The 51,353-nt window shown below is 72.8% G+C and carries 57 protein-coding genes and 2 pseudogenes; 20 read left to right on the top strand and 39 right to left on the bottom strand.

What is annotated here, in order from left to right; genetic code table 11:
* Nucleotides 1-257 precede the first annotated feature (257 nt).
* Nucleotides 258-1,475, bottom strand: a complete 1,218-nt coding sequence (locus ABZ215_RS25535; protein WP_354952190.1) for a crosslink repair DNA glycosylase YcaQ family protein — start codon at nt 1,473-1,475, stop codon at nt 258-260.
* A gap of 39 nt (nt 1,476-1,514) precedes the next feature.
* Here ABZ215_RS25535 and ABZ215_RS25530 point away from each other — a divergent pair, with 39 nt between their 5' ends.
* Nucleotides 1,515-2,075, top strand: coding sequence for a GNAT family N-acetyltransferase (locus ABZ215_RS25530; protein WP_354952188.1), 561 nt, complete (start codon nt 1,515-1,517; stop codon nt 2,073-2,075).
* A gap of 1 nt (nt 2,076) precedes the next feature.
* Here ABZ215_RS25530 and ABZ215_RS25525 read toward each other — a convergent pair whose 3' ends face one another.
* Nucleotides 2,077-2,397, bottom strand: a complete 321-nt coding sequence (locus ABZ215_RS25525; protein ID WP_354952186.1) for a DoxX family protein — start codon at nt 2,395-2,397, stop codon at nt 2,077-2,079.
* 27 nt (nt 2,398-2,424) lie between these two features.
* Here ABZ215_RS25525 and ABZ215_RS25520 point away from each other — a divergent pair, with 27 nt between their 5' ends.
* Complete coding sequence (locus ABZ215_RS25520; protein ID WP_354952184.1) at nt 2,425-2,802, top strand: helix-turn-helix domain-containing protein; 378 nt, start codon at nt 2,425-2,427, stop codon at nt 2,800-2,802.
* A gap of 27 nt (nt 2,803-2,829) precedes the next feature.
* Here ABZ215_RS25520 and ABZ215_RS25515 read toward each other — a convergent pair whose 3' ends face one another.
* Nucleotides 2,830-4,098, bottom strand: a complete 1,269-nt coding sequence (locus ABZ215_RS25515) for a glycosyltransferase 87 family protein (protein WP_354952182.1) — start codon at nt 4,096-4,098, stop codon at nt 2,830-2,832.
* Nucleotides 4,099-4,221: 123 nt separating this feature from the next.
* Nucleotides 4,222-4,704, bottom strand: a complete 483-nt coding sequence (locus ABZ215_RS25510) for a GtrA family protein (RefSeq protein ID WP_354952180.1) — start codon at nt 4,702-4,704, stop codon at nt 4,222-4,224.
* A 186-nt stretch (nt 4,705-4,890) separates the two neighbouring features.
* Between ABZ215_RS25510 and ABZ215_RS25505 the strand changes: the two genes are divergently transcribed.
* Together ABZ215_RS25505 and ABZ215_RS25500 are read left to right on the top strand one after the other, a co-directional pair.
* Complete coding sequence (locus ABZ215_RS25505; RefSeq protein ID WP_020422076.1) at nt 4,891-5,412, top strand: membrane protein; 522 nt, start codon at nt 4,891-4,893, stop codon at nt 5,410-5,412.
* 302 nt (nt 5,413-5,714) lie between these two features.
* Nucleotides 5,715-6,677, top strand: coding sequence for an aldo/keto reductase (locus ABZ215_RS25500; RefSeq protein WP_354952178.1), 963 nt, complete (start codon nt 5,715-5,717; stop codon nt 6,675-6,677).
* On the opposite strand, the gene ABZ215_RS25495 is transcribed toward ABZ215_RS25500, so the two are convergent.
* Together ABZ215_RS25495 and ABZ215_RS25490 are read right to left on the bottom strand one after the other, a co-directional pair.
* Nucleotides 6,662-7,216 carry a hypothetical protein gene (locus tag ABZ215_RS25495; RefSeq protein WP_354952176.1) on the bottom strand — a complete coding sequence of 185 codons (555 nt, stop codon included), beginning with the start codon at nt 7,214-7,216 and terminating at the stop codon, nt 6,662-6,664. The genes ABZ215_RS25500 and ABZ215_RS25495 overlap by 16 nt on opposite strands.
* A gap of 39 nt (nt 7,217-7,255) precedes the next feature.
* The gene (locus tag ABZ215_RS25490) at nt 7,256-8,056 is read right to left on the bottom strand and encodes a CPBP family intramembrane glutamic endopeptidase (protein WP_354952174.1); all 801 of its coding nucleotides are present in this window, start codon (nt 8,054-8,056) and stop codon (nt 7,256-7,258) included.
* A gap of 99 nt (nt 8,057-8,155) precedes the next feature.
* Between ABZ215_RS25490 and ABZ215_RS25485 the strand changes: the two genes are divergently transcribed.
* Entirely contained in the window at nt 8,156-8,809 is a 654-nt protein-coding gene (locus ABZ215_RS25485; protein ID WP_354952172.1) for a TetR/AcrR family transcriptional regulator, read from the top strand.
* A 99-nt stretch (nt 8,810-8,908) separates the two neighbouring features.
* On the opposite strand, the gene ABZ215_RS25480 is transcribed toward ABZ215_RS25485, so the two are convergent.
* From ABZ215_RS25480 to ABZ215_RS25410, 15 genes are all read right to left on the bottom strand, one after another.
* The gene (locus ABZ215_RS25480; protein ID WP_017981774.1) at nt 8,909-9,361 is read right to left on the bottom strand and encodes a membrane protein; all 453 of its coding nucleotides are present in this window, start codon (nt 9,359-9,361) and stop codon (nt 8,909-8,911) included.
* The gene (dapB, locus tag ABZ215_RS25475) at nt 9,358-10,125 is read right to left on the bottom strand and encodes a 4-hydroxy-tetrahydrodipicolinate reductase (protein WP_354952170.1); all 768 of its coding nucleotides are present in this window, start codon (nt 10,123-10,125) and stop codon (nt 9,358-9,360) included. Before dapB ends, ABZ215_RS25480 begins: the two co-directional genes overlap by 4 nt.
* A complete protein-coding gene (locus ABZ215_RS25470; protein WP_354952168.1) occupies nt 10,122-11,486 on the bottom strand; it encodes a pitrilysin family protein in 1,365 nt (454 codons plus the stop codon). Before ABZ215_RS25470 ends, dapB begins: the two co-directional genes overlap by 4 nt.
* A gap of 81 nt (nt 11,487-11,567) precedes the next feature.
* Nucleotides 11,568-13,820 (bottom strand): polyribonucleotide nucleotidyltransferase, encoded by a 2,253-nt coding sequence (locus ABZ215_RS25465; protein ID WP_354952166.1) that lies wholly within the window; start codon nt 13,818-13,820, stop codon nt 11,568-11,570.
* Nucleotides 13,821-14,036: 216 nt separating this feature from the next.
* Nucleotides 14,037-14,306 (bottom strand): 30S ribosomal protein S15, encoded by a 270-nt coding sequence (gene rpsO, locus ABZ215_RS25460; RefSeq protein WP_017981770.1) that lies wholly within the window; start codon nt 14,304-14,306, stop codon nt 14,037-14,039.
* A 114-nt stretch (nt 14,307-14,420) separates the two neighbouring features.
* Nucleotides 14,421-14,924 carry an RNA 2',3'-cyclic phosphodiesterase gene (gene thpR / locus ABZ215_RS25455; RefSeq protein WP_354952164.1) on the bottom strand — a complete coding sequence of 168 codons (504 nt, stop codon included), beginning with the start codon at nt 14,922-14,924 and terminating at the stop codon, nt 14,421-14,423.
* Between the two features lie 3 nt (nt 14,925-14,927).
* Nucleotides 14,928-15,407 carry a helix-turn-helix transcriptional regulator gene (locus ABZ215_RS25450; protein WP_020422067.1) on the bottom strand — a complete coding sequence of 160 codons (480 nt, stop codon included), beginning with the start codon at nt 15,405-15,407 and terminating at the stop codon, nt 14,928-14,930.
* 116 nt (nt 15,408-15,523) lie between these two features.
* A complete protein-coding gene (locus tag ABZ215_RS25445; protein WP_354952162.1) occupies nt 15,524-16,495 on the bottom strand; it encodes a bifunctional riboflavin kinase/FAD synthetase in 972 nt (323 codons plus the stop codon).
* 53 nt (nt 16,496-16,548) lie between these two features.
* Nucleotides 16,549-16,779, bottom strand: coding sequence for a hypothetical protein (locus tag ABZ215_RS25440; RefSeq protein ID WP_354952160.1), 231 nt, complete (start codon nt 16,777-16,779; stop codon nt 16,549-16,551).
* Nucleotides 16,776-17,330 carry an FAD-dependent monooxygenase gene (locus ABZ215_RS25435; RefSeq protein WP_354952158.1) on the bottom strand — a complete coding sequence of 185 codons (555 nt, stop codon included), beginning with the start codon at nt 17,328-17,330 and terminating at the stop codon, nt 16,776-16,778. Before ABZ215_RS25435 ends, ABZ215_RS25440 begins: the two co-directional genes overlap by 4 nt.
* On the bottom strand, nt 17,327-17,656 hold the full coding sequence (locus ABZ215_RS25430) for a helix-turn-helix domain-containing protein (protein ID WP_354952156.1): 330 nt from the start codon (nt 17,654-17,656) through the stop codon (nt 17,327-17,329). The genes ABZ215_RS25435 and ABZ215_RS25430 overlap by 4 nt, the downstream gene beginning before the upstream one ends.
* Before the next feature lie 36 nt (nt 17,657-17,692).
* Nucleotides 17,693-18,604 (bottom strand): tRNA pseudouridine(55) synthase TruB, encoded by a 912-nt coding sequence (truB, locus tag ABZ215_RS25425; protein WP_354952154.1) that lies wholly within the window; start codon nt 18,602-18,604, stop codon nt 17,693-17,695.
* A 25-nt stretch (nt 18,605-18,629) separates the two neighbouring features.
* Entirely contained in the window at nt 18,630-19,940 is a 1,311-nt protein-coding gene (locus ABZ215_RS25420; RefSeq protein WP_354952198.1) for an MFS transporter, read from the bottom strand.
* 582 nt (nt 19,941-20,522) lie between these two features.
* Entirely contained in the window at nt 20,523-21,845 is a 1,323-nt protein-coding gene (locus tag ABZ215_RS25415) for an MATE family efflux transporter (RefSeq protein WP_354952152.1), read from the bottom strand.
* Between the two features lie 326 nt (nt 21,846-22,171).
* Nucleotides 22,172-23,173 carry a bifunctional oligoribonuclease/PAP phosphatase NrnA gene (locus ABZ215_RS25410; protein WP_354952150.1) on the bottom strand — a complete coding sequence of 334 codons (1,002 nt, stop codon included), beginning with the start codon at nt 23,171-23,173 and terminating at the stop codon, nt 22,172-22,174.
* Nucleotides 23,174-23,197: 24 nt separating this feature from the next.
* Here ABZ215_RS25410 and ABZ215_RS25405 point away from each other — a divergent pair, with 24 nt between their 5' ends.
* Nucleotides 23,198-24,232 carry an SAM-dependent methyltransferase gene (locus ABZ215_RS25405; protein ID WP_354952148.1) on the top strand — a complete coding sequence of 345 codons (1,035 nt, stop codon included), beginning with the start codon at nt 23,198-23,200 and terminating at the stop codon, nt 24,230-24,232.
* A gap of 85 nt (nt 24,233-24,317) precedes the next feature.
* Entirely contained in the window at nt 24,318-25,481 is a 1,164-nt protein-coding gene (locus tag ABZ215_RS25400; RefSeq protein WP_354952146.1) for an MFS transporter, read from the top strand.
* On the opposite strand, the pseudogene ABZ215_RS25395 reads toward ABZ215_RS25400, so the two are convergent.
* Nucleotides 25,478-25,663: pseudogene (locus ABZ215_RS25395) on the bottom strand (hypothetical protein); the annotation flags it as partial. The gene ABZ215_RS25400 and the pseudogene ABZ215_RS25395 overlap by 4 nt on opposite strands.
* Nucleotides 25,664-25,759: 96 nt before the next feature.
* A complete protein-coding gene (locus tag ABZ215_RS25390; RefSeq protein WP_354952144.1) occupies nt 25,760-26,455 on the bottom strand; it encodes an SDR family NAD(P)-dependent oxidoreductase in 696 nt (231 codons plus the stop codon).
* 84 nt (nt 26,456-26,539) lie between these two features.
* Here ABZ215_RS25390 and ABZ215_RS25385 point away from each other — a divergent pair, with 84 nt between their 5' ends.
* On the top strand, nt 26,540-27,088 hold the full coding sequence (locus ABZ215_RS25385) for a TetR/AcrR family transcriptional regulator (RefSeq protein WP_354952142.1): 549 nt from the start codon (nt 26,540-26,542) through the stop codon (nt 27,086-27,088).
* Here the strand turns inward: ABZ215_RS25385 and ABZ215_RS25380 are convergent.
* The 7 genes from ABZ215_RS25380 to rimP all read right to left on the bottom strand — a co-directional run bounded on the left by ABZ215_RS25380 (nt 27,076) and on the right by rimP (nt 33,471).
* Nucleotides 27,076-27,459, bottom strand: coding sequence for a hypothetical protein (locus tag ABZ215_RS25380; protein WP_354952196.1), 384 nt, complete (start codon nt 27,457-27,459; stop codon nt 27,076-27,078). The genes ABZ215_RS25385 and ABZ215_RS25380 overlap by 13 nt on opposite strands.
* Before the next feature lie 220 nt (nt 27,460-27,679).
* Nucleotides 27,680-28,141, bottom strand: a complete 462-nt coding sequence (gene rbfA / locus ABZ215_RS25375) for a 30S ribosome-binding factor RbfA (protein ID WP_354952140.1) — start codon at nt 28,139-28,141, stop codon at nt 27,680-27,682.
* 12 nt (nt 28,142-28,153) lie between these two features.
* Nucleotides 28,154-28,447: a DUF503 domain-containing protein gene (locus ABZ215_RS25370; protein ID WP_020422054.1), complete on the bottom strand. Its 294-nt coding sequence runs from the start codon at nt 28,445-28,447 to the stop codon at nt 28,154-28,156.
* Between the two features lie 67 nt (nt 28,448-28,514).
* Nucleotides 28,515-31,442, bottom strand: a complete 2,928-nt coding sequence (infB, locus tag ABZ215_RS25365) for a translation initiation factor IF-2 (protein ID WP_354952138.1) — start codon at nt 31,440-31,442, stop codon at nt 28,515-28,517.
* A 78-nt stretch (nt 31,443-31,520) separates the two neighbouring features.
* Nucleotides 31,521-31,784 (bottom strand): YlxR family protein, encoded by a 264-nt coding sequence (locus ABZ215_RS25360; RefSeq protein WP_354708361.1) that lies wholly within the window; start codon nt 31,782-31,784, stop codon nt 31,521-31,523.
* A gap of 134 nt (nt 31,785-31,918) precedes the next feature.
* Entirely contained in the window at nt 31,919-32,941 is a 1,023-nt protein-coding gene (gene nusA, locus ABZ215_RS25355; protein ID WP_354952136.1) for a transcription termination factor NusA, read from the bottom strand.
* Complete coding sequence (rimP, locus tag ABZ215_RS25350) at nt 32,938-33,471, bottom strand: ribosome maturation factor RimP (protein WP_354952194.1); 534 nt, start codon at nt 33,469-33,471, stop codon at nt 32,938-32,940. Before rimP ends, nusA begins: the two co-directional genes overlap by 4 nt.
* A gap of 107 nt (nt 33,472-33,578) precedes the next feature.
* Between rimP and ABZ215_RS25345 the strand changes: the two genes are divergently transcribed.
* The gene (locus tag ABZ215_RS25345; protein ID WP_354952134.1) at nt 33,579-34,511 is read left to right on the top strand and encodes a ferritin-like domain-containing protein; all 933 of its coding nucleotides are present in this window, start codon (nt 33,579-33,581) and stop codon (nt 34,509-34,511) included.
* Between the two features lie 68 nt (nt 34,512-34,579).
* On the top strand, nt 34,580-35,152 hold the full coding sequence (locus ABZ215_RS25340; RefSeq protein WP_354952132.1) for a hypothetical protein: 573 nt from the start codon (nt 34,580-34,582) through the stop codon (nt 35,150-35,152).
* Here ABZ215_RS25340 and ABZ215_RS25335 read toward each other — a convergent pair.
* Together ABZ215_RS25335 and ABZ215_RS25330 are read right to left on the bottom strand one after the other, a co-directional pair.
* Nucleotides 35,149-35,784 (bottom strand): hypothetical protein, encoded by a 636-nt coding sequence (locus ABZ215_RS25335; protein ID WP_354952130.1) that lies wholly within the window; start codon nt 35,782-35,784, stop codon nt 35,149-35,151. The genes ABZ215_RS25340 and ABZ215_RS25335 overlap by 4 nt on opposite strands.
* Before the next feature lie 33 nt (nt 35,785-35,817).
* Nucleotides 35,818-36,831, bottom strand: coding sequence for an aminotransferase class V-fold PLP-dependent enzyme (locus ABZ215_RS25330; protein ID WP_354708358.1), 1,014 nt, complete (start codon nt 36,829-36,831; stop codon nt 35,818-35,820).
* Nucleotides 36,832-36,892: 61 nt separating this feature from the next.
* On the opposite strand from ABZ215_RS25330, the gene ABZ215_RS25325 reads away from it, so the two are divergent.
* From ABZ215_RS25325 to ABZ215_RS25315, 3 genes are read left to right on the top strand one after another with little or no spacing between them, the layout of a single operon-like run.
* Nucleotides 36,893-37,192, top strand: a complete 300-nt coding sequence (locus ABZ215_RS25325) for a hypothetical protein (protein ID WP_354952128.1) — start codon at nt 36,893-36,895, stop codon at nt 37,190-37,192.
* A gap of 52 nt (nt 37,193-37,244) precedes the next feature.
* On the top strand, nt 37,245-37,931 hold the full coding sequence (locus ABZ215_RS25320) for a rhomboid-like protein (protein WP_237336980.1): 687 nt from the start codon (nt 37,245-37,247) through the stop codon (nt 37,929-37,931).
* Nucleotides 37,932-37,943: 12 nt separating this feature from the next.
* Nucleotides 37,944-38,732 carry a tyrosine-protein phosphatase gene (locus tag ABZ215_RS25315; protein ID WP_237336981.1) on the top strand — a complete coding sequence of 263 codons (789 nt, stop codon included), beginning with the start codon at nt 37,944-37,946 and terminating at the stop codon, nt 38,730-38,732.
* A 3-nt stretch (nt 38,733-38,735) separates the two neighbouring features.
* Here the strand turns inward: ABZ215_RS25315 and ABZ215_RS25310 are convergent, their stop codons facing one another.
* From ABZ215_RS25310 to cysD, 3 genes are read right to left on the bottom strand one after another with little or no spacing between them, the layout of a single operon-like run.
* On the bottom strand, nt 38,736-39,197 hold the full coding sequence (locus tag ABZ215_RS25310) for a PPOX class F420-dependent oxidoreductase (protein ID WP_235716144.1): 462 nt from the start codon (nt 39,195-39,197) through the stop codon (nt 38,736-38,738).
* Nucleotides 39,198-39,217: 20 nt separating this feature from the next.
* Entirely contained in the window at nt 39,218-41,050 is a 1,833-nt protein-coding gene (cysC, locus tag ABZ215_RS25305; RefSeq protein ID WP_354952125.1) for an adenylyl-sulfate kinase, read from the bottom strand.
* Nucleotides 41,050-41,961, bottom strand: coding sequence for a sulfate adenylyltransferase subunit CysD (gene cysD, locus ABZ215_RS25300; protein WP_020418703.1), 912 nt, complete (start codon nt 41,959-41,961; stop codon nt 41,050-41,052). Before cysD ends, cysC begins: the two co-directional genes overlap by 1 nt.
* 57 nt (nt 41,962-42,018) lie before the next feature.
* Between cysD and ABZ215_RS25295 the strand changes: the two genes are divergently transcribed.
* The 4 genes from ABZ215_RS25295 to ABZ215_RS25280 are packed head-to-tail and all read left to right on the top strand — an operon-like array spanning nt 42,019 to nt 45,612.
* Nucleotides 42,019-42,498, top strand: coding sequence for a nuclear transport factor 2 family protein (locus ABZ215_RS25295; protein ID WP_354952123.1), 480 nt, complete (start codon nt 42,019-42,021; stop codon nt 42,496-42,498).
* A gap of 21 nt (nt 42,499-42,519) precedes the next feature.
* The gene (locus tag ABZ215_RS25290; RefSeq protein WP_354952121.1) at nt 42,520-43,686 is read left to right on the top strand and encodes a hypothetical protein; all 1,167 of its coding nucleotides are present in this window, start codon (nt 42,520-42,522) and stop codon (nt 43,684-43,686) included.
* Entirely contained in the window at nt 43,686-44,462 is a 777-nt protein-coding gene (locus ABZ215_RS25285) for an SDR family oxidoreductase (protein WP_237336985.1), read from the top strand. The genes ABZ215_RS25290 and ABZ215_RS25285 overlap by 1 nt, the downstream gene beginning before the upstream one ends.
* A gap of 13 nt (nt 44,463-44,475) precedes the next feature.
* The gene (locus ABZ215_RS25280) at nt 44,476-45,612 is read left to right on the top strand and encodes a sulfotransferase (protein WP_354952119.1); all 1,137 of its coding nucleotides are present in this window, start codon (nt 44,476-44,478) and stop codon (nt 45,610-45,612) included.
* Between the two features lie 14 nt (nt 45,613-45,626).
* On the opposite strand, the gene ABZ215_RS25275 is transcribed toward ABZ215_RS25280, so the two are convergent.
* Nucleotides 45,627-45,857, bottom strand: a complete 231-nt coding sequence (locus ABZ215_RS25275; RefSeq protein ID WP_354952192.1) for a TetR family transcriptional regulator C-terminal domain-containing protein — start codon at nt 45,855-45,857, stop codon at nt 45,627-45,629.
* On the opposite strand from ABZ215_RS25275, the gene ABZ215_RS25270 reads away from it, so the two are divergent.
* Entirely contained in the window at nt 45,831-46,517 is a 687-nt protein-coding gene (locus ABZ215_RS25270) for an alpha/beta hydrolase (RefSeq protein ID WP_354952117.1), read from the top strand. The two genes, ABZ215_RS25275 and ABZ215_RS25270, sit on opposite strands and share 27 nt — an antisense overlap.
* A 1-nt stretch (nt 46,518) precedes the next feature.
* On the opposite strand, the gene ABZ215_RS25265 is transcribed toward ABZ215_RS25270, so the two are convergent.
* Complete coding sequence (locus tag ABZ215_RS25265; protein ID WP_354952115.1) at nt 46,519-47,364, bottom strand: helix-turn-helix transcriptional regulator; 846 nt, start codon at nt 47,362-47,364, stop codon at nt 46,519-46,521.
* 100 nt (nt 47,365-47,464) lie between these two features.
* On the opposite strand from ABZ215_RS25265, the gene ABZ215_RS25260 reads away from it, so the two are divergent.
* On the top strand, nt 47,465-48,226 hold the full coding sequence (locus ABZ215_RS25260; protein WP_354952113.1) for an SDR family NAD(P)-dependent oxidoreductase: 762 nt from the start codon (nt 47,465-47,467) through the stop codon (nt 48,224-48,226).
* On the opposite strand, the gene ABZ215_RS25255 is transcribed toward ABZ215_RS25260, so the two are convergent.
* Entirely contained in the window at nt 48,223-49,098 is an 876-nt protein-coding gene (locus ABZ215_RS25255; protein WP_354952111.1) for a phosphatase PAP2 family protein, read from the bottom strand. The two genes, ABZ215_RS25260 and ABZ215_RS25255, sit on opposite strands and share 4 nt — an antisense overlap.
* A 54-nt stretch (nt 49,099-49,152) precedes the next feature.
* Here ABZ215_RS25255 and ABZ215_RS25250 point away from each other — a divergent pair, with 54 nt between their 5' ends.
* Complete coding sequence (locus tag ABZ215_RS25250; protein ID WP_354952109.1) at nt 49,153-50,367, top strand: amidohydrolase family protein; 1,215 nt, start codon at nt 49,153-49,155, stop codon at nt 50,365-50,367.
* On the opposite strand, the pseudogene ABZ215_RS25245 reads toward ABZ215_RS25250, so the two are convergent.
* Nucleotides 50,346-51,251, bottom strand: a pseudogene (locus ABZ215_RS25245) (serine hydrolase domain-containing protein); the annotation flags it as partial. The gene ABZ215_RS25250 and the pseudogene ABZ215_RS25245 sit on opposite strands and share 22 nt — an antisense overlap.
* Nucleotides 51,252-51,353 lie beyond the last annotated feature (102 nt).

The raw sequence follows: 51,353 nt of genomic DNA, 5'->3' as shown, positions 1-51,353 counted from the left end.
GGCCCAGCAGCAGCCACCCGCAGGGCTCCCGCCCGCGCCCACCACCACCCGGCCCAGCAGCAGCCACCCGCAGGGCTCCCGCCCGCGCCCACCACCACCCGGCCCAGCAGCAGCCACCCGCAGGGCTCCCGCCCGCGCCCACCACTACCTGGCCCAGCGGCAGCCACTCGCCGATTCCCGCCCGGGGCCGCCAGCCGCAGCGTCGCTGGGCCTCCCGTGACCCACTGGACCCGCGACAGCGCCCCCGCTCCCCGTTCTCACGCCCGGCTCAGCGCCGGCGCCAGATCACCCCGCTCCCCCACCACGAAACCGTCCAGCCCCAGCCACTCGGCCATCGACCGCAGCTCCCCGGCCAGCTCGGCGGCCACCCGCGGCACCTCGGCGCCCGGCTCGGCGAACGCGCCCTGCACCCGCAGCACCCCGGCCTCCCGGTCGGCCTTCAGGTCGACTCGCGCCACCAGTTCGCCGTCGAGCAGAAACGGGAACACGTAGTAGCCGTACACGCGCTTGGGCTCGGGCACGTAGATCTCGATGCGGTACCGGAACCCGAACAGCCGCTCGGTGCGGGCCCGCTCCCAGATCAGCGGGTCGAACGGGCACAGCAGCGCCCGCCCCGCGACCTTCCGCGGCATCCGCGCGCCCACCAAGCGGTACGCCGGGCCGCGCCAGCCGCGCACCTCGACCTCCTCCAGCACCCCGTCCTCGACCAGCTCGGCCACCGCCCGGCGGCTCGTCTCCGGGCCCAGCCGGTAGTAGTCCCGCAGGTCCGGCTCCGTCGCCACGCCCAGCGCCGTCGCCGCGCGGGAGATCAGCTCCCGCGCCCCCTGCTCCGCCGACACGCGCCGCGCCAGGATCTCCGCCGGCACGACCCGCTCGGTCAGGTCGTACAGCCGCTCGAACCCGCGCCGCGTGCCGGTGGTCAGCTGGCCCAGCCCGAACAGCAGCTCGCAGATCTTCTTGACCTCGGACCGCTCCCACCAGGACCCCGGACGGCGCTTCGACTCGCCCTCCAGCTCGCGCTCGATGCCGCCCGCCCCGATCGGGCCGAGCTCCTTCACCACCGCCAGCACGTCGTCGACCAGCGACGGCGAACGGTCGGCGAGGGGCTGGTAGTTGCGCCACCACCCGGGCCGCTTCGCGCCGGACTGCAGCAGCGGCCAGTCCTCGACCGGGATCAGGCTCGCCTCGTGCGCCCACGTCTCCACCAGCATCCGCGGCTTGCGGCTGCTGTGCGCCCACGCGGCCTCGTCGATCAGCGCCGGGTCGTAGCCGCCCAGCCGCGCGAACAGCGGCGCGTAGTGCGCCCGCACCACGACGTTCACCGAGTCCAGCTGGATCAGCTGCAGCCGCGCCAGCGCGCGCTTGAGGTGCCGCCGGGTGGGTTCGGTGCCGGGCCGCGGGTCGGCGAAACCCTGGGCCGCCAGCGCCGCCCGCCGGGCGGCCGCCACACTCATCGTCTCCATGGTGGTGCTCATGGTGCCAGCACCCACCGACAAAACCGGTAGGTTCCCGGCATGAGCACCGTGTCCGTCCGCGAAGCCGTCGACGCCGACGCCGCGGAGATCGCCCGGATCCAGCGCGTCACCTGGCGAACGGCCTACCAGGGCGTCCTCAGCGACCGCGCGCTCGCCGAACTGGACTCCGCGGTCACCGAGGCCAGGTGGGCGGAGGCGATCGGCCACCCCGGCTCCCGGATCCACCTCGCCGTGGAGGGCGGCTACACGGTCGGGTTCTGCGTCGCCGGTCCAGCGCCGCGCGACGACGTGGCCGACGCGGCGGGCAACGTGCCCGGCGACGCCGACCGCACCGGCCTGATCGGGACGCTGCTGGTGGAGCCGCGCTGGTCCCGGCGCGGCCACGGCTCCCGGCTGCTGGCCGCGGCCGTCGCCGGGCTGCGCGAGCTGGGCGCCGGCCGCGCCGTCACCTGGGCGGTGGAGTCCGACGCCGCGACCCTCGGCTTCTACCGCCGCGCCGGCTGGCACCCCGACGGCACCGTCCGCACCCTGGACACCGGCGACCGCCGCCTGCGCGAACTCCGCCTCACCGGCGCGCTGGACATCCAGCTCGTCGAGTAGGTCACCAGGCGGTCGCCAGCCACGCGGCGACGCCGGCCAGCGCGATCAGGGGCACGTTCAGCCCGGTCTCCTTCACCTCGCCCCGCGACAGGTGCAGGCCGGCCGCCAGCACCTGCAGGACCGCGAACCCGAGCGCCGCCACCAGCGCCAGCGCGGGCGCGACCCCGGTCAGCGGCGGCAGGACCAGCCCGAGCACGCCGAGGATCTCCACCGCGCCGATGCCACGCACCGCCCACATCGGCACGGTGTCGACCCAGCCCATCATCGGCGCCAGCTGCTCCCGGCTCTGCGCGATCTTCTTCCCGCCCGCGAAAAGGCACACGGGTGTGCGTAGCGGACAGGAGCGTGCGTGTCGCGGTACGAACGGACCTGCCTGATCCGGGGCGACGGCGGGCGCGCGATCCGGCGCATCCTGGACCGGATCGGCAACAAGTGGACACTGCTGGTGGTCGCCACGCTGGACGACCAGCGAATGCGCTTCACCGAGCTGCAGCAGCGCATCCCGGGCGTGTCCCAGCGGATGCTGTCGCTGACGCTGCGGCACCTCGAACGCGACGGTCTGGTGTCGCGCACCGCCTACGCGGAGGTGCCGCCCCGCGTCGAGTACGCGCTCACCGACGTCGGCCGCACCCTGATCGAGCCCGCCGTGCGCCTGGCGGAATGGGCGGTCGAGCACGACCCCGACATCGAACGCAGCCAGCGCGCGTTCGACGAGCGGAACAAGTAGAGCCCGGGAGAACCCGGGCTCTGACGGTCAGGCCTCGTCGCCGGCTCGGACCGGCGTGAAGGCCGGCTTCGTCAGCTCCTGGCTCAGCTCGAAGTCCAGGTCGTCGGCCGGTGCGGGCTTGCCCCGCCCGCGGAACCACAGCACGGACATCACGACCAGGAAGGCCACGGCCACGATCTGGTAGCTGCTGCCCGCGACCTGTTGCGCGAAGCTCCAGTTCTCCCACTCCAGCGGCACCCAGTAGTGCGGCGCGAGCCACAGGATCACCACCGCGGCCCAGCCGGACACGATGAGCCACTTGTTGTTCTTCCGCACGCCCATCACGAGCACCAGCGCGGCCGTCGGCAGCGCCAGGATCCAGTGATGCGACCAGGAGATCGGCGAGATCAGGAGGACACCGGCGGCGTTGACGCCCAGCGCGAGCGCGAGGTTGTCGTCCCGCAGGGCCCGTGCGGTGCCGAGGAACGTCATGGCGACGACCGCGAGCACGCCGAGACCGCCGACGACCGTCAGCGTGGTGCCGGTCAGGTGCAGCTTCTCGAACGTCGCGGTGATCGACTCGTTGGCGTGGATCGGCCCGATGTTCATGCCGGTGGCGTGGAAGACGCGGTCGGTCCAGTAGGTCCACGAGTCGCCGGGCATCAGCACGAACGCGATCGCCGTCATCACCAGGAAGCTGACGAACGCGGTGACCACCGCGCGGAAGTCCTTGCGCAGCAGGAAGATCAGGCAGAACCCGGCCGGGGTGAGCTTGACCGCCGCCGCGATGCCGATCAGCGCGCCCCGCGGCCAGCGCGGGTTCGGCCACAGGATGTCCACCGCGACGAGCATCATCAGCAGGACGTTGATCTGGCCCCAGAAGATCGTGTTCGCCACCGGGTGGGCGACCACCATCACGATCGCGGCCGCCATGACCATCCAGGTCTTGTTCAGCAGCCCGCGCAGCTCCGGCGAGGAGTTGCGGTAGGCCAGGATGATCGGGATCAGCGCCAGGCAGGTCGCGCCGGTCAGCAGCGGGTAGCCGATCGGCGGCGGGATGATGGCCAGCGGCGTGAACAGCACGGCGGAGAACGGCGGGTAGGTGTAGGGCAGCGCGCCGCCGATGGTCGAGACGGGCAGCTCCGAGTAGATCGAGTGGCCCTTGAGGAACGTGTCCGCGCCCAGCCGGTAGATGTCGACGTCGGTCGGCCACTTGCGGATGCCGTGCGCGTAGTACGCGAGCGCGGCGAACAGGCCGACGGCCAGCAGGAGTTCCAAGCCCAGGCGTACCCGCTCGGCGGTACTGCCGTACCTCATCGTCTCGATGACAGCTTTCACTCGTTCTCCCAGTCCCGGCCAGGCGTGATCTCACGGAACAGACGCCGCAACGCCTATCTTCGTTGCCCGCGTGATCGATGTTACGAGCGGGTCCCCCTTGCGCTACGCGCGGCTGCGGTCGGTGAACACGATCCAGCGAAGCACGCTGTAGAGGAACACCGCCTCGCACGCGCCGGCGATGATGCGCGCCAGGTGGTACTGCACGCCCAGCGCGGCCAGGCCGGCCCCGGCGCCGAGGATGAACGCGAAGTAGTTGACGGCCACCGCTATCGCGTAGAGCACGGCCTGGCGCCCGACCGGAGCGTGCGAGCGGAAGTTGAAGACGCGGTTGAGCACGAAGCTCAGCGCGAAGGCGCACACGTAGGCCGCGGTGATGGCGGCCGGCAGCGGCAGCCCGGCCACGCCGTGGCCCAGGGTCAGCAGCAGCAGGTCGACGCCGAAGGTGAACCCGTTGATCAGCGCGAAGCCCACGAAACTGGGCGGGACCAGCGTGTTCAGCCCGAGGGGCAGGTACCGGACGACCGTCGCGCAGAACGACGCGAACCTCTCCACGAGCGACCGCGTCACCCGGATGTCCTGTTGCACGGCGCCACGGTGGCAGAACCGGGTGACGGGAAGGTGAGCAGCCGGTAGTCAACAGGCGGCGGAAAGTGTCACCGACCCCACGGAGATCACACTTCGGGCTGATATCTTCTTGTGACCCCGTCCGTGTGATCCTCCGTCCCCCGCGGAGGCGCGCGCCGCCCCGAAGCCCCCCGTCAGGAGGCGCGGATGTTCGCCTGGTTCTGGGTGACGCTCGGCGTCGCCTTCGGGTCGGCGATCGTGCCCGTGATCAGCGTCGAGGTGTTCGTGCTGGGGCTCGTGGCCAGCGAGCCGGGGCTGCACTGGCTGCTGATCGGCGCGGCCGTCTCGATCGGCCAGATCGCCGGCAAACTGCTGTACTACCTGGCCGCGCGCGGTTCGATCAGGCTGCCGCGGTTCCTGCACGACCGCCTGCACCGGGAGCGCCCGCCCAGCCGCCGCCGCGACCGGTGGCACCAGCGCACCAAGTGGCTGCGCGGCAAGGTGGAGGCCCTGCGCGAGCGCTGCCACCGGCACCCGCACTGGATGACGGGCACCTACGGGGTCAGCTCGCTGATCGGGCTCCCCCCGTTCATGGCGACGACCGTGCTGGCGGGCCTGGCCGACATGCGGATGTCGACGTTCCTCACGGCCGGCCTGACCGGGCGGTTCATCAGGTACAGCGCGCTGGCCGCGTGCCCGGCGGTGTTCGCGGGCTGGTTCCACCACTGAGCTCGGGCTACCGGAGGATCGCAGAACAGCCCGAGCGAGCGCGGGCGCGCCGACGAGCACGGTGGCGGCCACCCCGCCCGCCACGCCCTGCCAGGCCAGCGCGTCGGCCAGGTCGAGCACGACGATCAGCGCGGGCCCGGCGAGCATCGCGATGGCGGCGCCGGAGTAGCCGAACGCGCGGGCCACCGGGCCCTGCGGCACGACCTCGTCGAAGTTCCCGTCGGAGGCGAGGATCGGCCGGTCGCGAGTCATTGTGTGAGATCAGCGCCCGGATCCGGCCGGGTTCCGACAAAGTGGACCGCATGAGATACCGGCTTTTCGGGCGCACCGGGCTGCGCGTGGCGGAGATGTTCCTCGGGGCGATGGCGCTGCAGGAACCGGACGAGGCCCGGCGGGTGGTCAAGGCCTACGCCGATGCCGGGGGCAACGTGATCGACACGGCCTCGGCGTACGCGGAGAGCGAGAGCGTGCTGGGCGAGGTGCTGACCGACCGCGACCGGTTCGTGCTGGCCACCAAGTACACGCTGACGCGCGACCCGCACGACCCGAACGCCGGGGGCAGCCACCGCAAGAACCTGGTCGCGTCCCTGGAGCGCAGCCTGCGGCGGCTGCGCACCGACTACGTCGACATCCTGTGGGTGCACACGTGGGATCCGCACACGCCGGTCGCCGAGACGCTGCGTGCGCTGGACGACCTGGTCCGGGCGGGCAAGGTCAGGTACCTCGGGGTGTCCGACACGCCCGCGTGGGTGGTGAGCCGGGCGGACGTGCTGGCGGAGTGGCGCGGGTGGACGCCGTTCGCCGGTGTGCAGGTGCCCTACAGCCTGCTGAACCGCGACATCGAGCGTGACGTGCTGCCGATGGCCGAGCAGCTGGGGCTGACCGTCGCGGCGTGGGGCGTCCTGGAGCACGGCGCGCTGACCGGGTCCAGCCGGGTCGGTTCGCCGTCGCCGGACCAGCAACGGGTGGCGGCTGCGGTGCGCTCGGTGGCGGACGAGCTGGGTGTCACGGCGGCGCAGGTCGCGATCGCGTGGTCGCGGGCCCGGTCGGCGGTCGTGCACCCGCTGATCGGGTTCCGCACCGCGGACCGGGTCGCGGAGAGCGTCGCCGCCCTGGACGTGAGGCTGCCCCCGGAGGCGGTGGCGAAGCTGGAGGCGGCGGCGCCGTTCGAGCCGGGCCCGTTCGCCGACTTCGTGAACCAGTCGGCGGCCAGCGCGGGGGTGTTCGGCCACGGCGAGGTGGCGGGGCGTCAGCTGCGGGAGTGAGGCAGCTCGGCGACGGCGGCCACCGTCCAGTGCGCGGGTTTCGGCGCCTCCTCGGGCGGCAGGCCGAGTATCCACGCCAGGAGGTCCGTGGCCTGGGCGTGGGTGTCGATCAGCCCCCACTGGTTGAGGTGGACACCGGCGTCGGCCTCGTAGCCGTGGCACAGCCACGAGTGCACGTCCATCAGGCCGAAGTCCGCGCCGATGATCTCGAAGCCACGCAGGACGGCGTGCTCCGGCATCGGCGCTTGCCGCAGGAGGAGGGCCAGCGGTTCCGCGTCGGCCGGGTCCAGCTCGCCGCGGAGCGCCTCGACGAGCGCGGCGGCGTCGCGGCGGGTGAAGCCGATCGCCAGCAGGTGCCCGTCGAACCGCGCCGCCGCGGCCGGGTCGGCGTGCCAGGCCCAGAACTCCGGACCGTGGTCGACACCGGTGAGGCACCTGCTCAGGCTGATGAAGGGCTCCGGCAGCCACCGCGAAGGCCACCCCTCCCGCGCGGCGCGCGGGACGGACAGGTAACCCGCGAGCAGGTGTTCGTCGTGCACTCGTGCAGTGTCGCAACGGCCGCACGGGTTCGCGACGCATTACCACAGGGGCAGCAGGATCGGCGCGGCGTTCATCGCGCCGTGGACCGTGATCAGCGGCCACGTCAGGCGGTACCGGCTCCACAGGTAGCCGAGGAAGAGCCCGGCCACCCCCTGGTTCACGAAGGTCGCGGCCAGGTCCGACGGCAGGTCGCCGGTGCCCTGGATGCCGACGTGCCAGGCGGCCCAGAGGAGGGACGTGAGCACGATCGCGGGCCAGGGCCCGAGGAGCGCCTCCCACCTGGTCTGCAGCCACCGCCGGTAGAAGACCTCTTCGAGCAGGCTGTTGACGAGGAAGCCGACCACGAGCGTGGCCACCAGGGTGAGCACATCGACGGTGAAGGCGTAGTCGCTCGTCGGCACGGCCCAGGGACCCGCGTAGCTGAGGGCGAACCAGGCCGCCACCGCGGGCACCGGAGTCCACCACGGCACGGTCGCTGCGGCACCGGCCTCCCCCGCGTCGCGGGACCACCGGAACAGCAGGACGGGCACCACGAGCAGCAGCACCAGCTTCGACACCGTATGCGCCGGCTCGCCGCCGCCGGCCACGGCCAGGACGACCGCGAACAGCACGGCAGCGGCCAGCAGAACACCCGCTTCGAGCCCGGTGCGACGTCCGTGCGGCGCGTCCGGGGCGGGCCGGGCCGGCACGAACCGCACCAGCGCGATCGCGACCGCGACCGGGATCCAGCGCACCCACATCGGCACTGTTCCGTCGTGGTCCGCCGAATAGCGGATGCCGGTGTTCCCGCTCAGCACGAGCCACAGCGCGGACCCGGCGATCACCAGCACACCCGTCACCAGCACCGCTCGGCCGGCCGCCGAGGAGGACCGCGTCTCCGATTTATTTAGCACAAGCGTACTGTAACGGAGACCGTACGGTTGTGCTATAAAAATTCCGTGCCCAAGCTCGTCGACCACGACCAGCGACGCCAGGAGCTCGCGCGCGTCGTGTGGGAGGTCATCAGCCGCGAGGGCATTCAGAGCGTGACGGTGCGGAAGGTCGCCGAGGAGGCGGGTGTTTCGGTCGGCGGCCTGCGCCACTACTTCGACAGCCAGCGCGGATTGCTGCGGTTCGCGGCGCGGGCCATGGCCGACAAGGTCGCCGCACGCGTGGCCGAGCACCTGCGCGGGGAGATGCCGGGACCGGTTCGCGCCCGGCTGCTGCTGGAGGAAATGCTGCCGCTGGACGCCGACCGGCGGGTGGACGCGGACGTCTGGCTGGCGTGCCTGGTGCAGTCGCGGGTGGACGAATCACTGGCCGAGCTGCAGGGCGCGGGTCTCCACGGGGAACGGCACCTGTGCCGGCTCGCGGTGGCGTATTCCTGCGGCCGGCCCCCGCCGAAGCTCATCGGGGACCGGCTCACCGACCCCGGCCTGGAACGGCAGGCGCTGCGGCTGCACACCTTCGTCGACGGCCTGACCCTGCAGGCCGCGATGTACCCGGACGACTTCCCGCCGGAGGAGGTCCGCCGGCTCCTCGACGAGGAACTGGCAGCGCTGCCGGGGCGCCGCTCCTGCTCGGCACCCGCCGCGGGCACGGGCCCCGCCTAACGCGGACTCGCTCGCTTCCAGGTCCAGCGCCTGGCGCACCGTGGCGCGGGCGCCGCGCCGGTCGTACGCGTGCACCAACCGGCACCACCGCCGGTCCTCCTAGCGCGCGGCCTCCGCCGCCTCCAGGTCCAGCGCCTTGCGCATCGTCGCGCGGGCTCGGCGCCGGTCGCCCGCCAGGTCGTACGCGTGCGCCAGCCGGTACCAGTACCGCCAGTCCTCGGGGTGCTGCTCCAGCTCCGCGCGGCGCTCCTCGAACCACGCGTCCGCCGCGGCGCGGTCCACCCGGCCGGACGGGCGGCGCGGCAGGTCGGCCACGTCCGGCAGCCCGCCTTCGGCGTCCAGGCGTCGCGCCAGGTGCTGGATCCGCGTGCCGGACCGCCAGGTCGCCACGACCATCCACAGCCCCAGCAGCGGCAGCACCAGCACGCCGACACCGAGCGCGATGCCCACCCCGGTGCCGGTCGCGATCAGCTCCACCCCGCGCGCCCCGAGCAGCACCAGGTAGACCACCAGCGCGGCGGTCATCACCAGTGCGACGTTGCGGGCCTTCACAGGTCGAGCACGTTCTCGAGGCCGACGGTCAGGCCGGGACGGCCCAGCACCTCCCGCACCCCGAGCAGCACACCCGGCATGAACGAGGTCCGGTCCATCGAGTCGTGCCGGATGGTGAGCGTCTCACCCTCCTGACCGAACAGGATCTCCTCGTGCGCCACCAGCCCGGGCAGCCGCACCGAGTGCACGTGCACGTCCTCGACCCGCGCGCCGCGGGCGCCGTCCAGCTCGCTCGTCGTCGCGTCCGCGCCCGGCTTCAGCCCGGCCTCGCGGCGCGCCTGCGAGATCAGCCGCGCCGTGTGCGCCGCCGTGCCGGACGGGGCGTCCGCCTTGCGGTTGTGGTGCAGCTCGATGACCTCGACCGATTCGTAGAACCGCGCCGCCTGCTGCGCGAACCGCATCGCGAGCACCGCGCCGAGCGCGAAGTTCGGCGCGATCAGCACCCCGACCTCCGGCTTGCCTGCCAGCCACGACCGCACCGTCTCCAGCCGCTCCTCGCTGAACCCGGTGGTGCCGACGACCGCGTGCAACCCGTTGTCCACCAGGAACTCCAGGTTGCCCATCACCGCGTCCGGGTGGGTGAAGTCGACGACCACCTCCGCGCCGGCCTCGGTCAGCGCGGCCAGGTCGTCGCCCGCGTCCAGCGTCGCCACGACCGTCATGTCGGGCGCGCCCCCGGCGGCCTTGACCACCTGCGCACCCATCCGTCCCTGGGCGCCCAGCACGCCGACCCGGATCGGGTTGTCCTCGCCGCGGGGGTTCATTTCGCGATCACCTCGTGCAGATCTTCCGGTAGGTCCTGCTCGGAAGCGTACGGCCCGACCACCGCGGCGGCGGTAACCCCTCCCGGCGTCCCGAACAGGGTGCGGGCCAGCTCACACACCTCCTCGGTGGTCACCGCGGCGATCCGCTCCACCGACTCGTCGACGGTGAGGTGCACGCCGTAGTTGAGCTCCTGCTTGCCGATGCGCGACATCCGCGACGCGGTGTCCTCCAGGCCCAGCACGATCCCGCCGCGCAGCTGCCCCTTGGCGCGCGCGACCTCGGCGTCGGTGAAGCCGTCCTTGCCGACCTGCCCGAGCACGTCCCGCAGCACCGCCGACACCTCCCCCAGCCGCTCCGGCTGGCAGCCCGCGTACACGGAGAAGTGACCGGTGTCGGCGTAGGTCGCCACCGACGAGTACACCTGGTAGGCCAGGCCGCGCTGCTCGCGCACCTCCTGGAACAGCCGCGAGCTCATCCCGCCGCCGAGCGCGGCGTTGAGCACCGACAGCGCGTACCGGCGCTCGTCGTGCCGCGACAGCGCCTTCATGCCGAGCATGACGTGCGCCTGCTCGGTGTCGTCGCTGTGCAGCACCAGCCGCCGCTCCGCGGCCACCCGCGCCTTGCCCGCGCGCGGCGGCACCGGGGTGTCCGAACCGGACAGACGGCCACGCAACGCCTTGCGCGCCAGGCGGAGCACCTGCGCGTGCTCGACGTTGCCCGCCACCGCGAGCACCATCTTCGGCAGCGTGTAGCGGCGCCGGTAGAACCCGCGCAGGCCGCTCGCCGACATGCCGGTGATCGACTCGGTGGTGCCCAGCACCGGGCGCGCCAGCGGGTGCGAGCCCAGGACCGTGGTGACGAACGTGTCGTGCAGCAGGTCCTCGGGATCGTCGTCGCGCATGGCGATCTCCTCGAGCACCACGCTGCGTTCGGTGTCCACATCGGACTCCGCGCAGAGCGCCTCGAAGACGACGTCGGTGACCAGGTCCACCGCCAGCGGCAGGTCCTCGTCGAGCACCTGCGCGTAGTAGCAGGTGTGCTCCTTCGCGGTGAACGCGTTCAGCTCGCCGCCGACCGCGTCGATCTCCTCGGCGATCTGCACCGCGGACCGGTTGGTGGTGCCCTTGAACAGCAGGTGCTCCAGGTAGTGCGCCGCGCCGGCCACCTTCGGCGGCTCGTCCCGCGAGCCGACCCCGACCCACAGGCCGACGGTCGCCGACCGCACCCCCGGCACGTGCTCGGTGACCACCCGCAGCCCGCCCGGCAGCACAGTGCGCTTCACAACCTGGCCGTTCGCCCCGGTTTCGAGCGTCCGCGTGGTGCCCGCGGCCTGCTCGTGCCCGGCAATCTGTCGCGCCATCGAATCCCAACACTCGTGCGGGAACACGGAAAACGGCCCGCCCCGCCCGGGGACGGGCCGTTTCCCGGCTACCGCTTCGTCCTACTTGGCGTCGGCCTCGGCGCCCTCGGCGGGAGCGTCCTCGGCCTTCTTCTCGCCCTCGTCCTCGTCCTTGACGAGGATCAGGCTGATCTTGCCGCGGTTGTCGATGTCGGCGATCTCGACGCGGAGCTTGTCGCCCACGTTGACCACGTCCTCGACCTTGCCGATGCGCTTGCCGTTACCCAGCTTCGAGATGTGGATCAGGCCGTCCTTGCCCGGCAGCAGCGAGACGAACGCGCCGAACGCGGCCGTCTTCACCACGGTGCCCAGGAAGCGCTCGCCCACCTTCGGCAGCTGCGGGTTCGCGATGGCGTTGATCTTGCTGATCGCGGCCTCCGCGGACGGGCCGTCGGCCGCACCCACGTAGATCGTGCCGTCGTCCTCGATCGAGATGTCGGCGCCGGTCTCCTCGGTGATCGAGTTGATCATCTTGCCCTTCGGCCCGATGACCTCGCCGATCTTGTCGACCGGGATCTTCACGCTCGTGACGCGCGGGGCGTAGGGGCTCATCTCGTCCGGGGAGTCGATGGCCTCGGCCAGCACGTCGAGGATGGTCAGCCGGGCGTCCTTGGCCTGGTTCAGCGCGCCCGCCAGCACGTCCGACGGGATGCCGTCGAGCTTGGTGTCCAGCTGCAGCGCGGTGATGAAGTCCTTGGTGCCGGCGACCTTGAAGTCCATGTCACCGAAGGCGTCCTCGGCGCCGAGGATGTCGGTCAGCGCGACGTAGCGCGTCTCGCCATCGACCTCATCGGACACCAGGCCCATCGCGATGCCCGCGACCGGCGCCTTCAGCGGCACACCGGCGTTGAGCAGCGACATGGTCGAGGCGCACACCGAGCCCATCGAGGTGGACCCGTTCGAGCCCAGCGCCTCCGACACCTGCCGGATGGCGTAGGGGAACTCGTCCCGCTTCGGCAGCACCGGCACCAGCGCGCGCTCGGCCAGCATGCCGTGGCCGATCTCGCGCCGCTTGGGCGAGCCCACGCGGCCGGTCTCGCCGGTGGAGAACGGCGGGAAGTTGTAGTGGTGCAGGTACCGCTTGGTCGTCTCCGGCGACAGCGAGTCGATCTGCTGCTCCATGCGCAGCATGTTCAGCGTGGTGACACCCAGGATCTGGGTCTCGCCGCGCTCGAACAGCGCCGAACCGTGCGCCCGCGGGATGATCGCGACCTCGGCCGCCAGCTGGCGGATGTCGGTGAGGCCGCGGCCGTCGATGCGGACCTTGTCGCGCAGGATGCGCTGGCGGATCAGCTTCTTGGTCAGCGCCCGGAACGCGGCGCCGATCTCCTTGTCGCGGCCCTCGAAGGCCTCGCCCTCGCCGAGGCCGACCTTGGCCAGCACGGCGGCCTTGACCTCGTCGGTGGCGGTCTCGCGCTCCTGCTTGCCCGCGATGGTCAGCGCCTTGGCCAGGTCCTCGCTCGCGATCGCGGCGACCGCGTCGTAGGCGTCCTGCTGGTAGGCGGGGAACACCGGGAAGTCACCGGTCGGCTTGGCGGCCGCGTCGGCGAGCTTCTGCTGCGCCTCGCACAGCACGCGGATGAACGGCTTGGCGGCGGCCAGGCCCTCGGCCACGGCCTGCTCGGTCGGCGCCGGGGCGCCGCCCGCGATCAGGTCGAGCGTGTTCTCGGTGCCCTCGGCCTCGACCATCATGATCGCGACGTCATCACCGACGACACGGCCTGCCACGACCATGTTGAAGGTCGCCTGCTCCAGCTGCGACCAGGTCGGGAACGCGACCCACTGGCCCTCGATCAGCGCGACGCGGACGCCGCCGATCGGGCCGGAGAACGGCAGGCCGCCGATCTGGGTCGAGGCCGACGCGGCGTTGATCGCCAGCACGTCGTAGGGGTCCTCGGGGTGCAGGCTCTGCACCGTGACGACGATCTGGATCTCGTTGCGCAGGCCGTCGGCGAACGACGGGCGCAGCGGCCGGTCGATCAGGCGGCAGGTCAGGATCGCGTCGGTGGAGGGACGGCCCTCGCGGCGGAAGAACGCGCCCGGGATCCGGCCCGCGGCGTACATCCGCTCCTCGACGTCCACCGTCAGCGGGAAGAAGTCGAAGTGCTCCTTCGGCTGCTTGGAGGCGGTGGTCGCCGACAGCAGCATCGTCTCTTCGTCCAGGTAGGCCACGACAGCGCCGGCGGCCTGCCGGGCGAGCCTGCCCGTCTCGAAGCGGATCGTGCGAGTGCCGTACTTGCCGTTGTCGATGACGGCCTCGGCCTCGTGCACGACGGGTCCGCTTGCTTCGGTCATGTGTAGTTGACTCCTCGTTCGTTCGGGCAGCAGAGCGCCCCGCCCGTGCGGGGCGGCGTCCGAGGAACGAGCCGGTCTTCGATCGAAGCCAACGGGACTCTCCCGTAAGCCACTACCGAGGACCGGCGTCCTTGCCCTCGAGCGCCTGCCCTTCCTCTTTCTTACTTCATATGGACCGAGGGGGAGCGACCGTGGTCACTCCCCCTGTCGATCACGTCATCGGCGCAACCCGAGTCGCTGGATCAGCGACCGGTAGCGTTCGATGTCCACCTTCATCACGTAGTTGAGCAGCCGGCGACGACGGCCGACCAGCAGCAACAGGCCGCGACGGGAGTGGTGGTCGTGCTTGTGCACCTTGAGATGCTCGGTGAGACCGATGATCCGCTTGGTGAGCAGCGCGACCTGGGCCTCCGGGGACCCGGTGTCGGACTCGTGCAGACCGTACTCGGTCAGAATCGACTTCTTCTCGTCGGTGGACAGCGCCACTGAGTTCTCTCCTCTGTGTTGTTCTGTGCCGTGAGGCCCGCTGGACGCGGGTAGTCGGTCGCGGCCGCCACGGACTGCAGCCGGACCCGGTGGTTCAGGGTATCAGGGAGCGCACTACCTGGCCTGCTGGGACAGCGGGAAGCGCTCGAGGGCGACGTATCGCACGCCGTCGGCGCTCCGCTGCGACCGCATCAGCACCGCCTCCGCGGCCGTCCACATCTCGCTGCGGTAACCGGACAGCCGCCGCTCCAGCTCCGCCGGCACCCGCTCGCGCGTGCGCGCCAGCGTCAGGTGCGGCAGGTACGCGCGGCCCTCCTCGCCCGCTCCGGCGGCGAGACCGAGCTCGGTGATCCCTTCGCCGTACACCCCGAGGTAGAGGACCCGGGTGAACGTGCCCGCACCTTCCAACCAGATCCGGGGCGCGGACATTCCCGCCAGCCGCGGCCGCAGCCAGTCCGCCCTGGCCCGGGCGTCGTCCTCGCCGTAGAAACCCAGCGTGACGTGCCAGTTGTCCGGCGAACTCCACCGCACGCCGTCCAGCCGCGGCAGCCCGGCGACCTCGGCGGTCAGGGTCTCGACCACGGCGGCGGGCGGCAGGACCGCGGAGAACAGCACCACGGGTCAGCCCTGCTGCCCGGCGCGGCGGAGCAGGTCGGCCAGCGCCGGGAAGTCGTCGTCGAGCCGCTTGGCCGCCTCGATCAGGTCCTCGTCCTCGGCGATGTCCCGCAGCGCGGACAGCACCGCGCGCTCCTCGGACAGCGCGTTGACCGGGAAGGTGTCGCGGCCGACCGTCGGCCGCGCGTCCCGCACGTCCTCCAGCGCGGCCATCAGGGCTTCCTTGTGGCCGGCGGCGACCTCGGGGATCAGGCACTTGCGCTCGAGCATGATCATCCGCGCGAGCACCACCGGGTTGCCGATCTTGGCGCGGCGGCCGCTCATCACCTGGCTCAGCATCGGGGCGCTGATGCCCAGCACCTCGGCCAGGTAGGCCTGCGAGACGTCGAACGCGACGACGAGACGGCGCACCCGGTCACCCAGCGGCTCGCCGTACCACTCCCGCTGGAGGGCGATGTTCCGCTGGACGATCTTGTGGTCATCCACGTGCTGTGCTCCCTGCTCTCCCCGGACAGACCTGGCCGCGCCGGACCCAATCTTGCCAGGTGGGATCGGGCGGGCGAGGCGGAATCACCCGACGATTCGCAATCGCACCGGCGCGGTCAGCCGCCGGTGCCGAGGATGGCGCGGGTGCGGCTGACGTCGTCGGCGATCTGCTCGATCAGGTCGTCGACGCTGGTGAACTTCACCATGTCCCGCAGGCGGCCGACGAAGTCCAGCGCCACGTGCTGGCCGTAGAAGTCCTCGTCCACGTCGAGCACGAACGCCTCGACGGTGCGCTCGCGGCCGGAGAACGTCGGGTTGGTGCCGACCGAGACCGCGGCGGGCAGCAGGCGGCCGGGCTGGTTCTCGCGGACGAACCAGCAGGCGTAGACGCCGTCGGCGGGCACCGCGGCGAACCGCGGCGTGGACAGGTTGGCGGTCGGGTAGCCCAGGTCGTGCCCGCGGCCGTCGCCGCGCACCACGATGCCCTCCAGGCGGTGCGGCCGGCCGAGCGCGTCGGCTGCGGCGACCACGTCGCCCGCGTCGATGCACGAGCGGACGTAGGTCGACGAGAAGGTGATCTCGCCGACGTCCGCGGTCTCGCCGTCCGCGGTGGATCCGCCCTGCAGCTCGGCGCCGTAGGTGGCGAACCCGAAGCGGCGGCCCAGGTCCTTGAGCAGGGCCACGTCGCCGGCGGCCTTGTGGCCGAAGGTGAAGTTCTCCCCCACCACCACGGCGGCCGCGTGCAGCCGGTCGACCAGCACCTCGTGCACGAACTCGTGCGCGGTCAGCCGGGACAGCTCGGCGGTGAACGGCAGCACGCACAGCACGTCGATGCCCAGCTGCTCGACCAGCTCCGCCTTGCGGCGCAGCGTGGTCAGCTGCGCCGGGTGGCTCCCCGGCCGGATGACCTCGGACGGGTGCGGGTCGAACGTCAGCATCACGCTGGGCAGGTTGCGGTTCTTGGCCACCTCGACCGTCCTGGCGATCAGCGCCTGGTGCCCGCGGTGCACCCCGTCGAACACGCCGATCGTGACCACGCACCGCCCCCAGCCGCCGGGGAGATCAGCAAGCCCTCGCCACCTCTGCACGCATGCAGGGTACTGCCGCGCGAAGCGCGTCCGCCGAGGGCGGTCGGCGGCCGTCACCGTCCGCCCGGAGCTTCGGCGGTGCCGGGCGGTGTCCAGTCCCACACCCTGCCGGTCTCCTTGCGCACGATCGACGCCGGCGCCCGGCGCATGCCGAGGACCTGCATCCGGTGGACGAGCCTGGAGCGCGACACCGCGATCCTGCCCTTCCGGCGGGCCGTCGAGACGACCGCGCGGGTCCGGCCGAGCCGGGCCCGGTCGTAGGCGGCGAGGTCACCGGTGGTCACGACGAGCGTGACCGCGTCCTCGATCGCCTGGCACGCCCCTGCCCCATGTCTGGCGTCATCGCGTGCGCCGCGTCGCCCAGCAGCACGACCCGGCCGCGGACGTAGGTGGGCAACGCGCCGAGGTCGTTGATGTCGTTGTGCAGCACGGCATCCGCGGGTGTCGCGTCGAGCAGCTCGCCGACCCGGCGGTGCCAGCCCGTCAGCCGGCGGCGCACCTCGGCCAGGTTGTCCGGGTAGCGCACGCCGGGCGTGTCGGCGTGCACGCCCAGCGCCCAGTAGACCCGTTCGCCGCCGATCGGGTGAGCCAGGAAGTACGCCCCGCGCCCGAGGGTGAACATCCCGTCCTCCGGCCACACCGATCCGGGCCGGGTGACCCCGCGCCACGCCGTGTACCGGAAGCGGGGTGCCGGCGCGTCCGGCCAGAGGGTCGCGCGCACGGTGCTGTGGATGCCGTCCGCGCCCACGACGAGACCGGCCTCGATCTCGTGCTCGCCCTCAGCCGTCCGGTAGTGGACCGTCGCGCCGGCCGCCGACGTGCTCACCCCGGTCACGGTGGCTCCGCCCCGAAGAGGTCCATCCCTCGTTCGGCGACGTCGGCGAACGAGGCCAGCGTGGCGATCCGCCGCTTGACCACCACGGGCCAGGCGTCGTCGTCGACCCGGAAGTAGGTGGTGCGCGCACCCGGCCCGGTCCGGCGGCGCACCAGGCCGGCGGAGGTGAGCAGGTTGAGGTTGGTGGTCAGGGACGCCCGGCTGGCCCCGATCGCCTCGGCGATCTGCGTGGCCGACTGCTCGGGCGGGTCGCACACCATCAGCCAGCCCAGGATCCGGCCCGCGATCGGCGGCTGGCCGTACTGCTCGGCGAAGAACGTGGCCACCTCCAGAACTGTCCCCGGAACGGGGCTTCGCGGGGATCAGGCCGGAGCGAGAACGACCACCGAGCGGGCCACGCCGCCGGCGTCCACGGCCAGCGCGAGGGCGTGCCCGTCCGGGTCGAACACCCCGTACGTGCCCTCGATGCCGGAGGCGCGCACCTGCTGTCCATATCGGACAGCACGGGCGGTGGCCGCGTCGACCTCGTAGCGCGGGAAGGCCGCGGCCACCGCGTCGTCCAGGTCGAAGGACAGCTCCGGCTTCTCCTCCAGCTGCTCCAGCGTGCGCGCCGCGGCGATGCCGAACGGGCCGACGGTGGTGCGGCGCAGCGCGGCGAGGTGGCCGCCCACGCCGAGCCCCGCGCCGAGGTCACGGGCCAGCGCCCGCACGTAGGTGCCCGAGGAGCACTCGACGACCGCGTCCAGCTCGATGCGGTCGGCGACGCGGCGGGTGGCGAGCAGGTCGAACCGGTACACGGTGACCGGCCGCGGCTTGAGCGCGACCTCTTCACCCGCCCGCACGCGCGCGTACGCCCGCTTGCCGGCGATCTTCACCGCGCTCACCGCGCTCGGGACCTGCTGGATCTCCCCGGTGAGCGCGGCTATCCCGGACGCGATCGCCTCGTCGGTGACGGCGGCCAGCGCGTCCGGGTCCGCGGTGGAGGTGTGCTCGCCCTCGGCGTCGTCGGTGGTGGTCGAGACTCCGAGGGCCAGCGTGGCGAGGTAGGTCTTGCGGTCCAGCGCGAGGTGGCCCAGCAGCTTGGTCGCCCGCTCGACGCCCAGCACCAGCACGCCGGTGGCCATCGGGTCGAGCGTGCCGGCGTGCCCGACCTTGCGGGTGCCCATGATCCGGCGCACCCGCGCCACCACGTCGTGGGAGGTCATGCCTGGTGGCTTGTCCACCACGAGCAGGCCGGGCGGGGGCGCGGGGCGTCGAGTCTTCGGCTGGGACACGGCTGGAAACCTTACGGGCGCGCCCTTACGCGGCTGCCGGGACCTTCCGGGTGGGGGCGTCCCACACGTGGCGGCGGACCTGCACCGGCACGTGCTCGCCCCGCTCCTGCGCGGCGAACAGTTCGGCGCGGGCGCGCAGCCACCACACCAGCATGCGGAACGTGCCCAGCACGAGCACCGCGACGACGGCCAGCAGCGCGAGCCGGAACTGGCCGCCGGTGAGCTGCAGCAGCACGCCGACCGCCAGCGCGGTGAGCGTGGTGGCGACGAAGCCGCCGACGTTGACCACGCCGGTCGCGGTGCCCACGCGGGACAGCGGGTTGTAGTCGCGGGCCAGCGCGAACCCGATCATCGACGCCGGGCCGCCCAGGGACAGGAACGCGAACGCGGGCACCAGCACGCCGACCGGGATCTGCCCGGGCCAGCTCAGCAGCAGGGCCCACACCGCGGCGGCGCCGGCGAGGTAGCCGAGCACCAGCGGCATCCGGGCGCCGGGGCGGGCGGAGATGATGCTGCCGACCAGCGGGCCGCCGATCATCGAGCCGAACACGAACACGGTCAGCAGTGCGCTGGCGGTCGCGGCCGGGTGGCCCTGGCCTTGCACCAGGAACGGCACGCCCCACAGCAGGGTCAGCACGTTCGGGGCGAACATCGTCGAGAAGTGCACCCAGAAGCCGAGACGGGTGCCGGGGACGCGCCACGCCGTGCGGACCTGGCGGGCAAGCTGGCGCGCGTCGACCGGGCCGGCCTTCGGGGTGGCGCCGGCCGGGGTGTCGCGGACCCGGCCCGCGACGACGGCCGAGTAGATCGCGGTGATCAGGCCGGCGGCGAGGAACGTCGGGGTCCAGCCGGGGCCGGCGAGCAGCAGGGTGAGCGGGACGGTCGCGGCGAGGTTGCCGAGGAAGCCGATCGCCGTGGTGAAGCTCGTGACCACGGCGTACTGGCGGCCCGGGAAGTGCGCGGCGATCAGGCGCAGCACGCTGACGAAGGTGAGCGCGTCGCCGAAGCCGAGCACACCGCGCGCGAGCAGGCCCAGCGCGTAGGTGTCCGCGACGGCGACGAGGACCTGGCCGAGGCCGAGGAAGATCAGCGCGGCGGTGAGGACCTTGCGCGGCCCGAAGCGGTCGACGAGGACGCCGGTGGGGATCTGCATCGCGGCGTAGACGCCGACCTGCAGGACGGTGAACGTGGACAGCGCGGCGGCGCCGACCCCGAACCGGTCGGCGGCTTCCAGCCCGGCGACCCCGAACGAGGTGCGGTGGAAGACGGAGAGGAGGTAGACGATGGCGGCGGTGAACCAGATGAACCACGACCGGCGGCTGGCCTTGCCGATCACGGGTGCCTGCTGCGGCGGCACGAAGGATTCCTCCCGAAGCGGAGTAGGCGACAACGACACGGGGACGCCCGCATCGCCGTCCCGATAGTTGTATCGCCTATGCAAGGCTGAAACTTACCTGTTACCGGGGTGTTTTCAGCCACACGGCCCAGCGCGGGCCACCCGTTCAGCGGACGGCGTCGAGGTTGCTGGGCTCGCGGACCGGAACCGGCGCCACCAGCAGAGTCGCGGCCCGGCGCTCACCACGCCGCGGGGGCGTCAGCGGACGGCGCCGACCACGGTCCGGCGGTCGGAGCGCTCCCCGAGATGCGCGCCGGCACGCCGCCTCCCCGGCGCCGCTGCCCCAGTCCGGCGTTGCCGGACCCGGATCCGGTCCCACGACACGCCTGCGGCGCGGCGCGGCGGGGCCAGCCGACGGCACCGTGCATCGTGCACCCACCGTCGCCCACCGCCACCCTCCAGCAGCAGCAGCCAGTCGCCCGGCCGTGCGCGCCGGGCCCGCCGACCGCGCCGAGCCTCACTCACCCCTCACTACCGCGCGCGACCCCCTCCCCCGAGACGGAGCCGACGGCAGGTGCGGCGTCAGCGGACCGCGCCGACCACGGTCCAGCCGTCCGAGCGCCAGCGGGCCACCACCGCGGCCAGGCGCAGCACCATGAACAGCGACAGGCCGGTCCAGATGCCGGTCAGGCCCCAGCCGAAGCCGAGCGAGGCCCAGATCAGCGGCAGGAACCCGAGCGCGGCGCTGACGAGCGTCGCGGTGCGGAGGAAGGCCGCGTCACCCGCGCCGAGGAGCACCCCGTCCAGCGCGAACACCACGCCCGCGATCGGTTGCAGCGCCACGAAGAACCACCAGGCGTGCGGCACCTCGCCGAGCACGCCCGGGTCGGAGGTGAACGCGTGCGGCAGCACCTGCGACACCGCCGCGAACACCACGCCGAGGACGCAGCCCATGATCAGCCCGTAACGCGTGATCTGCCCGGCCACGCCTCGCGCCTGCCGCGCCGAGCCCGCCCCCAGAGCCGCCCCGACCAGCGACTGGGCCGCGATGGCGACCGAGTCCAGCACGAGGGAGAGGAACGTCCACAGCTGCAGCACGATCTGGTGCGCGCCGACGGCCGCCGTCGAGGTGCGGGCCGCCACCGCCGCGGCGGAGACGAAGCACGCCTGGAAGGCGAGGCTGCGCAGCACCAGGTCCCGGCCGAGGCCGAGCTGCGCGCGCATCACCTTCGGGTGCGGCTTGAGCGACACCTTCTCGGCCACGAGGGCCCGCAGGAACAGCCCGGCGCTGATCACCTGGGCGACGACGTTCGCGACCGCCGACCCTTCGAGCCCCCAGTCCGCGACGTAGACCAGCAGCGGGCAGAGGACCGCGGAGATCCCGTTGCCGGCCAGGACGTACCGCAGCGGGCGGACCGCGTCCTGCACGCCGCGCATCCAGCCGTTGCCCGCCATGGTGATCAGGATCAGCGGCGCCCCGAACAACGCGATGCGCAGCCAGGACACGGCCGCCGCGGCGACCTCGTCACTGCCGGACAGGACACGCGCGACCGGGCCCGCGAGCAGCTGCCCGGCGCCGAGCACGACCAGGCCGACGAGGATCGCCAGCCAGGTCGCCTGGACGCCTTCGCTGACCGCCTCGGCGCGGCGGCCGGCGCCGAGCAGGCGGGCGGTGCGCGAGGTGGTGCCGTAGGACAGGAACGTCAGCTGGGTCGAGACCTGGGCCAGCACGACCCCGCCGACGGCGAGCCCGGCCAGTGGAAGAGCCCCCAGGTGCCCGACGACGGCCGTGTCGACCAGGACGTACAACGGCTCGGCCGCGAGGACCCCCAGCGCCGGGACCGCCAGGCCCAGCACGCGCCTGGCGGGCACCTTCTCCCCGGCGGTTTCCACGGTTTCGGACACGAGGGCAGGTTAACCGGGGGCACCGACAAGATCGGCCGCGCGGCAGCGGCGCGGCCGATCCGGCGACGCCCTCCGCGGGGCGGTGGCTCCCGGCGGGGGGAGGGCTCCCGAAAGGGCGGTGGCTCCCGAAAGGGCGGTGGCTCCCGGAAGGGCGGTGGTTCCCGGAGGAGCGGTGGCTCCTCAGCAGAAGCGATGGCGCCCGGAATGCCCGCGACTCGCGGCGAAGCGACGCCCGGCGGCGCTAGGACCGCAGGGACATGGGCGGCCGCCGGGGCTCCCGCGGCGAACCGACCCTCCGCGGCGCCGCAACCGCAGGCCTGCCCGGGTCAGCCCAGCAGCGGCGCCTCCTCCAGCGCACGCCGCACCAGCGCCAGCCCCTCCTCCGCCGTGCCGTGGATCGTGCAGCCGGCCGCCAGCCGGTGGCCTCCGCCGCCGAGGCTGCGCGCCGCCTGGGAGACGTCGATCTTGCCGATCGCCCGGAACGACACCGACCACTCCCCCGGCGCCTGCTCCTTCAGCACCACCGCGACCTCGGCCTCGCGCGTCGAGCGGATCACGTCCACCACGCCCTCGACCTCCTCCAGCCGCACCGTCGCGGCCACGTCGGCGGTCACCACGGCGTGCACGAGCCCGAAGCCCTGCGCCGACTCCGGCTCCAGCCGCGCCGACGCCAGCACGGTCGACAGCATCGGCAGCCACGCGAACGGGTGGTCGTCGATGATCTCCCGCGCGAGCCGGTCCGGGTCGACCCCCGCCTCGAGGAGCCGGGCCGCCGCGCGGTGGGTCGACGGCCGGGCCCGCCGGAAACCACCCGTGTCGGTGACCAGCCCGGCGTACAGGCAGCGCGCGATCGGCTCGTCCAGCGCCACCCCCAGCTCGTCCAGCAACGCCAGCACCAGCACCGCGGTCGCCTCGGCGGTGTCGTCGACCAGGTGCACCGAGCCGTACCGCAGGTTCGACGCGTGGTGGTCGACCACCAGCACCTCGCCGCCGGCCGCGCGCGTCGCCTCCACCCGGTCGGCCAGCGAACCCAGCCGCGCCGGGCTCGGCGTGTCCAGGCAGACCAGCAGCCCCGCCGACGGCGGCACCTCGCCGGCGGGCACGAACAGGTTGTCGGCGTCCAGGCCGCGCAGGCTTTCCGGCACCTCGGCGGGCTCGGCGAAGGACACGCGCACGGTCGCGCCCCGCTGGTAGAGCGCGCGACCGAGGGCCAGCGCGCTGCCGAGCGCGTCGGCGTCCGGGCGGACGTGGGCCAGCAGGGTGACGTCGTTCGCTTCGCGCAGCAGCCCTGCGGCGCGCGGGAAGTCGAGCTGGGCGGAGGTGCTCATGCGGGCAAGCTACGCTTTTTCCTGATGTTCGACTACGGGATCCTCCTCTACCCCGGCGCCAACCGCGTCTACGCCGACGCCTCCGCCGGGCTGCTGCGCGCCGAACTGACCGTGTTCGGCGAGGCACTGCGCACACCGCCGGCCGAGATCGGCGAGCGCCGGATCGGTGGCGTCACCTACGTCACGTTCACCACCGCGGACCCGCTGTCCGAAGAGGACCTCCGGCTGCTGTCGAACCTCTCGTCGCTGTACGCGCTGTTCGAGTTCAGCGGCGACCTGCTGCGCCCGCTGGAGATCGCGCCGCTGGACCAGCTCGACTCCGACCTGCTGACCATCCAGAAGTACCCGGGCAAGACCAACGAGCTGTTCACCAAGCTGCTGCTCAACGTCACGCTGCTGTCCCGGTCCCGGCCCACCGAATTCCTGGAGCGGCCGCTGCACGTGGTGGACCCGTTGTGCGGCCGGGGAACCACGCTCAACCAGGCCATGATGTACGGCCTGGACGCGACCGGGCTGGACGTCGACAAGCGGGATTTCGAGGCCTACGAACGGTTCATCAAGACCTGGCTGCGGCAGAAGCGCGTCAAGCACAACGCCGACTCCGGCCCGCTGCGGCGGCACAAGCACCGCCTCGGGCAGCGCCTGGAGATCTCCTACGCGCTGGACAAGGAACGCTGGAAGGCCGGCGACGCGCGTCACGTCACGTTCTTCAACGCCGACACCCTCACCACCGACGAGCTGCTCAAGGCAGGCTCGGCGGACGTCGTGGTGGCCGACGCGCCCTACGGCGTCCAGCACGGCAGCCACCAGCCCGACGAGCTCGCGCGCAGCCCGCGGGACCTGCTGGCCGCCGCCGTGCCGGTGTGGGAGCGGGTGCTCAAGCCGGGCGGCGCGCTGGGCCTGAGCTGGAACACGCACGTCGCCAAGCGCGACGAGATCGCCGCGATCCTCGGCCGGGCCGGCCTGGAAGTCCGCTCCGGCGGGCCGTGGGAGGGGTTCGAGCACCGGGTGGACCAGGCGATCCTGCGGGACCTGATCGTCGCCAGGAAGCCCGTCTGAGCCGGGGTCCGGAAAACCCGGTGGAGGCCCGCTCCCGTCCCGTGTAGAAATCACGCACAACGGGGACCTGGGAGGAATCGGGCACATGCCGCTCTGGCTGATCGCGCTGGCCGGCGCGGCGCTGGTGTACTACACCGACGACTACGTCATCGCGGGGGTCCTCCCGGAGATCGCCACCGATCTGGGCGTCACGGTCGGCGCGGCCGGGCAGCTGGTGACGGTGTTCTCGGTGACCGTCGCGGTGGCGGCGCCGGTCATGGCGCTCCTCACCGCCCGCACCCGGCCCAAGGTGGTGCTCACCAGCGCGGCCGCGGTGTTCACCGCGGCCAACCTGCTCGCCGCGCTCACGCCCTCCTTCGCGGTGCTGCTGCTGGCCCGCGTCGTCGCCGCGGCGGCGGCCGGCGCGGCCACCCCGGCGTTGTTCTCGCTCGCCGCCCGGTTGTCGCCGCCGGAGAAGCTCGGCCGGTACGTGGCGGCCGTGGCGCTGGGTGTCACCGGAGCGGTGGCGATCGGCGTCCCGCTGGGCACCTGGCTCAGCGCGCTCGGCGGGTGGCGCGCGACGTTCACCGCGCTGGCCGTGGCCGGGCTCGCCACGGTGGCCGCCTTCACCGCCACCCTGCCTTCGGGCACCGCGGCCGGTCCGGCGATGGCCTGGCGGGACCGAATCCGCGGTCTCGGCGCGCCACCGGTGTCCCTGGGTTTGGCCGCGAACGTCGTGCTGATGTTCGGGTCGATGATGCTGCTCACCTACCTGGCGCCGTTCACCGCCGGTCTGTCCGATGTGGACATAGCGTCCCGCGGCGCGTTGTTCGCGGTGTCGGGTGCCGCCGGAATGGCCGGCATCTGGGCAGGCGGACGCGCCACCGACCGGTGGGGCCCCGACCGCACGCTGGCGATCGGCGTCGGGGTGTTCATCGCGGTGATGGTCGTCTTCGGGTTGCTGTGGTCGATCCGCCCGGTGCCGGTGTGGGTGCTGTGGCCCTTGGTGGCGCTGTGGGGCGGCGCGGCGTTCTGGAACTCGCCCGCGGTCCAGGCGCGGCTGCACCGGCTGGCCGGTGAGGCCTCGGCGCCGGCGCTGGCGATGAACACCTCGGGCACCTACCTCGGGGTGGCGGTCGGCGGCGCCGTCGGTGGCGGCGTGATCGGCCTCGGCGGGACCGGGGCGCTGCCCTGGTGGGCGGCGGCCGCCGGCCTGGCCGCGCTCGCGCTGTTCCGCCTCGCCGCCACCCGCGCACCGGCGACCGTCTAGGAAGTGTCCGGTAAGTCATCGGGCCGGAGGATGATGGCGGCGATGGAGAGTTCGGGGTGGTAGTGGGCGGTGCGTTTGGCATAGCGGGTGGCCAGGTCGCGGAACCGTTTGAGCCGGTTGAAGCAGCGTTCGACCACGTTGCGCCGCTTGTAGGTCGCGGCATCGAAGGCGGGTGGGCGGCCGCCGCGTGAACCTCTGGCGACGCGGCGGGCGATCTGATCCTCCCGCTCGGGACTGACGAACCGGATTCGCCAGCTAGATCAATTACCGGACACTTCCTAGCCGGGCACCACCTGCTCGGCCGGTTCGCCCGTCGTGGCCATGCCCCACAACATTTCGGCGAGGTCGGCCGGGTCGATGCGGTCCGGGTCGAACCCTCGGCGGGCCTCCACCGAGGCGTCGAACAGCTTCTCGGCGTCGCTGCCGCGGATGAGCGATCCGATGGTGATCGCGGCGGCGGTGACGCCCGTGCCGGCGAGGTCGGCCCGCAGCGCGAACACGTAGTTGCGCAGCGCCGCCTGGGGCGTGCCCGCGCCGGCGAGCATCGGCTCCGGGGTCTTCGCCGAGGAGCCGAACCCGTAGAGCAACGCGCCGGAGCCGCGCTCCAGCATGCCCGGCAGCAGCCGCCGGGTCAGCGACAGCGGCGCCAGCACCACGCTCTCGAACCCGGACCGCAGGGTCTCGACGTCGAGGTCGCGCACCGGCTTCAACAGCGCCTGGTCCAGTGACCCGTTGATCACCGCCACGTCCACCCGGCCGATGTCCGCCAGCAGCGGCTCGTGCGCGGCAAGGTCGGTCATGTCGGCCGGAAACGCCCGCGCGGCAACACCTTCCGCGGTGAGTTCGTCCACGAAGGACGACAGCCGGTCCGCGCTGCGCGCCACGAGCGAGACCTGGTAGCCCTCCTTGCCGAACCGGCGGGCCGTGGCCAGTCCCATGCCGGGCCCGGCGCCGAAGATCGCGAGTGTCCTCATGGCGATTTCCTCCCAGAAAGTTGAGGTACCCCTCAAGTTGTATCTCAAATTGAGGCAGCCCTCAAGTTTCTTATACTCGGCAGCGTGAACCGTCCCCTCCGCCGCGACGCGCAGCGCAACCGCGAACTGCTGGTCGCGGCCGCGCGCGAGGTGTTCGGCGAGAAGGGCCTGGACGCGCCGCTGGAGGAGATCGCACGCCGGGCCGGGGTGTCGATCGGGACGCTCTACAACCGGTTCCCCACCCGCACGGACCTGGTCGAAGCCGCGTTCAGCGGCATGCTCGACCGCTGGGCGGGCGAAGCCGAGCAGGCGCTGGCGGCCGAGGACCCGTGGGACGGCCTCGTCCAGCTGATCGTGCGGACCTGCGAGCTGCAGTCGGTGGACCGCGGGATGACCGAGATCTGCACCAGCGACCTGCCCGGGGCGCCGGGGCTGCGGGCGGCCCGGGAGCGGGTCGGCGAGGTGTTCGAGAAGGTGCTGGAACGCGCGCACGGGGCCGGCGTGCTGCGCCCGGACTTCGGCCTGCCGGACCTGGCGTTCGCCATCGCCGCCACCACCCAGGCGGCGCCGCTCGGCGACTGGCGCCGCCACCTGACGTTCCTGCTGGACGGGATCCAGCCTCAGGACACCTGAGCGGCGGGCACCACGCCGAACTTGCGGGTCACGAAACACCAGAACAGCGGCACGGCCTCGTCGACGGGGCGCTCGTCCGCCTCACCGTCGGCGCCCACGTGCTCGACGCGCACGCGGCCGGGCGGAACGGCGGAGCGCCGCGACCACGGGCCGGACACCACGACCGCGCCCCACGGCGCCCGCGGCACCGGCCGGTCGACCACGATCAGGTCACCCAGCGAGGTCGTGCCGAGCAGGACGGTGTTCGCGGCGAGCACGCTGTCCACGACCTCGGACATGGGGAGGTAGACCGGCCGCGCGTCGGCGAGCCGGTGGAACTCCGCGGCGATCTCGGACCAGGGCCGGGAGCGGAACGGGTACAGCCATCCCATCGACCTCACGCGGACCCCCTCAGATCGCGTCGCAGCGGCAGTGCTGCGGCAATCCAAGCACCGCGGGTCAAGAGGGGGCGGGGCTGCTACTTGCCGGAACCGCCCGCCGCTTCGACAACCCAACCACCGCGAGCCAAGACCGGGCGGGGCCCCTCGCCGGCATCGCGGGGCAGCAGCAACGCAGCGACAACCCACCACCGCGGGGCATGGGCACGTGGGACTACTCCTCGTCGGAGTCGTCCTCGTCGGCTTCGCGGGGCTGCTTGTACGGGTCCGGGTCGCCGGCGTGCTGCGCGGCGGCCGCGCGCCGGGCCAGTTCGGCGTCGGCCTCGCGGGCCTTCGCCAGCAGGTCCTCGATGTGCCGGGCGTCCTCCGGGATGGTGTCCGCGACGAACGTCAGCGTCGGCGTGAACCGCACCCCGGTGCCCTGCCCGACCCGGCTGCGCAGCACGCCCCGCGCCGACTCCAGCGCCGCGGCCGCCCCGGGGAAGTCCGGCTTGGACTCCAGCGTCTCCCCCAGCACCGTGTAGTACACGGTCGCGTCGTGCAGGTCCGCGGTGATCTTCGCGTCGGTGATCGTCACGTTCTTCAACCGCGGGTCCTTGATCTCGTGCTCGATCGCCGACGCCACGATCTGCGAAATCCGCTTGGACAGCCTGCGGGCGCGAGCCGGATCGGCCATCACGCACTCCCCTTAGTCTTCTGGCCCGAGCAGGCGGCGGTGGGTGGAGAGCAGCTCCAGTTCCGGGCGCTGCGCCACCAGCCGTTCACAGCCGTCGAGCACGTCACGAACATGTTCACCGTCGGCCGCCACCACCGCCACCCCGATCAGGGCTCTGCGGTGCAGGTCGAGGTGGCCTGCCTCGGCGACCGACACCTCGAACCTGCGGCGCACCTCGGCGATCAGCGGCCGCACCAGCGACCGCTTCTGCTTCAGCGAATGGACGTCGCCGAACAGGACGTCGAGTTCGAGCGCACCTACGTACATCGGTTCCCTGTCCCAGGTGAGGACGCGGGGCCGGTCACCAGACCGGCCCCGCGCACCACTACCCGACTCAGACGCGCGGCTTCTCGCGCTGCTCGTAGGTCTCGATGATGTCGTCGACCTTGATGTCGCTGTAGGACCCGAGCGTCAGACCGCACTCGTAGCCCTCGCGGACCTCGACCACATCGTCCTTGAACCGCCGCAGCGAGCTGACCGGCAGGTTCTCGGCGACGACCACGTTGTCCCGCAGGAGACGCGCCTTCGCGTTGCGGCGGATCTCCCCGGACTGCACGAGGCAACCGGCGATGGTGCCGAACTTGGAGGACTTGAAGACCTCCCGGACCTCGGCGCGGCCCAGCTCGACCTCTTCGTACTCCGGCTTGAGCATGCCCTTGAGGGCCTGCTCGATCTCGTCGATCGCCTGGTAGATCACCGTGTAGTACCGGACGTCGACGCCCTCGCGGTTGGCCCGCTCGGTCGCCTTGCCCTCGGCCCGGACGTTGAAGCCCAGGACGATCGCGTCGGAGGCCGTCGCCAGGTCGATGTCGCTCTCGGTGACACCACCGACGCCGCGGTGGACCACGTTCAGCTCGACCTCGTCGCCGACGTCCAGCTGCATGAGCGACGCTTCCAGGGCCTCGACCGTACCGGAGTTGTCACCCTTGATGATCAGGTTGAGGCTGTTGGTCTCCTTCAGCGCGGAGTCCAGGTCCTCCAGGCTGACGCGCTTGCGCTTCGCGGCGTTCTGCGCGTTGCGGATGCGGGCCTGGCGGCGCTCGGCGATCTGCCGGGCCACCCGGTCCTCCTCGACGACGAGGAACGTGTCGCCCGCGCCAGGCACCGACGTGAAGCCGATGACCTGGACCGGACGCGAGGGCAGCGCCTCGGTGACGTCCTCGTTGTACTCGTCGACCATCCGCCGCACGCGGCCGTACGCGTCGCCGGCGACGACCGAGTCGCCGACCCGCAGGGTGCCGCGCTGGACCAGCACGGTGGCCACCGGGCCGCGGCCGCGGTCGAGGTGCGCCTCGATCGCGACACCCTGGGCCGGCATGTCCGGGTTGGCCCGGAGGTCCAGGGTTGCGTCCGCGGTCAGCAGGATCGCCTCGAGCAGCCCGTCGATGTTGATGTTCTCGCGAGCCGAGATGTCGACGAACATGGTGTCGCCGCCGTACTCCTCGGCCACGAGGTTGTACTCGGTGAGCTGCTGCCGGATCTTGTCCGGGTTCGCGCCTTCCTTGTCGATCTTGTTGACCGCGACCACGATCGGCGCCTTGGCCGCCTGGGCGTGGTTGATCGCCTCCACCGTCTGCGGCATGACGCCGTCGTCCGCGGCGACCACGATCACCGCGATGTCGGTGGAGTTCGCACCACGGGCACGCATGGCGGTGAACGCCTCGTGACCCGGGGTGTCGATGAAGGTGATCAGGCGCGGGTTGCCCTCGAGCTCGGTCTCGACCTGGTAGGCGCCGATGTGCTGGGTGATGCCACCGGCCTCCCGCTCGTGCACCCGCGTCTTGCGGATGGTGTCGAGCAGGCGGGTCTTACCGTGGTCGACGTGACCCATGACGGTCACCACCGGCGGGCGGACCTGCAGGTCCTCCTCGCCGCCCTCGTCCTCACCGTAGGTGATGTCGAAGGTCTCCAGCAGCTCGCGGTCCTCCTCCTCGGGGGAGACGACCTGGACGTTGTAGTTCATCTCCGAGCCGAGGAGCTCCAGCACCTCGTCCGAGACGGACTGCGTCGCGGTGACCATCTCACCCAGGTGGAACAGCACCTGCACCAGCGAGGCCGGGTTCGCGTCGATCTTCTCCGCGAAGTCGGTCAGCGAGGCGCCGCGCGGCAGCCGGATGGTCTCGCCGCTGCCCTTGGGCAGCCGGATGCCACCGACCGACGGCGCCTGCATGTTCTCCATGTACTCCTGGCGCTTCTGCCGCTTCGACTTGCGGCCCTTGCGCGAGGGTCCACCCGGACGGCCGAAGGCACCGGCCGTGCCACCGCGGCCACCGCCGCCGCCACGACCGCCGCCGCCACCGCGGAAGCCACCACCAGCGGGAGCGCCACCGCCGCCACCGGGGCGGAAACCGCCGCCGCCACCGCCGCCACCGGGACCGCCGCGCGGAGCGCCGCCGCCACGGGGACCACCCGGTCCGCCACGGCCCGCGCCCGCGCCACCGCGGCCGCCACCGGGACCACCACGGCCGGCGCCGCCGGGACCACCGCCGGGCCGCTGCACGCGGCCGGGCATCATGCCCGGATTCGGGCGCGGCGGCATGTTGCCCGGGTTCGGGCGAGCACCGCCACCGGGACGCGGAGCCGGACGGTCACCGCCGCCGGACCGCTCGGCCGGGCGCTCGCCGCCCTGGCCGCCGGGACGTGCCGGCGGACGCGGCGCCGGAGCGCCCTGGCCGACACCGAACGGGTTGTTGCCGGGCCGCGGGGCGCGCGGACCGGGCTTCGGCCCGGGCTTGGGGCCCTGCGGCTTGGGGGGCACCACCGAACCGGACTGGCCGGAGCCACCCGCGCCGGGACGCGGCGCCGGGGGCTTGGGTGCCTGGGGCTGCGCCTTCGCGGCCGGGGCCTGCTGCTGCGGAGCCGGCTGCTCAGCCGGACGCTGCTGCTGCGGGGCCGGCGCCTGGGGCGCGGGGGCCTGCGGCGCCGCCGCCTGGGGCGCCGGGGCCTGCTGCTGCGGGCCGGGGCGCGGGCCGGGCTTGGCGCCCGGGACCGGGCGCGCCTGCGGCTGCTGTTGACGCGGCGCGCCGGGCTTGGGCGCCGCGCCGTTCCCGGCCGACGGTCCCGGCCGGGCGCCGCCGGACCGGCCGGCGGGCTTGCTGTCCTTGGTGACGAAGGCGTCACGCAGCCGCCGGGCAACGGGTGCCTCGACGGTCGACGACGCCGACTTCACGAACTCGCCCTGCTCCTTCAGCTTGGCGAGAACTTCCTTGCTCGTAACCCCGAGCTCCTTCGCGAGCTCGTGCACACGGGCCTTGCCTGCCACTGCTCTCCTCAACTGGTGAGGCCGGGCGGCAAAACCCGCTCGACCTCGTCCTATCGTCGCGCGTTCATGGCTTCAGCTTCACGGCTGACTCATGACGGGTCGACCTGCTTCCTTCGTTCCATCCGGACCGGGGACGCTCCCCTGTCCATGCTTCCCGGTGACCTGCCCCAGGTGCTCGCGCAGCTCCGCCGCGTCGAGCGTCCCGTGGACCCTCAGGGCCCTGGGGAACGCCCGCCGCCGCTCGGCCTTGGCCAGGCACTCCGGCCCGGGGTGCAACCAGGCACCCCGCCCCGGCAGCCGCCGACGCGTGTCGGCGACCAGCCGCCCGTCCAGCGCGACCACTCGCAGTAGTTCACCGACGGGAGCTCGCTTCTTGCACCCCACGCACGTCCGCACCGGGGTGTCGCCCCGGTGCTCCGAGCGTGCGGTATCCGAGCGCGAGCTCCGCACCACCGTCGAGTTTAACTCCTGGCCTCTCACTCAGCCGAACCGGTTGTCGCTGCGGGCGTGGCGTCCTCCTCGGAGGCGGCCGCGTCGCTGCGGATATCGATCCGCCACCCGGTCAGCCGGGCGGCCAGGCGGGCGTTCTGGCCCTCCTTGCCGATGGCCAGGGACAGCTGGAAGTCCGGCACCACCACGCGGGCCGTCTTCGCACGCTCGTCCACCACCCGTACGGAGACAACCTTCGCCGGGCTCAGCGCATTCCCGACGAAGCGAGCCGGATCCTCGGAGTAGTCGACGATGTCGATCTTCTCACCCCCGAGCTCGCTCATCACGTTGCGCACCCGCTGGCCCATCGGGCCGATGCAGGCGCCCTTCGCGTTGACGCCCGGCACGGTGGACCGGACGGCGATCTTGGTGCGGTGCCCGGCCTCGCGGGCGACCGCGGCGATCTCGACGGTGCCGTCGGCGATCTCCGGGACCTCCAGCGCGAACAGCTTGCGCACCAGGTGGGGGTGGGTGCGCGAGAGCGTGATCGACGGGCCGCGGGCACTGCGCGACACGGTCACCACGTACGCCTTGATCCGCTCGCCGTGCTCGTACCGCTCGCCGGCCACCTGCTCGCCCGGCGGGATCACGCCCTCGGTGTCGCCGATCTGGACGATGACCATGCCGCGGGCGTTGGCCCGCGCGTCGCGCTGGATCACGCCGGCGACGATCTCGCCCTCGCGGGTGGAGAACTCGCCGTAGGTCTTCTCGTGCTCGGCGTCGCGCAGGCGCTGCAGGATGACCTGCCGCGCGGTGGTCGCCGCGATCCGGCCGAAGCCCTCGGGGGTGTCGTCCCACTCCTCGTCCACGTCGCCGTTCTCGTCCAGCGTGTGCGCGAGGACGCGCACGACGCCGGTCTTGCGGTCGATGTCGATGCGGGCGTGCGGCTGGTGCCCCTCGGTGTGCTTGTAGGCCGTCAGCAGCGCGGTCTCGATGGCCTCGATGACCGTCTCGAAGGGGATGTCCTTGTCCCGCTCGATCGCGCGCAGGGCCGCGATGTCCACGTTCACTTCGGATCCTCCTCCGGCTCGCCTGCGTTGTGCTCCGAGGCGTCCTGGTCGAGCAGCTTCAGCTCCTCGGTCGGTGGTTGCCTGAACTCGATCTCGATGACGGCCTTGGCCACGTCGGCGTAGGGCACGTCCCGGACCGCACCGGCCACCAGCACCCGCACCGAGTCCTCGCCCGCGTGCCCCACGCGGCCCACGTACTCGGCGCCCTCCCGGGGCGTGATCCGCACGAGGCGGAACCGCGAGCGGCGCCAGTGGCGGGGGCGGGTCAGCGGGCGGTCGACGCCGGGCGAGGTCACTTCGAGCGTGTAGGCGCCCGCGATCAGCTCCTCGTTCTCGTCCAGCGCGGCCGAGACGGCGCGGCTGACGTCGGCGACCTCGTCGAGTCCCACGCCGTCGTCGGAATCGACGACGACCTTGACGAGCTTGCGGCGGCCCGCCTGCTGGACGTCGAGCGCGTCGAGGTCGAAACCCGCGCCGGACACGGCTTCGGCCACGATCGGCTCGAGCCGGGCGGCGAGTTCTCCAGGCACCTTGGCGCTCTCCTGTTTGGTGTGCTGTCGGTCGGTGAGGGACAAGCTTATCTTGTTGGCCCCGGTCACCGCCCGTGGTCACCGGTCCCCTGGCAGGATGGGCGCACGTGAGACCCCGTACCCGTCGTGACGTCCTGCGGGCGAGCGCGCTGGCGGCACTGGCCGCGCCCCTCGCCGCGTGCGCAACCGGCTACTCCGACGAACCGGATCCGCTGGCCCTGCTGGCCGAGCAGGCCCGCGCCGACGCCGCCGCGGCCGACGCCGTGGCCGCTTCCTCGTCCGCCGACGCGGACGTGGCGCGCCAGTACTCGGCGGCCCGCACGGCGCACGCGCAGGCGCTGCAATCCGAAGTGGACCGGCTCAACCGGCCGAAGTCGCAGCCGGCCGTGGTCGTGCCGTCCGAGCAGGGCATGGCGGGGCTGAAGCAGCGGCTGGCCACCGCCCGCCAGCAGGCCGAGGCCCTGGTCGGCGGGCTGCCGCGGTACCGGGCCGGGCTGGTCGCCGCCGTCGCGGGCGGCTGCGCCGGGCTGCAGCAGGTGGGCACCAAGCTGGGGCCGGGCGCCGAGCCGGGCCAGGTGACCGCCACGGCGTCGGCGATCCCGCCGGAATCGGTCGGGCCGGTACAGCAGGCCCTGTCGGCCGAGCACGCGGCCCTGTGGATCTACGGGCTGGTCAGCGCGTTCCTGCCGGGCAACTACACCGCGGGGGTCGCCGACGGCACCGCCGAGCACCAGGACCGCCGCGACGCGTGCGTGCGGATGCTGACCGCCGCGGGCGTCGAGCCGGGCGTGGCCGAGCCCGCCTACGTCCCGCCGCGGCCGGTCACCGACGCGACGTCGGCGAAGAGCGTGGTCGCCACCGCCGAGGCCGACGCCGCCACGGCCTGGCGGGGCGTGCTGGAGCAGACCGACGACGCGGCGCTGCGGGACGTGGCGCTGAAGGCGCTGCTCGCCTCGGCGCGGCGCGGCACCCGCTGGCGCGAGGCGGCGGGCGAGCAGCCGACGGCGATCGTGCTGCCCGGCTCGGCCACCCAAAGCTGACTGGGGGCGCGCGACGGCGCGTGACGACATAACCTTCCCCGGACACGTTCGACGCCCGAGGACGCCCCTTGCTGACCCTGACCCGCACCCTGGCCGGCCTGTCCGGGGACGGCGCCGCCCGCCTGCGCGGCCTGCTGCTGCGCCAGCTGATCCGGATGCCGCACGGGCGGCCCGGCGAGTTCGTCGTGCTGCACCTGTTCCTGGTCCCGCCCGAGCCCGGCGGCAGCCGCTACGCCCTGTACGAGGTCGCGCAGCCGCTCGTCGACGAGCCGTTGCCGCAGGTGCAGGGCCGGGCGCTGAGCGAACTGCAGTCCGCCCACGGCGACCCGCGCCTGGTGCCCGGCGCCGACCAGGGCTGGCGGGACGCCGACCCCGGCCGCCGCGGCGTCTACCTCGGCACCGGCGCCCGGTTCACCGGCTCGCGGCCGGGCATCACCGGCACGACGATCGCCCGGCTGGTCGACCACACCGCCGTGATGTTCGTCCTGGACGACGGGCACCAGCCGGTGTTCCTGCAGAGCTCGAAGGAGCTGATCGTCGCGGGCGAGCGGCTCCCGCCGTCACCGGAGATCCCCGCGCTGGGCAAGCCGCCGTTCCTGCTGATCGACTCGCTGGTCGCCTACCTGCGCAACGCCGGTTAGGCGCCCGGCGCGAGGTCCAGCGCCTCCTTGCTGATGCGCTGCAGCGTGGCCTCGTCGGAGTGGCCGTCGAAGAAGGCGGACAGCACGATGGTCACCGAGGCGCCGGTGACGCGGGACAGGTAGTCGCCGTCGGCGAGTTTCGGCGCGCCGGGGATCTTCGCCGTGCCGTCGCGCACCAGGTCGTTCACGTTGCCGGTGCCGTCGGTGTCGGCGAGCTTCTTCAGCTGCTGCGCGTCCTCCGGGGCGGACATGGTGACCACCGCGACCGACACCAGCGCCCGGGTGGCCCCGCTGCTGGTCGTGTAGAGGGCGCGGGACAGCCGCTGGCACGGGTGCTGCGTGAAGAACTGCTTGACCTGCCCGTAGGAGTTCGCGGCACAGTCGGTCGCGGCCACCGGGCCGTCGCTGACCACGAACTGGAACTCCTTGGCGGGCGACTGGGCCGCCGGCGGGGTCTCCTCCGCGGAGCCGCCGCGGACCAGCCACCACACGAGTCCCGCCACGACCGCCACCGCGACCAGTCCGGCTGCCTTGAGCAGCGGGCCGCCCACGCGCCGGGACGGCGGCCCGGCGGGGATCCGGGGCAGCGGCGCGGTGTCGCCGCGGCCGGGAGTGAACTGCGCACCAACCACGGGGGGACACCGTAGCTCACTCGTCAGGGTGACTCACCGCAACGCGTCCACAACCCGTTCGACGTCGTCTTCGGTGTTGTACAGGTGGAAGCCGACGCGCGCCCGGCCCGCGCGGACGCTGGCCGTCACCCCGGCACGGGCGAGGGCCGCCGGATCGGCGTCCAGCGCCACGATCGCGCTGCCCCGTTCCGGCAGGCCGAGCCTGGTCAGCAGGGTGTCGGCCAGTTTGACGTCGTGCGCGCGGACCGCGGTCAGGTCCAGCGAAGCCAGGTACGGCAACGCCACCGCCGCGCCGGCGTGCGCGAACCACACCGGCGACACGTCGAACCGGCGCGGCCCCTCGGCCAGGCGCAGCGGCATGCCGTAGGTGGCCTGCCACGGGTCCTCGCCCGCGTACCAGTTCGCGGCGACGGGCACGGTGCGCTCCGCGGCGCGCGGGTGCACCGCGAGCCAGGCGCAGCCGCGCGGGGACATCAGCCACTTGTAGCCCGCGGCCACCACCCAGTCGGCCCACTCCAGGTCCAGCGGCAGCCAGCCGGCGGCCTGGGTCGCGTCGAGGGCGACCGGGACACCCGCGGCTTCGGATTCCGCACGCAGCGCGTCCAGGTCCACCAGCGCGCCGTCCCGGGACTGCGCGACGCTCACCACCACCAGGTCGTGGCCGCGGACGGCGCCGGGCAGCTCGGCGACCGGGACCTCGGTGACGCGGGCGCCGCGGGCGGCGAACGGGAACGTCGCGCTGGTGAACTCCCCCTCCGCGGTCAGCACGCGGGCGCCCTCGGGCAGCCCGGCCGCGACGCTCGCGAGCAGCTGCGACACGGCGGCGCCGATGGCGATCCGGTCCGCGGGCACGCCGACGAGCCGCGCGAAGGACTCCCGGGCCCGCGCGACGAGCGGGTCGAAGTCGCCGGGCTGGTGGGCCCCGGCGCGCCAGGCCTCGACGGACGCCGCCACCGCGTCGGCCACCGCCGCGGGCGGGATCCCGATGCTCGGGGTGTTGAGGTATCCGGCGGGGACGTCGAACTCGGCTCCGAAGGCTGTGCGCATGCCCGGACGCTAACCGACCTCCGCTGGGCGGTCACCGCGTTTTCGGCGAGACCGGCCGCCGGTGCCGCGAGCCCCGCTCCCGCCCGACGACGCCGACGTCCCGCGCCCGGTCCCGCGGCTCCGCCGCGGCGCCGAGCTCACCGTCGCGCAGGGCGCGCTCGCGGCGCCGGAGCAGGTCGTGCGCCTCGGCCGGCAGCTCCGGGGCACCGTCGGTCAGAGCCGGTTCGTCCGGGTCGCGTGCGCCGATGTCGGCCTCGCGGCGCCGCCCGCGACCAGCCACCTCGAACCGGGCACCCTCGACGTCGCCGCCGAAGCCCCGCTCCTCGTGGAGCAGGTCGAACTGCTGCTCGGCGGACGGTGACCCGGACGGGTGGTCACAGTGTTTTCACAGCGGGCGCGGGAAAACTGCGAACGTGACCAGGTTGCTGCCCAGCCCCGTGAGCACCCCGTTCACGTTCTGGTACCTGGTGGTGCTGCTGGCCACCACCGCGCTGCAGCACCTGCTCGGCGAGACGGTCTCGGCGCGCCTGCTGGAGCTGGCCAGCACCGACGCGCACAACCTGTGGCACCGGCCGGTGATGAGCCTGGTCAGCAGCGCGCTGTGGCTCGGCGACGACGGCTGGCTCGTGTACGTGATCATCTTCACGTTCGCCGTCGCCCCGCTGGAGCGCCGGATCGGCGCGGGGTGGACGTGCGCGGTCTTCGCGAGCGGGCACGTGCTCGCGACGCTGGCGACCGAGCTGCCGGTGATGTGGGCGCTGGCCGAGGGGTTGCTGCCCGCCACCGACGGCCGGTGGCTCGACATCGGGGTCAGCTACGGGTTTTTCGCCACCGCCGGCGCGCTCGTGCCGGTGCTGGCGCGGCGGTTCCGGATGTGGGCGGTCCCCGCGATCGAAGCCGGGATCGTCGTGATCTACCTCATAGACGGGCCGGGGACGCTGGGCGGGATCGTCACGTTCGCCGGGCACCTGATCGCGCTGCACATCGGGATGCTGGGCTGGTGGCGGTGGCTGGGGCGGCGCGGGGTCACCGGCACGCTCCCCGCGCCCGCCGGCCCCGGCGACTGCGCGCGGCCCTTGGCTGGATCGGCGGCGCGGTGAACGATGGGGGCCATGCACTGGCTCGAACTGGAGGGCGCGGTCAACGCGCGCGACGTCGGCGGGCTGCCCACCGAGGACGGCGGCGCGGTCGCGGAGCGGCGGCTGCTGCGGTCGGACAACCTGCAGGGGCTCACGCCACGCGACATCAAGGTCCTGGTCGAGGACTTCGGCCTGACGACGGTGGTCGACCTGCGCGGCACCCCCGAGGTGACCAAGGAGGGCCCGGGGCCGCTGACGAACGTCGAGTCGGTGCGGCACCACCACTACTCGGTCCTGCCGGAAAGCGGCGGCACCACCGACGCGACGGCCGACGACATCAGTGACGCCCTGTACCTGAAGCGGCGGCAGCGGACGATCGAGCGGTTCCCCGACGACGTGATGACCGCGCTGTACCTGGGATACCTGGAGGACCGGCCGGAGAGCATCGTCGGCGCGCTGCGCACGATCGCCGGCGCCCCGGGCGCGGCGCTGGTGCACTGCGCGGCGGGCAAGGACCGGACCGGCGTGGTGACCGCGTTCGCGCTGACGGTCGCCGGTGTGCGGCGGGACGCGGTGGTCGCCGACTACGCCGCCAGCGGCGAGCGGATCCGCGCGATCCTGGACCGGCTGCGCGCCTCCCCCACCTACGCGCCGGACCTGGACAAGCGCCCGGACGACGACGACCACCGCCCCAAGCCGGAGACGATGTCGCTGTTCCTCGGCGAGGTCGACCGGCGTTACGGGGGCGCGGTAAGGTGGCTGGACGCGCACGGCTTCGACGCGGCCGACGGGGCCGAGCTGCGCGGCAAGCTGCTCGGCTGAGGGCTACGGCGCGGTCGATCCGCCGAGCGGCATCGGGTCCAGCCCGAGCTTGCGGTGGTCCCACGAGCGCACCCGCACCGGGTCGACCCGCACCACCACCCGCTTGTTCAGCATCATCTCCACCGCGGGCCGCAGCTCCGCCGAGTACGGCCCGTAGTAGCGCTCGAACACGTTGACCCCGACGGCCCAGATCTCGTCCGGGTCCTCGCTGATCACGCCGCGCCCCTCGATCGACACGCCACGCAGCGCGTCGTAGGTCAGGCCGTCCTCCACCAGCACCGTGATGCGCGGGTCGCGGCGCAGGTTGACCGCCTTCTGCGACTTGGCCTTCGTCTCCAGCCAGATCGTCCCGTCCAGCACGGCGAACCACATCGCGACCAGGTGCGGCGTGCCGTCCGCGCCCAGGGTCGCGATCGTCGCCGTCCGGCTCGCCGCCACGAACTCCGCGATCTCCGCCTCGGTCATGCGGATCTCCGCCCGCTGGTTCACTCCCACAGCGCGCTCCGGTTCAGCAGGGTCAGGATCCGCGCGGCCGGATCGGGATCGTCCGGCCGCAGCACCAGGTCCGGTGAGACCGGCGCCTCGTAGGGGTCGTCGACGCCGGTGAAGCCGCGGATCTCCCCCGCCCGCGCCTTCGCGTACATCCCCTTCGGGTCCCGCGCCTCGCACACCTCCAGCGGCGTGTCCACGAACACCTCCAGGAACGGCAGCCCGGCCCGCTCGTGCACCTCCCGCACGCGGTCCCGGTCCGACCGGTAGGGGCTGATCAGCGACGCCACCGCCACCACCCCGGCATCGGCGAACAGGCGCGCCACCTCCGCGACGCGCCGCACGTTCTCGGCCCGGTCCTCGGCGCTGAACCCGAGGTCGGCGTTGAGCCCGTGCCGCAGGTTGTCCCCGTCCAGCAGGTACGCCGGACGCCCCGCCGCGACCAGCCGCCGCTCCAGCTCGACCGCGATGGTCGACTTCCCCGACGCCGACAGCCCGGTCAGCCACACCGTCAGCCCGCGCGTGGCACGTTCCTCCCGGCCCACCGCGGCCGCGTGCCACACCACGCGCGACGCGGGCAGCGCGGGACCGGTGATCATGCCGGCCGCGACGGTGTTCCCGGTGGTGTCGTCGACCAGGATGAAGCTGCCGGTGGCCCGGTTGCGCCGGTACGGGTCGAACAGCAACGGCTTGCGGGTGCGCAGCTGCACCCGCCCGATCTCGTTGAGCGCAAGCGCTTTCGCAGTCTCGTCGCGGTGCAGCGTGTCCACGTCGAGGCGGTAGTCCAGCTTCTGCACGGCCGCCGTCGTCTCCGCCGTGGTGTGCCGGATCGTGTACGTCGCACCGGGCGTCAGCGAGCCGGCCTCGGCGAGCCAGCACACCATCGCGTCCAGGTCCTGCCCGGTGTGCGGCCGGTTCGCCGGGCGGCAGATCAAGTCGCCGCGGCCGACGTCCAGCTCCCCGGTCAGCTGCACCGTCACGGCCTGCGGCGGGAACGCCTCGGTGACCGGCATCCCGCCCGGCCCCCAGATCGCCGCCACCCCGCTGGACAGCCCGGACGGCAGCACGACCACCTCGTCGCCCGGCTTGAACACTCCGCCCGCCACGGTTCCCGCGTAGCCGCGGAAGTCCCGGCCGCCCTGGCGGATCACATACTGCACGGGCAGCCGCGCGTCGATCAGGTTGCGGTCGGAGGCGACGTGCACCTCCTCCAGGTGGTGCAGCAGTGATGTCCCCTCGTACCACGGCATGCTCGCCGAGCGGTGCACCACGTTGTCGCCGTGCAACGCGGACACCGGGATGAAGGACAGGTCGGTCACGTCCAGCTTCATCGCGAACCGGCGGAAGTCCTCGCGGATCTCGTCGAACCGCTCCCGCGACCAGCCCACCAGGTCCATCTTGTTCACGCACAGCACCAGGTGCGGGATTCCCAGCAGGGAAGCCAGGAACGCGTGCCGCCGGGACTGCTGCAGCACACCCTTGCGCGCGTCCACCAGGACGAGCGCGAGGTCCGCTGTGGACGCTCCGGTGACCATGTTGCGGGTGTACTGGATGTGGCCCGGCGTGTCGGCGATGACGAACTTCCGGCGCGGTGTGGCGAAGTAGCGGTAGGCCACGTCGATCGTGATGCCCTGCTCGCGTTCGGCGCGCAGGCCGTCGGTGAGCAGCGCGAGGTTCGGGTAGTCCTCGCCGCGCTGCCTGCTCGCCCGCTCCACCGCGGCGAGCTGGTCGGTGAACAGGGACTTGGAGTCGAACAGCAGCCGCCCGATGAGCGTGGACTTGCCGTCGTCCACGCTGCCGGCCGTGGCCAGGCGCAGGAGCTGGGGCATCAGAAGTAGCCCTCCTTCTTGCGGTCCTCCATGCCTGCCTCGGAGATCCGGTCGTCCGCGCGGGTCGCGCCGCGCTCGGTGACGCGCGTCGCGGCGACTTCGGCGACCACTTCGTCGGCCGTGCTTGCGGTGCTGTTCACGCAGCCGGTGCAGGTGGCGTCCCCGACGGTGCGGAACCGCACGGTCGCCTCGTACGGCTCCTCGCCGTCGAGCAGCCGCAGGAACCTGGTGTGCGCCAGCAACATCCCGTCGCGCTGCACCACCGGGCGGCGGTGCGCGTAGTAGATCGGCGGCAGCTCGATGCGCTCGGCCGCGATGTAGGACCAGATGTCCAGCTCGGTCCAGTTGGACAGCGGGAACACGCGGATGTGCTCGCCGCGCCGGTGCCGCCCGTTGTAGAGGTTCCACAGCTCCGGCCGCTGGTTGCGCGGATCCCACTGGCCGAACTCGTCGCGGAAGCTGAAAACGCGTTCCTTGGCGCGCGCCTTTTCCTCGTCGCGGCGGGCGCCGCCGAACACCGCGTCGAACCCGCCCTCGCGGATCGCCCGCAGCAGCGTGACGGTCTGCAACCGGTTGCGGGAGGCGCGCGGGCCGGTGTCCTCGGTGACGCGGCCGGCGTCGATGTCGTCCTGCACGCGGGCGACGTGCAGCCGCAGGCCCATCCGGTCCACCACCCGGTCCCGGAACTCGATCACCTCGTCGAAGTTGTGGCCGGTGTCGACGTGCAGCACGCCGAACGGCAGCGGCGCGGGCCAGAACGCCTTGGCGGCCAGCGCGAGCATGACCACCGAGTCCTTGCCGCCGGAGAAGAGCAGCACCGGGTGCTCGAAGGTGGCCGCCACCTCGCGGAAGATGTGCACCGACTCCGCCTCGAGCAGGTCGAGGTGGGACAGCTCGTAGACCGTGGTCACCCGGAAAAATTAGAACACGTTCTTGCCAGCGGTCAACCGGGCGAGCATGCTGGGCGCATGGACCTTGCCGCGATCGAGGCGATCCGCCGGACCAAGCACGCGTACCTGCGCTGCGTCGACCTGAAGCGCTGGGACGAGATCGGCGGGACCTTCACCGAAGACGCCACCGCCGACTACGGCACCCCCACCTACGGCGACCCGATCCGCCTGTCCGGCCGCGACGCGATCGTGGGCTTCCTGCGCGAGCGCCTTGTGCCCGAGATCATCACGGTGCACCTGGCCACGCAGCCGGAGATCGACGTCGACGGCGACACCGCCACCGGCACCTGGGCGTTCCAGGACCAGGTGATCGCCACCCAGCACAACGTCGCGATCGTCGGCGCCGCGTTCTACTCCGACCGCTACCGGCGCGAGGCCGACGGCGTCTGGCGGATCTCGCACACCGGGTACGTCCGCACCTACGAGGCGATGCTGTCGCTGGCGGACCTGAAGAGCTTCCAGCTCACCGCGAACCGGTGGGCCGTCCCGTCCGCTTAGAACACGTTCCAGGAGTCGCCGGTGCTCACGCAGCCGTTCGCCGAAGCCCTCGCCGAGGCCGAGAAGATCATCCGCGAAGCCCCGCACATCGCGGGTGAACAAGATCTGGTCGAGGGTCTGGACTACCTGGCCGGCAGCATCCGCGCCTCGCTGCAGATGGCCTGGGCGTACGAGAAGGACTTCCCGTTCTTCGTCCGCTCCACCGGCCCGTACACGAAGATGGGCCTGGACAACCCGGACACCCTGTACTTCCACTCCTACCTGCGCGACGACGCCGAGTACGTGGTCACCGGGCAGCGCGGCACCACCGCCGACCTGAGTTTCCAGGTGCTCAACGGCAACTACTCCCCCGTCGAGGTGCCGGACAGCCTCACCGCGTTCGACGACCGCGCCTTCGACATCGACGACGACGGCCGGTTCGAGATCCGGTTCGGCCCCGGGCTGAGCGGCCGCAACCGCTTCCCGCTCGGGCCGGGCTCGGCGATGCTGATCGTGCGTGAGGTGTTCAGCGACTGGGCCGCCGAGCGCCCGGGGATGGTGCGCATCCACCGCGTCGGCGCCGAAGGGCAGGCTCCGCCGCCGCTGTCGCGAGACACGCTCGCCAAGCGGTACGGCGTCGCGGGCAAGATCCTGCTGTCCCGGCTGAACACCTTCCTGGCCTTCCCGAAGTGGTTCTACCTCGACCTGCCGGTCAACACGATGACCGAGCCGCGCGCCACGCCGGGCGGGCTGAGCACGCAGTTCTCCTCGGTCGGGCACTACGACCTCGACGACGACCAGGCGATGGTGGTGACCGTGCCGCGCTGCGCGGACGCGCCGTACCAGGGCATCCAGCTGGGCAGCATGTGGTACATCTCGCTGGACTACGCCAACCACCAGACGAGCCTGACCGGGGACCAGGCGCGGGTGGACCCGGACGGGAAGATGCGGTTCGTCATCAGCGAGCGCGATCCCGGCGTGGCGAACTGGCTGGAGCGCACCGGTCACCGCCGCGGGTACGTGCAGATCCGGTGGCAGCGGCTGTCGCGCGACCTGAAACCGGACGACGGGCCGGAGGTCGTGATCGTGCCGGTGGCCGAGCTGCCGGACCGGCTGGCCTACTACGACCAGGCGACGGTGACCCCCGCGGAGTGGTCCGCCCGGATCGCGGCCCGGCAGGCCGCCACGGCCGCGAGGATGCTGGGCTGATGTTGTTGCGCGACAAGGTGGTCGTGGTGTCCGGGGTCGGGCCGGGGCTGGGCCGGTCGATCGCGGTGGAGAGCGCGAAGGCAGGCGCGGACGTGGTGCTCGCGGCGCGCACCGAGTCCCGGCTGGCGGAGGTCGCCAAGGAGATCGACGAGCTGGGCCGCCGCACGATCTCGGTGCCGACGGACATCACCAGCGAGACCGACGCCCAGCGGCTCGTCGAGGCCACTGTGGACACTTTCGGCCGGGTGGACGCGCTGGTGCACAACGCCTTCGCGATCCCGCCGATGACGAACCTGGCCGACGTGGACCTGGACGGGGTGCGCGCGGGGTTCGAGGCGAGCTCGATCGCGGCGCTGCGGCTGACCCGGCTGTTCCTGCCCGCGCTGGAGTCCGCGGGCGGCTCGGTGGTAGTGATCAATTCGGCGGTGCTGCGGCACTCGCGGCAGCCGTACGGGCCGTACAAGATGGCGAAGGCGAGCCTGCTCGCGCTCGCGCAGAGCCTGGCGACCGAGCTGGGGCCGCGCGGCATCCGGGTCAACTCGGTGGCGCCCGGCTACATCTGGGCGGATTCGCTGAAGTGGTACTTCGGCTACCTCGCCGAGAAGCGCGGGATCACGCGCGACGAGGTGTACGCCGAAACCGCCTCGACCATCGACCTGCGCCGGCTGCCCGAACCCGACGAGATCGCCGACGCCGTGATCTTCCTGGCCTCGCCGATGGCGCGGGCGATCACCGGGCAGTGCCTGGACGTCAACTGCGGCGAATACCACCACTGAGGAGGCTCCGGCGATGAGCATCGGACGCGACAGCGTCGGCACGGTCGACGATCTGCACGCCTCCGCGACCCGGTTCTGCGGATTGAGCGACTTCGGCGGCGACGAGTACCGCGAGGGCCTGGCCGTGCTGCTGGAGTCCTACGCGCGGGACGCCGGGCTGACCCCGTTCGGGAACAAGATCAAGCGCGCGTTCCTGCGGCAGGCGCTGGTGGCCCGGCTGCTCAGCGAGGAGGCGTGGAAGCGCTTTCCGGAGTACGCCGATGTGCGCCTCGAGCGGCCGATCTTCGTCACCGGGCTGCCCCGCACCGGGACCACGGCCCTGCATCGGCTGCTCACCGCCGATCCGGCGCACCAGGGCCTGGAGGTGTGGCTGGCCGAGGTGCCGCAGCCGCGGCCGCCGCGCGAGACGTGGGCGGCCAACCCGGTGTTCCAGGGCATCCAGGCCGGGTACGAGAAGCACCACGTCGAGCACCCGGAGTTCCTCGGGGTGCACCACAGCTCCGCCGAGCAGGTCGAGGAGTGCTGGCAGCTGCTGCGGCAGTCGGCGAAGTCGGTGTCGTACGAGTGCCTGGCCCACGTGCCGACGTACTCGGAGTGGCTGGCGGCGCAGGACTGGACCGACGCGTACGCACGGCACCGGCGCAACCTGCAGCTGATCGGGCTGCCGGACCGGGACAAGCGGTGGGTGCTGAAGAACCCGTCCCACCTGTTCGCGCTGGACGCGCTGCTCGCGGTCTACCCGGACGCGCTGGTGATCCAGACGCACCGCGCGCCGGAGACGATCATCGCCTCGGTGTGCAGCTTGAACCAGCAGGCGTCGGCGGGCTGGTCGACGGTCTTCCAGGGCCCGGTGGTCGGCCGGTCGCAGCTGGAGCTGTGGTCCCGCGGGGCGGCGACGTTCAAGCGGGAACGGGCCAAGCACGACCCGGCGCAGTTCTACGACGTCGACTACGCCGACTTCGTGGCCGACCCGCTGGCGGTGGTCGCGTCGGTCTACGAGCACTTCGGGTTGCCCTTCACGACCGCCGCGGAGTCGGCGATGCGCGCGGTGTACGAGGAGAGCACCACCGGCGCCGGCCGCCCCTCACACCGCTACACGCTCGAGGAGTTCGGCCTGACGGCGGAGGAGGTGCGGGAGCGCTTCGCCTGAGGCTGCTGCCGCCGTCACGGCGTCAGGCGGGACAGGTGGTGATCCACGAGCGAGATCACCTCCGCCGGCGTCCGGTACCGGAGCAGGACCGCGTCGCCGAGACCGGCGACGAGAGCCAGCAGCAGATCCGCTTCCCGGATCGGGTCCAGGTCCGCGTGCAGGTCGCGGTCGGCCTGGCCGGCGGTGATCATGGTGGAGACGGCGTCGCGGAGTTGCGCGTGACCGAGGCGGAACCGCTCGGCGATCTCCGGGTCCTTCAGCGCCTGATCGGTGAGCCGGGACGCAGCGAGCAGACCGCGCCCATCCGCGACGCCGACGACCAGGCCGCGGGGCTCGGCACCGTGCTCGCCACGCTGGGCCTGCGCGACGTCCACCTCGTCGGCTACTCCTTCGGCGGGTGGCTCGCAGCCGACTTGGCCGTGCGCGCACCGGCCCGGCTCGCCTCGCTGCCCCTGATCGACCCGGTGCGGACCTTCGCCCCGTTCCCGGTCCCCCTGCTCGTGCGCACCGCCCTCACGCTCGTCCCCGGCATCCGGCGCTGGGCCCGCCCCGCCTTCCTGGCCTGGATCTCCGGCGGCGCCGAAGTGGCCGAGGACGACCCGGTGGCCACAGTGATCGACGAGGGCATGCGGACCTACCGGATCGCGCTGCCCACGCCTGCGCTGTTCACCGACGCGCGACTGCGCGGCCTGACCGTCCCCGTCCTCGCACTCATCGCGGCCCGCAGCGTCATCCACGACCGCCGGCGCGCGGCCACCCGCGCCCGGGAGCTGCTGCCGGACGCCCGGGTCGAGCTGTGGCCGCGGGCGAGCGCGGGCGAGTCGGCTGACGAGGTCAACGCCAGGGTGCTGGAGTTCCTCGCCGAGCTCGAGCAACGACGTGAGTCACCCGAGCGCTTCGCCTGATCTAGCGAACGCTGTCGAACCGTTCCGTGCCGACCACGCCCAACAGTTGCAGCTTCTCCGCCGCCTCCGTGCGTGGCGGCGCCGTCAGCACCAGCAGCATCTGCGACTGGTCCTCGGTGAACAGCACCTGGCAGTCCACCTCGATCTCGCCCAGCTGGGGGTGCACGAGCACCTTGTGGTCCACGAACCGCTTGGCCACCTCGTGCCGTTCCCACAGCTCCGCGAACTCCGGGCTGGCCTTCGTCAGCACCCGCACGAGCTCGCCGGCCCGGGACTGCGGCCCCATCGACCCGAGCGCCGCGCGCAGACCCGCCACGAGGGCCCGGCCCTGGCGCCCCCGGTCGTGCTCCGGGTAGATGCGGCGCTCCGCGGGGTCGGTGAACCAGCGGTAGATCTCGCTGCGCGCCCAGCCCGTCAGGTGCGACCGGTCGCCGTAGAGGGCGTCGGCCATGCTGTTCTGCACCAGCACCTCGCCGAGGTTCGACAGGATCAGCGCGGGCGTGTCCGACAGCCGGTCCAGCACGCGCTGCAGCGCGGGCGCCACGTGCGCCGCCGCGACCACCGGTGTGGGTGCGTTGCGGCCGGCGATGCGGAACAGGTAGTCGCGCTCGGTGGCGGTCAGACGCAGCGCGCGGGCGAGCGCGGCCAGCATCTGCTCGCTCGGCTGCGGGCCACGCTGCTGTTCGAGCCGCGTGTAGTAGTCGGTCGACATCGCCGCCAGGGCCGCGACCTCCTCCCGCCGCAGACCCGCCGCCCGGCGGCGCGGCCCGGCGGGCAACCCGACGTCCTCCGGCCGCAGCTGTTCCCGGCGGCTGCGCAGGAACGCCGCCAGCTCTTCACGCTCCATACCCCCAGTATCCGCCCCCGGGCCGGGCGAACCAGGGACCGCCGATCCCCCGATGAGCGATCTCTTCACCGGCCTGTCGCGCCCGGCCAGACTCGGGAACATGAACATCAGCGGAAACACCATCTTCATCCCGGGTTCCACCAGCGGCATCGGCCTCGCCCTCGCGCGACGCCTGCGGGCCAAGGGCAACACCGTCATCGTCGGCGGCCGCCGCACCGAACTGCTCGACTCGCTCGCCGCCGAGGGGTTCGACACCGTGCGCATCGACACCGCCGACGCCGACAGCATCCGCGCCGCGGCCGACGAGGTCATCGGCAAGCACCCCGACCTCAACGTGATCATCGCGATGTCCGGCATCATGCGCGTCGAGGACTGGCACCGCCCGGAGGGCTTCCTGGCCTCGGCCGAGGAGACCGTGACGACGAACGTGCTCGGCCCGATCCGGCTCATCGCCGCGTTCGTCGAACACCTCCAGAGCAAGCCCGACGCGACCATCGTGACCGTGTCCTCGGGCCTGGCGTTCGCCCCGCTCAAGGCCACGCCCAGCTACAACGCGAGCAAGGCCGCCATCCACATGCTCAGCGAGTCGCTGCGGCTGCAGCTCGCGGACACCTCCGTCAAGGTCGTCGAGCTGGAGCCGCCGTCGGTGCGGACCGCCCTGCTGCCCGGCCAGGAGGAGAGCGAGTTCGCCATGCCGCTCGACGACTTCGCCGACGAGGTGGTCAAGCTGTTCGAGACGCAGCCGGACGCCAAGGAGATCCAGGTGGAGAACGTGAAGTTCCTCCGCTACGGCGAGGCCCGCGGCGACTACGACCAGGTCGTGGCCACCCTCAACGCCGCGGACCCGCACGGCAAGCACTAGGTGGCCAGGCGTCGCCAGGACAGCAGGAACACCAGCGCCGCGACGATCGACCCGGCGGAGGCGAACGATCCGGCGCCCAGGTAGATCACCCACTCGTCCGCCCCGGCCAGGCCCTCGCGCGCCAGCGGGACACCCCACAGGATGGCGCCGAGGGTCAGGCCGGCCAGGGCGGCGAGCACCGCGAAGGCACCGATGACCACCCGGCCGATCCGGCGGTTTCCCTCGTACGGGTGCACCGCGCCGCGCCGCGCGAGCCACCACGACGCCAGCGCCGCCAGCGCGAGGGCGATCGCGTCGGCGGTGAGGGTGTCGGAGAGCCGGTGCCACTTCGCGGTGAGCGTGTACTGGCCGATGCCCACCGCCCACGGCAGCACGACCAGCATCACCACGCCGCGCCAGCGGTACGGCGCGACGATCACGGCCGCGAACAAGACGGTCATGGCGATCGTGGTGTGGCCACTGGGCAGGCTGTTGTGGCCGAAGTCGCCCGTCACCGGCACCGGCGCGGGCCGGACCAGCACGAACCGCTTCAGCACCTGCACGACCACCTGGCCGAGCACGATCACCCCGACCGCCGCGACCGCGAGGTCCCAGCGGCGGCGGAGCGCGCCCGTCAGCGCGATGAGCAGCGTCGCCCCGGCCAGCGAGTAGACCGTGATCTCGTCGAGCGCCTGCCACGCCTGCCCCGACTCGGCCGCGTCCGCCTGGTCGGCGCCCCGCAGCGCGGCGTTCTCCAGCGCCTGTCCACTCGCCGTCCACACGGCCAGCAGGTAGACCGCCACCGTCAGCGCGGCCGCCACGGCGGCGATCACCAGCCACCGCCGCGACGAAACACCGGCGGTCCGCCGGACCACCTCGTCGTCCACCACCACCCGCCCAGGATGGATCCAGCCGGTCCTCCGCGCCTGTCGTGCGATGCTGACCAGGTGAACGACCTGTACGTGACGGGCGTGCGCCCGTGGGGCGGACCCCTGTCCGATGTGGAAATCCGCGACGGCCGGATCGCGGCGGTGACCGCGGCCGGCGGCCCCGCACCGGAGGGCGTGCCGCAGCTGGCGGGCGAGGGCCGGTTGCTCCTCCCCTCGTTCTCCGACGTGCACGTCCACCTGGACTCGACCCGGCTGGGCCTGCCGTGGCGGCCCAACGACTCCCCCGGCGGGGTGTGGGCGAACATGCTGCACGACCGCGCCCACTGGCGCGAGGGCGACGTGCCGATGCGCGAGCGGTCCACGCACATGCTCGGCCTGCTCATCGCGCACGGCGTCACCCGCGTCCGCGGCTACGCCCAGATCGACGCGGACTGCGAGCTGGAACGCCTGGAAGCCGTCGTCGCCGCGCGGGAGGCGCACGCCGGCCGGGCCGAGGTCGAGATCATCGCCTTCCCGCAGGCCGGGCTGTTGCGCGAACCGGGCGTCCCGGACCTGATGGAGGCCGCGCTGCGGGAGGGCGCCGGCGTGATGGGCGGCATCGACCCGTGCGGCGTGGACGGCGACCCGGTGCGGCACCTCGACATCGTGTTCGGGCTCGCCGACCGGTACGGGGTGCCGGTGGACGTCCACCTGCACGAACCCGGCGAGCTGGGCCTGTTCAGCCTCGGCCTGATCATCGAGCGGACCCGCGCGCTGGACCTGCGCGGCCGGGTCACCATCTCGCACGCCTTCACCCTCGCCCACACCCCGTCGCCGCGGCTGGACGAGGTGCTGGCCGAGATGGCCGAGCTGGACATCTCGGTCGCCACCGTCGCGCCGCCGGGCCGCGGCACGCTCCCGCTGCAGCGGCTCACCGAAGCCGGCCTGCGCGTCGGCCTCGGTGACGACGGGCAGCGCGACTACTGGTCCCCCTACGGCAACGCCGACCAGCTCGACCGGACCTGGCAGCTGGCGTTCACCAACGGGTTCCGCAACGACCACCTCGTCGAGCACGCGCTGGCCGTGGGCACCTGGGGCGGCGCGACGGTGCTCGATCCGTCGCTGCCGCGGCTGCGGGATGTGCGGGACCGCCCCGGAGTCGCGGTGGGCGACCCGGCGGACCTGGTGCTGCTCGACGGTGAGGCGCCCGCGGCCGCGGTGCAGGACCGGTTGCCGCACCGCACGGTGGTCCACGCCGGCCGGGTGGTCGCTCACGACCTCGCGCTGGTGTGAAGGAGCGCGCCGACGGCGAGTTCGTAGATCCCGCGCAACCGCCCGAACAGCGCGGGGTCGCTGTCCGGGGTGATCTGCGCGGTGGCACTGACGGCGACGGCCCGGCGGCCGTCCAGGGTGGCCGCGGCGAACTGCGTGTAGCCCGGGGTGTTGCCGGTGTGCCCGTAGACGCGGCCGAACCGCGTGTCATAGCGGAAGATGCCGAGGCCGGCCGCGTTCACGCCCGGCCCAGGCGGCTCCGAACCGCCCGGCCGGAACGTGAGCTGCGCGGCGCGCACCGCCGGATGCAGGAGCGCCCGGTAGCCGCCGATGAAGCGCGCCAGATCGGCCGGTGTGGACACCACTCCGCCAGAGGCCCAGCTCCAGCCCGCGGCGACGAGCCGGGTCACGTCCTCGGTGCCGTCGTAGCCGTGCAGGTGCGGTTCGGGCAGCGCGGAGCCGCGCGGCAGGCTCGTGCGGTGGAGCCCCAGCGGCTGCGTGACGTGCCGCCGCAGCAGGTCCTCGTAGCGCCCGCCGGCCGCGGCCTCGCACATCAGCGCGACGAGGATGTTGTCCGAGTTGGAGTAGGCGTACCGGGTGCCGGGCGTGAACAGCAGGTCCGGGTCGTCGAGGTAGCCGAGCAGGTCGCGCGGGGGCGGCGGGTCCTGCAGGGACGCCAGCAGCGCGTCGCGGAACCGCTGTGACCGGCTGAAGTCCGGGATCCCGCTGGTGTGGCCGAGCAGCTGGCGGAGGCTCACCGCCGACCACTGCGGGGGGAAACCGTCCAGCCGCCGCCCGACCGTGTCGTCGAGCCCCAGCCGGCGGCGGCTCACCAGGGACAGCGCGGTCGCGGCGCTGAACGCCTTCGCCACGCTCGCCACGCGCATGTGGTCGTCGGGCCGGGGTTTCCGGCCGGGGGCTCACCGGGCACGCCGACCGCCTCGCGGAGCTGGGGCTGCGCGACGAGGCGGCGGTCGCCCGGCTGCTCGCGGTGCGGCTGCTGCTCC

The sequence above is a fragment of the Amycolatopsis sp. NPDC006131 genome (assembly GCF_040614175.1).
Taxonomy (GTDB): Bacteria; Actinomycetota; Actinomycetes; order Mycobacteriales; family Pseudonocardiaceae; genus Amycolatopsis_E; species Amycolatopsis_E tucumanensis.
This window is presented reverse-complemented; position numbering and strand designations above follow the sequence as displayed.

Coding starts and splice junctions, on each gene's coding strand:
- ABZ215_RS25535 (WP_354952190.1), bottom strand. CDS start 1,475: ATGAGCACCACCATGGAGACGATGAGTGTGGCGGCCGCCCGGCGGGCG.
- ABZ215_RS25530 (WP_354952188.1), top strand. CDS start 1,515: ATGAGCACCGTGTCCGTCCGCGAAGCCGTCGACGCCGACGCCGCGGAG.
- ABZ215_RS25515 (WP_354952182.1), bottom strand. CDS start 4,098: ATGAGGTACGGCAGTACCGCCGAGCGGGTACGCCTGGGCTTGGAACTC.
- ABZ215_RS25505 (WP_020422076.1), top strand. CDS start 4,891: ATGTTCGCCTGGTTCTGGGTGACGCTCGGCGTCGCCTTCGGGTCGGCG.
- ABZ215_RS25500 (WP_354952178.1), top strand. CDS start 5,715: ATGAGATACCGGCTTTTCGGGCGCACCGGGCTGCGCGTGGCGGAGATG.
- dapB (WP_354952170.1), bottom strand. CDS start 10,125: ATGAACCCCCGCGGCGAGGACAACCCGATCCGGGTCGGCGTGCTGGGC.
- ABZ215_RS25470 (WP_354952168.1), bottom strand. CDS start 11,486: ATGGCGCGACAGATTGCCGGGCACGAGCAGGCCGCGGGCACCACGCGG.
- ABZ215_RS25465 (WP_354952166.1), bottom strand. CDS start 13,820: ATGACCGAAGCAAGCGGACCCGTCGTGCACGAGGCCGAGGCCGTCATC.
- ABZ215_RS25410 (WP_354952150.1), bottom strand. CDS start 23,173: ATGAGCACCTCCGCCCAGCTCGACTTCCCGCGCGCCGCAGGGCTGCTG.
- ABZ215_RS25405 (WP_354952148.1), top strand. CDS start 23,198: ATGTTCGACTACGGGATCCTCCTCTACCCCGGCGCCAACCGCGTCTAC.
- ABZ215_RS25400 (WP_354952146.1), top strand. CDS start 24,318: ATGCCGCTCTGGCTGATCGCGCTGGCCGGCGCGGCGCTGGTGTACTAC.
- ABZ215_RS25390 (WP_354952144.1), bottom strand. CDS start 26,455: ATGAGGACACTCGCGATCTTCGGCGCCGGGCCCGGCATGGGACTGGCC.
- ABZ215_RS25380 (WP_354952196.1), bottom strand. CDS start 27,459: ATGGGATGGCTGTACCCGTTCCGCTCCCGGCCCTGGTCCGAGATCGCC.
- rbfA (WP_354952140.1), bottom strand. CDS start 28,141: ATGGCCGATCCGGCTCGCGCCCGCAGGCTGTCCAAGCGGATTTCGCAG.
- ABZ215_RS25370 (WP_020422054.1), bottom strand. CDS start 28,447: ATGTACGTAGGTGCGCTCGAACTCGACGTCCTGTTCGGCGACGTCCAT.
- ABZ215_RS25330 (WP_354708358.1), bottom strand. CDS start 36,831: ATGCGCACAGCCTTCGGAGCCGAGTTCGACGTCCCCGCCGGATACCTC.
- ABZ215_RS25315 (WP_237336981.1), top strand. CDS start 37,944: ATGCACTGGCTCGAACTGGAGGGCGCGGTCAACGCGCGCGACGTCGGC.
- ABZ215_RS25310 (WP_235716144.1), bottom strand. CDS start 39,197: ATGACCGAGGCGGAGATCGCGGAGTTCGTGGCGGCGAGCCGGACGGCG.
- cysC (WP_354952125.1), bottom strand. CDS start 41,050: ATGCCCCAGCTCCTGCGCCTGGCCACGGCCGGCAGCGTGGACGACGGC.
- ABZ215_RS25295 (WP_354952123.1), top strand. CDS start 42,019: ATGGACCTTGCCGCGATCGAGGCGATCCGCCGGACCAAGCACGCGTAC.
- ABZ215_RS25285 (WP_237336985.1), top strand. CDS start 43,686: ATGTTGTTGCGCGACAAGGTGGTCGTGGTGTCCGGGGTCGGGCCGGGG.
- ABZ215_RS25280 (WP_354952119.1), top strand. CDS start 44,476: ATGAGCATCGGACGCGACAGCGTCGGCACGGTCGACGATCTGCACGCC.
- ABZ215_RS25265 (WP_354952115.1), bottom strand. CDS start 47,364: ATGGAGCGTGAAGAGCTGGCGGCGTTCCTGCGCAGCCGCCGGGAACAG.
- ABZ215_RS25260 (WP_354952113.1), top strand. CDS start 47,465: ATGAACATCAGCGGAAACACCATCTTCATCCCGGGTTCCACCAGCGGC.